General features: G+C 56.7%; 54 protein-coding genes and 1 pseudogene (1 of these 55 only partly in view). 19 read left to right on the top strand and 36 right to left on the bottom strand.

What is annotated here, in order from left to right; all coding sequences use genetic code 11:
* On the bottom strand, window positions 1-917 hold the 5' portion of the coding sequence (locus ACOI7Z_RS00275) for a M20 aminoacylase family protein (protein ID WP_023288703.1). 262 nt of this gene lie to the left of the window's left edge; the window shows 917 of its 1,179 coding nt (coding positions 1-917); its start codon is at window positions 915-917; the stop codon falls past the left edge of the window.
* Between the two features lie 233 nt (window positions 918-1,150).
* On the opposite strand from ACOI7Z_RS00275, the gene ACOI7Z_RS00270 reads away from it, so the two are divergent.
* Window positions 1,151-1,738 (top strand): YSC84-related protein, encoded by a 588-nt coding sequence (locus tag ACOI7Z_RS00270; RefSeq protein ID WP_048296942.1) that lies wholly within the window; start codon window positions 1,151-1,153, stop codon window positions 1,736-1,738.
* A 60-nt stretch (window positions 1,739-1,798) separates the two neighbouring features.
* Here ACOI7Z_RS00270 and ACOI7Z_RS00265 read toward each other — a convergent pair whose 3' ends face one another.
* Complete coding sequence (locus ACOI7Z_RS00265) at window positions 1,799-2,254, bottom strand: RcnB family protein (protein WP_087849797.1); 456 nt, start codon at window positions 2,252-2,254, stop codon at window positions 1,799-1,801.
* A 178-nt stretch (window positions 2,255-2,432) separates the two neighbouring features.
* A complete protein-coding gene (locus ACOI7Z_RS00260; RefSeq protein ID WP_087849798.1) occupies window positions 2,433-2,822 on the bottom strand; it encodes a hypothetical protein in 390 nt (129 codons plus the stop codon).
* Between the two features lie 269 nt (window positions 2,823-3,091).
* Here ACOI7Z_RS00260 and ACOI7Z_RS00255 point away from each other — a divergent pair, with 269 nt between their 5' ends.
* Genes ACOI7Z_RS00255 through ACOI7Z_RS00245 form a run of 3 tightly spaced genes read left to right on the top strand, consistent with a single transcriptional unit; the run spans window position 3,092 to window position 6,093 of the window.
* The gene (locus tag ACOI7Z_RS00255) at window positions 3,092-4,210 is read left to right on the top strand and encodes an ABC transporter substrate-binding protein (RefSeq protein WP_087849800.1); all 1,119 of its coding nucleotides are present in this window, start codon (window positions 3,092-3,094) and stop codon (window positions 4,208-4,210) included.
* A gap of 60 nt (window positions 4,211-4,270) precedes the next feature.
* On the top strand, window positions 4,271-5,299 hold the full coding sequence (locus tag ACOI7Z_RS00250) for a FecCD family ABC transporter permease (RefSeq protein WP_072096506.1): 1,029 nt from the start codon (window positions 4,271-4,273) through the stop codon (window positions 5,297-5,299).
* Complete coding sequence (locus tag ACOI7Z_RS00245) at window positions 5,296-6,093, top strand: ABC transporter ATP-binding protein (RefSeq protein ID WP_023288697.1); 798 nt, start codon at window positions 5,296-5,298, stop codon at window positions 6,091-6,093. Before ACOI7Z_RS00250 ends, ACOI7Z_RS00245 begins: the two co-directional genes overlap by 4 nt.
* Before the next feature lie 41 nt (window positions 6,094-6,134).
* Here ACOI7Z_RS00245 and ACOI7Z_RS00240 read toward each other — a convergent pair whose 3' ends face one another.
* The 3 genes from ACOI7Z_RS00240 to ACOI7Z_RS00230 form a co-directional block, all read right to left on the bottom strand.
* The gene (locus ACOI7Z_RS00240) at window positions 6,135-7,277 is read right to left on the bottom strand and encodes an HlyD family secretion protein (RefSeq protein WP_080901322.1); all 1,143 of its coding nucleotides are present in this window, start codon (window positions 7,275-7,277) and stop codon (window positions 6,135-6,137) included.
* Window positions 7,277-7,621, bottom strand: a complete 345-nt coding sequence (locus tag ACOI7Z_RS00235) for a DUF3302 domain-containing protein (RefSeq protein ID WP_065884049.1) — start codon at window positions 7,619-7,621, stop codon at window positions 7,277-7,279. Before ACOI7Z_RS00235 ends, ACOI7Z_RS00240 begins: the two co-directional genes overlap by 1 nt.
* A 137-nt stretch (window positions 7,622-7,758) precedes the next feature.
* Window positions 7,759-8,400, bottom strand: a complete 642-nt coding sequence (locus ACOI7Z_RS00230) for a Crp/Fnr family transcriptional regulator (protein ID WP_072420810.1) — start codon at window positions 8,398-8,400, stop codon at window positions 7,759-7,761.
* Between the two features lie 237 nt (window positions 8,401-8,637).
* Between ACOI7Z_RS00230 and ACOI7Z_RS00225 the strand changes: the two genes are divergently transcribed.
* The 5 genes from ACOI7Z_RS00225 to ACOI7Z_RS00205 all read left to right on the top strand — a co-directional run bounded on the left by ACOI7Z_RS00225 (window position 8,638) and on the right by ACOI7Z_RS00205 (window position 15,152).
* Window positions 8,638-9,561: an aminoimidazole riboside kinase gene (locus tag ACOI7Z_RS00225; RefSeq protein WP_065884050.1), complete on the top strand. Its 924-nt coding sequence runs from the start codon at window positions 8,638-8,640 to the stop codon at window positions 9,559-9,561.
* Window positions 9,562-9,725: 164 nt separating this feature from the next.
* Entirely contained in the window at window positions 9,726-11,243 is a 1,518-nt protein-coding gene (locus ACOI7Z_RS00220; protein WP_023288692.1) for a carbohydrate porin, read from the top strand.
* A gap of 104 nt (window positions 11,244-11,347) precedes the next feature.
* Window positions 11,348-12,718: a sucrose-specific PTS transporter subunit IIBC gene (locus ACOI7Z_RS00215; RefSeq protein WP_023288691.1), complete on the top strand. Its 1,371-nt coding sequence runs from the start codon at window positions 11,348-11,350 to the stop codon at window positions 12,716-12,718.
* Window positions 12,718-14,118 (top strand): sucrose-6-phosphate hydrolase, encoded by a 1,401-nt coding sequence (locus ACOI7Z_RS00210; protein WP_087849413.1) that lies wholly within the window; start codon window positions 12,718-12,720, stop codon window positions 14,116-14,118. The genes ACOI7Z_RS00215 and ACOI7Z_RS00210 overlap by 1 nt, the downstream gene beginning before the upstream one ends.
* Window positions 14,119-14,141: 23 nt before the next feature.
* The gene (locus ACOI7Z_RS00205) at window positions 14,142-15,152 is read left to right on the top strand and encodes a LacI family DNA-binding transcriptional regulator (protein ID WP_017898803.1); all 1,011 of its coding nucleotides are present in this window, start codon (window positions 14,142-14,144) and stop codon (window positions 15,150-15,152) included.
* A gap of 47 nt (window positions 15,153-15,199) precedes the next feature.
* Here ACOI7Z_RS00205 and ACOI7Z_RS00200 read toward each other — a convergent pair.
* The 5 genes and pseudogenes from ACOI7Z_RS00200 to ACOI7Z_RS00180 all read right to left on the bottom strand — a co-directional run bounded on the left by ACOI7Z_RS00200 (window position 15,200) and on the right by ACOI7Z_RS00180 (window position 20,926).
* A pseudogene (locus ACOI7Z_RS00200) lies at window positions 15,200-15,809 on the bottom strand (hypothetical protein).
* 185 nt (window positions 15,810-15,994) lie between these two features.
* Window positions 15,995-17,017 (bottom strand): ABC transporter permease, encoded by a 1,023-nt coding sequence (locus ACOI7Z_RS00195; protein ID WP_004152946.1) that lies wholly within the window; start codon window positions 17,015-17,017, stop codon window positions 15,995-15,997.
* A 19-nt stretch (window positions 17,018-17,036) separates the two neighbouring features.
* The gene (locus ACOI7Z_RS00190; protein WP_087849415.1) at window positions 17,037-18,521 is read right to left on the bottom strand and encodes a sugar ABC transporter ATP-binding protein; all 1,485 of its coding nucleotides are present in this window, start codon (window positions 18,519-18,521) and stop codon (window positions 17,037-17,039) included.
* Between the two features lie 32 nt (window positions 18,522-18,553).
* Window positions 18,554-19,477 carry a sugar ABC transporter substrate-binding protein gene (locus tag ACOI7Z_RS00185; RefSeq protein ID WP_002892597.1) on the bottom strand — a complete coding sequence of 308 codons (924 nt, stop codon included), beginning with the start codon at window positions 19,475-19,477 and terminating at the stop codon, window positions 18,554-18,556.
* 429 nt (window positions 19,478-19,906) lie between these two features.
* The gene (locus ACOI7Z_RS00180) at window positions 19,907-20,926 is read right to left on the bottom strand and encodes a LacI family DNA-binding transcriptional regulator (protein WP_087849416.1); all 1,020 of its coding nucleotides are present in this window, start codon (window positions 20,924-20,926) and stop codon (window positions 19,907-19,909) included.
* Window positions 20,927-21,028: 102 nt separating this feature from the next.
* Between ACOI7Z_RS00180 and ACOI7Z_RS00175 the strand changes: the two genes are divergently transcribed.
* The gene (locus tag ACOI7Z_RS00175) at window positions 21,029-22,036 is read left to right on the top strand and encodes a Gfo/Idh/MocA family oxidoreductase (RefSeq protein ID WP_087849417.1); all 1,008 of its coding nucleotides are present in this window, start codon (window positions 21,029-21,031) and stop codon (window positions 22,034-22,036) included.
* Between the two features lie 237 nt (window positions 22,037-22,273).
* Here ACOI7Z_RS00175 and ACOI7Z_RS00170 read toward each other — a convergent pair whose 3' ends face one another.
* Genes ACOI7Z_RS00170 through iolE form a run of 3 tightly spaced genes read right to left on the bottom strand, consistent with a single transcriptional unit; the run spans window position 22,274 to window position 25,404 of the window.
* Window positions 22,274-23,305, bottom strand: coding sequence for a Gfo/Idh/MocA family protein (locus ACOI7Z_RS00170; protein WP_087849418.1), 1,032 nt, complete (start codon window positions 23,303-23,305; stop codon window positions 22,274-22,276).
* A gap of 9 nt (window positions 23,306-23,314) precedes the next feature.
* A complete protein-coding gene (locus ACOI7Z_RS00165; RefSeq protein ID WP_023288684.1) occupies window positions 23,315-24,487 on the bottom strand; it encodes a Gfo/Idh/MocA family protein in 1,173 nt (390 codons plus the stop codon).
* Window positions 24,484-25,404 carry a myo-inosose-2 dehydratase gene (iolE, locus tag ACOI7Z_RS00160; protein ID WP_048296931.1) on the bottom strand — a complete coding sequence of 307 codons (921 nt, stop codon included), beginning with the start codon at window positions 25,402-25,404 and terminating at the stop codon, window positions 24,484-24,486. Before iolE ends, ACOI7Z_RS00165 begins: the two co-directional genes overlap by 4 nt.
* Here iolE and ACOI7Z_RS00155 point away from each other — a divergent pair.
* Both ACOI7Z_RS00155 and ACOI7Z_RS00150 read left to right on the top strand, forming a co-directional pair.
* The gene (locus ACOI7Z_RS00155) at window positions 25,403-25,531 is read left to right on the top strand and encodes a hypothetical protein (protein WP_276207902.1); all 129 of its coding nucleotides are present in this window, start codon (window positions 25,403-25,405) and stop codon (window positions 25,529-25,531) included. The two genes, iolE and ACOI7Z_RS00155, sit on opposite strands and share 2 nt — an antisense overlap.
* Before the next feature lie 446 nt (window positions 25,532-25,977).
* Window positions 25,978-26,403, top strand: coding sequence for a hypothetical protein (locus ACOI7Z_RS00150; RefSeq protein WP_032429107.1), 426 nt, complete (start codon window positions 25,978-25,980; stop codon window positions 26,401-26,403).
* Between the two features lie 76 nt (window positions 26,404-26,479).
* Here ACOI7Z_RS00150 and lysS read toward each other — a convergent pair whose 3' ends face one another.
* The 7 genes from lysS to ACOI7Z_RS00115 form a co-directional block, all read right to left on the bottom strand.
* Entirely contained in the window at window positions 26,480-27,997 is a 1,518-nt protein-coding gene (gene lysS / locus ACOI7Z_RS00145) for a lysine--tRNA ligase (RefSeq protein WP_004202393.1), read from the bottom strand.
* Between the two features lie 339 nt (window positions 27,998-28,336).
* Window positions 28,337-29,812 (bottom strand): dipeptide permease DtpD, encoded by a 1,476-nt coding sequence (gene dtpD, locus ACOI7Z_RS00140; protein ID WP_087849419.1) that lies wholly within the window; start codon window positions 29,810-29,812, stop codon window positions 28,337-28,339.
* 59 nt (window positions 29,813-29,871) lie between these two features.
* Window positions 29,872-32,019, bottom strand: coding sequence for a lysine decarboxylase CadA (gene cadA, locus ACOI7Z_RS00135; RefSeq protein ID WP_023288680.1), 2,148 nt, complete (start codon window positions 32,017-32,019; stop codon window positions 29,872-29,874).
* An 82-nt stretch (window positions 32,020-32,101) separates the two neighbouring features.
* Entirely contained in the window at window positions 32,102-33,436 is a 1,335-nt protein-coding gene (gene cadB / locus ACOI7Z_RS00130; protein ID WP_023288679.1) for a cadaverine/lysine antiporter, read from the bottom strand.
* Between the two features lie 365 nt (window positions 33,437-33,801).
* Window positions 33,802-35,370, bottom strand: a complete 1,569-nt coding sequence (gene cadC / locus ACOI7Z_RS00125; RefSeq protein ID WP_086075305.1) for a lysine decarboxylation/transport transcriptional activator CadC — start codon at window positions 35,368-35,370, stop codon at window positions 33,802-33,804.
* Window positions 35,371-35,660: 290 nt separating this feature from the next.
* Window positions 35,661-35,933, bottom strand: coding sequence for a DUF1471 domain-containing protein (locus tag ACOI7Z_RS00120; protein WP_002892402.1), 273 nt, complete (start codon window positions 35,931-35,933; stop codon window positions 35,661-35,663).
* Window positions 35,934-36,033: 100 nt separating this feature from the next.
* Window positions 36,034-36,954, bottom strand: coding sequence for a Kdo(2)-lipid IV(A) acyltransferase (locus ACOI7Z_RS00115; protein WP_065882796.1), 921 nt, complete (start codon window positions 36,952-36,954; stop codon window positions 36,034-36,036).
* Window positions 36,955-37,462: 508 nt separating this feature from the next.
* Between ACOI7Z_RS00115 and ACOI7Z_RS00110 the strand changes: the two genes are divergently transcribed.
* Entirely contained in the window at window positions 37,463-38,329 is an 867-nt protein-coding gene (locus ACOI7Z_RS00110) for a GNAT family N-acetyltransferase (protein ID WP_023288676.1), read from the top strand.
* A gap of 22 nt (window positions 38,330-38,351) precedes the next feature.
* On the opposite strand, the gene ACOI7Z_RS00105 is transcribed toward ACOI7Z_RS00110, so the two are convergent.
* From ACOI7Z_RS00105 to ACOI7Z_RS00090, 4 genes are read right to left on the bottom strand one after another with little or no spacing between them, the layout of a single operon-like run.
* Complete coding sequence (locus ACOI7Z_RS00105; protein WP_086075303.1) at window positions 38,352-39,377, bottom strand: fimbrial protein; 1,026 nt, start codon at window positions 39,375-39,377, stop codon at window positions 38,352-38,354.
* Window position 39,378: 1 nt separating this feature from the next.
* Window positions 39,379-41,811 (bottom strand): fimbria/pilus outer membrane usher protein, encoded by a 2,433-nt coding sequence (locus ACOI7Z_RS00100; protein ID WP_086075302.1) that lies wholly within the window; start codon window positions 41,809-41,811, stop codon window positions 39,379-39,381.
* 10 nt (window positions 41,812-41,821) lie between these two features.
* Window positions 41,822-42,517, bottom strand: a complete 696-nt coding sequence (locus tag ACOI7Z_RS00095; protein WP_086075301.1) for a molecular chaperone — start codon at window positions 42,515-42,517, stop codon at window positions 41,822-41,824.
* Window positions 42,518-42,575: 58 nt separating this feature from the next.
* Window positions 42,576-43,136, bottom strand: coding sequence for a fimbrial protein (locus ACOI7Z_RS00090; RefSeq protein WP_086075300.1), 561 nt, complete (start codon window positions 43,134-43,136; stop codon window positions 42,576-42,578).
* 472 nt (window positions 43,137-43,608) lie between these two features.
* Here ACOI7Z_RS00090 and ACOI7Z_RS00085 point away from each other — a divergent pair, with 472 nt between their 5' ends.
* Together ACOI7Z_RS00085 and ACOI7Z_RS00080 are read left to right on the top strand one after the other, a co-directional pair.
* Window positions 43,609-44,271, top strand: coding sequence for a LuxR C-terminal-related transcriptional regulator (locus ACOI7Z_RS00085; protein ID WP_086075299.1), 663 nt, complete (start codon window positions 43,609-43,611; stop codon window positions 44,269-44,271).
* Window positions 44,249-44,554: a hypothetical protein gene (locus ACOI7Z_RS00080; protein WP_086075298.1), complete on the top strand. Its 306-nt coding sequence runs from the start codon at window positions 44,249-44,251 to the stop codon at window positions 44,552-44,554. Before ACOI7Z_RS00085 ends, ACOI7Z_RS00080 begins: the two co-directional genes overlap by 23 nt.
* 52 nt (window positions 44,555-44,606) lie before the next feature.
* Here ACOI7Z_RS00080 and ACOI7Z_RS00075 read toward each other — a convergent pair whose 3' ends face one another.
* Together ACOI7Z_RS00075 and ACOI7Z_RS00070 are read right to left on the bottom strand one after the other, a co-directional pair.
* The gene (locus ACOI7Z_RS00075; RefSeq protein ID WP_064155183.1) at window positions 44,607-45,911 is read right to left on the bottom strand and encodes a citrate synthase; all 1,305 of its coding nucleotides are present in this window, start codon (window positions 45,909-45,911) and stop codon (window positions 44,607-44,609) included.
* A 45-nt stretch (window positions 45,912-45,956) separates the two neighbouring features.
* Window positions 45,957-46,097: a hypothetical protein gene (locus ACOI7Z_RS00070; RefSeq protein WP_168380178.1), complete on the bottom strand. Its 141-nt coding sequence runs from the start codon at window positions 46,095-46,097 to the stop codon at window positions 45,957-45,959.
* Window positions 46,098-46,421: 324 nt separating this feature from the next.
* Between ACOI7Z_RS00070 and ACOI7Z_RS00065 the strand changes: the two genes are divergently transcribed.
* On the top strand, window positions 46,422-46,592 hold the full coding sequence (locus ACOI7Z_RS00065; protein WP_086075297.1) for an ATP-NAD kinase: 171 nt from the start codon (window positions 46,422-46,424) through the stop codon (window positions 46,590-46,592).
* A 78-nt stretch (window positions 46,593-46,670) separates the two neighbouring features.
* Here ACOI7Z_RS00065 and uraH read toward each other — a convergent pair whose 3' ends face one another.
* Together uraH and ACOI7Z_RS00055 are read right to left on the bottom strand one after the other, a co-directional pair.
* A complete protein-coding gene (gene uraH / locus ACOI7Z_RS00060; protein WP_086075296.1) occupies window positions 46,671-47,072 on the bottom strand; it encodes a hydroxyisourate hydrolase in 402 nt (133 codons plus the stop codon).
* A gap of 394 nt (window positions 47,073-47,466) precedes the next feature.
* The gene (locus ACOI7Z_RS00055) at window positions 47,467-47,760 is read right to left on the bottom strand and encodes a hypothetical protein (RefSeq protein ID WP_032454273.1); all 294 of its coding nucleotides are present in this window, start codon (window positions 47,758-47,760) and stop codon (window positions 47,467-47,469) included.
* 759 nt (window positions 47,761-48,519) lie between these two features.
* Between ACOI7Z_RS00055 and ACOI7Z_RS00050 the strand changes: the two genes are divergently transcribed.
* Genes ACOI7Z_RS00050 through ACOI7Z_RS00040 form a run of 3 tightly spaced genes read left to right on the top strand, consistent with a single transcriptional unit; the run spans window position 48,520 to window position 49,615 of the window.
* On the top strand, window positions 48,520-48,714 hold the full coding sequence (locus tag ACOI7Z_RS00050) for a helix-turn-helix transcriptional regulator (protein ID WP_071994914.1): 195 nt from the start codon (window positions 48,520-48,522) through the stop codon (window positions 48,712-48,714).
* Window positions 48,677-49,135, top strand: a complete 459-nt coding sequence (locus tag ACOI7Z_RS00045) for a hypothetical protein (protein WP_087849668.1) — start codon at window positions 48,677-48,679, stop codon at window positions 49,133-49,135. Before ACOI7Z_RS00050 ends, ACOI7Z_RS00045 begins: the two co-directional genes overlap by 38 nt.
* Before the next feature lie 51 nt (window positions 49,136-49,186).
* Window positions 49,187-49,615 carry a hypothetical protein gene (locus tag ACOI7Z_RS00040; RefSeq protein ID WP_087849669.1) on the top strand — a complete coding sequence of 143 codons (429 nt, stop codon included), beginning with the start codon at window positions 49,187-49,189 and terminating at the stop codon, window positions 49,613-49,615.
* Window positions 49,616-49,668: 53 nt separating this feature from the next.
* Here the strand turns inward: ACOI7Z_RS00040 and ACOI7Z_RS00035 are convergent, their stop codons facing one another.
* From ACOI7Z_RS00035 to ACOI7Z_RS00005, 7 genes are all read right to left on the bottom strand, one after another.
* Window positions 49,669-50,268: a hypothetical protein gene (locus tag ACOI7Z_RS00035; RefSeq protein ID WP_049156495.1), complete on the bottom strand. Its 600-nt coding sequence runs from the start codon at window positions 50,266-50,268 to the stop codon at window positions 49,669-49,671.
* A gap of 2 nt (window positions 50,269-50,270) precedes the next feature.
* A complete protein-coding gene (locus ACOI7Z_RS00030; protein ID WP_048330758.1) occupies window positions 50,271-50,705 on the bottom strand; it encodes a Panacea domain-containing protein in 435 nt (144 codons plus the stop codon).
* 152 nt (window positions 50,706-50,857) lie between these two features.
* A complete protein-coding gene (locus tag ACOI7Z_RS00025) occupies window positions 50,858-51,022 on the bottom strand; it encodes a hypothetical protein (RefSeq protein WP_165451984.1) in 165 nt (54 codons plus the stop codon).
* Window positions 51,023-51,179: 157 nt separating this feature from the next.
* Window positions 51,180-51,776 (bottom strand): hypothetical protein, encoded by a 597-nt coding sequence (locus ACOI7Z_RS00020; protein WP_087849670.1) that lies wholly within the window; start codon window positions 51,774-51,776, stop codon window positions 51,180-51,182.
* A gap of 170 nt (window positions 51,777-51,946) precedes the next feature.
* Window positions 51,947-52,318 carry a hypothetical protein gene (locus ACOI7Z_RS00015; protein ID WP_087849671.1) on the bottom strand — a complete coding sequence of 124 codons (372 nt, stop codon included), beginning with the start codon at window positions 52,316-52,318 and terminating at the stop codon, window positions 51,947-51,949.
* Between the two features lie 382 nt (window positions 52,319-52,700).
* Window positions 52,701-55,412: a tape measure protein gene (locus ACOI7Z_RS00010; protein WP_087849672.1), complete on the bottom strand. Its 2,712-nt coding sequence runs from the start codon at window positions 55,410-55,412 to the stop codon at window positions 52,701-52,703.
* 7 nt (window positions 55,413-55,419) lie between these two features.
* A complete protein-coding gene (locus ACOI7Z_RS00005) occupies window positions 55,420-55,746 on the bottom strand; it encodes a hypothetical protein (RefSeq protein ID WP_049156475.1) in 327 nt (108 codons plus the stop codon).
* Window positions 55,747-55,908 lie beyond the last annotated feature (162 nt).

The raw sequence follows: 55,908 nt of genomic DNA, 5'->3' as shown, positions 1-55,908 counted from the left end.
TCGGGGCTGTTGGTTAATACCGGGTAGGAGTCGTAAACCTCTACTGCGCTGCTGGCGCCATAGCTTTTGGCGGTAAATTCGCTGAGCTCGTGAATACGTTTGATCAGCAGGTCGCGGATTTCCGGCTTCATCGCCCGCACGCTGAGCTCCATCACCACGCTCTCCGGAATAACGTTGGAGGCGATACCGGCCTGGAAGGTGCCGACGCTGACCACCGCCGTTTCGCCCGGCGGCACGTTGCGCGCCACGATGCTCTGCAGAGCCATCACCAGCGCCGCGCCGGCGACGATCGGGTCGACGGTGCGCTCCGGATGGGCGCCGTGGCCGCCGTAGCCGGTAAGGGTGATTTTGACGGTGTCCGCCGAGGCCATAAAGTTACCGGCGTAGAAGCCCAGCTTGCCCACCGGCAGCCCCGGCATGTTGTGCAGACCGAAAATGCGTTCGCAGGGGAACTGCTCGAACAGGCCGTCTTTAATCATTAAATCGGCGCCGCCGATAGCCTCTTCCGCCGGCTGAAAAATCAGATGCACCGTGCCGTTGAACTGACAGGCCGGCGAGGCGATATATTTCGCCGCCGCCAGCAGAATGGTGGTATGACCGTCATGACCGCAGGCGTGCATTTTCCCCGACACCGTGCTGGCCCAGGGTAAACCAGTGGTTTCATGAATCGGCAGAGCGTCCATATCGGCGCGCAGACCGATGGTGCGCGGCGAGTCGCCTTTGCTCAGGCTGCCGACCACCCCGGTCTTGCCGAGGCCGCGCGTCACCTGGTAGCCCCACTCGGTCAGCTTGCCGGCAACCAGTTCGCTGGTATTAAACTCTTCCAGACTTAATTCCGGATTGGCATGTAAATAATGACGCAGAGAAATCATTTCCGCTTCCGTCGCTTTAATTTCTGGAATTACATAATCACTCATGCCGCTCTCCGGGAAATATCGTAAGGACTTAACACGGTATCGTGGTGAAAACTTTATGCAAGCAGGATTTCTAATACCGGCGATGGCGGCATCTTATTTAATAATGCGTTCACAACAGTGTAATAAGCATTAAAAACGGCGAAGTTTAAAAATAAACGTTTATTTTATGGAGAATTAACCATTATTTACCCTACCATCCCCGGCCATATTCAGATTTAAATAAAAAGATTTCTATGAAATTACAGACGCTTTTCCTCGTCGCCATGACCGCGCTGGCGGGCTGCAGCGCGCAGGGCGATACCGCCAGCCAGCAGCGGGCCAGCATTCAGAAAATGCGCAACGAAACCCTCAATAAACTGTACACCCTGCAGCCCGAGGCCCGCAGCGATATTCAGCATGCGAAGGGTTATGCGGTATTCGCCAATAACAGCAGCAAGATCCTGCTGTTCGGATTTGGCAGCGGCTACGGCGTGGTGCGGGATACGGCCTCCGGGAAGGACACCTATATGAAAATGGCCCAGGGCGGCGCCGGTCTGGGAATAGGGATCAAGCAGCAGCGCACGGTGCTGGTCTTCCATGATAAAGCGGCCCTGGATCGCTTTATCCGCCAGGGATATATGGTCGGCGCCGATGCGAACGCCGCGGCGAAATATGATGACAAAGGCATCGCGCCGATCGCCGCCTCCGCGAACGGCGTAGCGAAGGACACCTCCTCGCTGCCGTCGAAAGTGAACGTCTATGAAATCACCGACAAGGGGCTGGCCGCCCAGGCGATGGTCAATGGCTATAAATACTGGCCGGATGACGAACTGAACCCGTAGCCCCGGCGGTGCTCCATCGCCGGGTCAGGTGTTCCCTGCCCGGCGTTGGGAAACGCGCATTTAGTGGCCGAGGGCGCCGCTCACCAGAATCGAGGTGATGATCCCGGTCGCCGCGGCGATCAGCACATAGTTACCGTCGATATAGGACCAGTGATGGCCCTCCGGCGGGGGCGGCAGGCCGCGGTCGCTCCAGTCACGGACGCGATACTCATCGCCACGGAACGGCGCCGGAGCCGGGTGGCCTTTGCGGAAATCGTTACCGCGCCAGGCGAAATGGTCCTGCTCATGACGTGCCTGATCGCGTTTGTTATGACCGTCACGATCCGGGCCAGGCTGGTCATGGTCACCCTGATGATGCGCGTCAGGTCCGCCCTGCGGCGCATGCCCATTATGATCCGGACCGTTCTGCCACACCGTTGGCTGCCCCGGGCGATGGCCATCGTTCGGGCCATCGGCAAAGGCCGGGACGCTCAGCACAGTGGATAACATTACCGCCAGAGAAATCATCTTTTTCATCGTACACCTCCTGATTGAAGTTCTTTGTAACGGGAAAATGTGAAGAAAGAGTGAGTATCCGCTTAACCAGGACGATTCCTGGCACCTGGGGTTTCTGCTGTCGGGGAAGGCATTATGGGGGAGGACGAGCAATAAAAAAGGCCGCTCTCGCGACCTTTATTCAGACTGCTATCAGGACTTACTCAGCCACTTTATTTTTTAACTCTTCAGCGCCGGATTTGGTTTTATCCCAGCCCTTTTCTGCGCCGGATTTGGTGGCGTTCCAGCCTTTTTCGCTGACCTCTTTGGTCTTATCCCAACCTTTCTCAGTCCCTTCTTTGGTCTTGTTCCAGGTCTTCTGCGCGCCTTCGCTCACCTGGCTGCCGACGCTATCCTGTTTGCCTTCGGCCGCATGTTTCGCCTTCAGCTGCTGCTCTTCGCCCTCGTGCTGGGCCTGGTGCAGCTTCTCTTTAGCGGTGTTGGCGTTGGCATTGGCCGCCGCGACGGTATCCTCTGTTGCATGTGTTGTCGCAGCAAAAACCGGAGCCGCAACCAGAATAGCCGATAACGCAATCATTGCTTTTTTCATAATATCCTCTCTCACATGTCATGTTATGAGTCGCATTCAGGATGGCACAGCGAATCGGGGATGACATTAGGAATTAGCCTGAAAAACGTTTTCGACCTCCAATCATGGCAGAAAATGCTGCCGCCGCGCGCCCTGTCGGCGTTCACATAATTTCCAACACGTTTGTTACATTTCGTGAAATTTGCCCTTGATATACTTGCCGTTGAGGTTTACTCGAGAATAATTCTCAGAATCATTATATTTATAAATTGGCAAACGGAACTCATTTTATGGCAAGAAAATCAGTAAGATCGCTGTTGCTTACTGCGCTGATCGCGACTCCCTTCTTCAGCTATGCGACCCAATATCCTCTGACGGTTACCGACCTTGACGGCCGGCAGGTCACCCTGGCTAAAGAGCCGCAGCGTATTATTTTGCAGGATGGCCGCGACATTATGACCCTCGCCCTGCTGGACCGGGACAATCCGTTTAAGCGGCTGGTGGCATGGAATAATCTGGCGAAAAAGCAGGACGTTGCCACCTGGCAGATGCTCAAAACGACGTGGCCGCAGTCGGCCACGATCCTTGACATGGGCTTCAGCGACAAGGGGAATGTCGATCTTGAAAGCGTCATCGCCCGCCAGCCGGATCTGATGATCGCCCAGCTGCGCGCCAGGCCTGCGCTGATGGAGAGCGGGGTCATTGACAAGCTTAGCGCCCTGCACGTTCCGGTGCTGTTTGTCGACTATGAGATCGACCCGGCGAAAGATACCGCCCCCAGCATCGACCTGCTGGGCAAAGTGCTTAACCGCGAGAGCCAGGCCAAAGCCTTTACCGATTACTATCGCCATCAGCTGCAGACGATTCGTCAGAAAACCGCAGCCATCACGCCGAAGGCCAACGTCTTCGTGGAAGCGCTGGCCGGCAACAGCGACGCCTGCTGCTTTACTCATGGCCACAGCGGCTGGGGCGGGCTGGTGGAGGCGGTCGGGGCGAACAATATCGGTTCGCAGCTGCTGCCGGGCGCCTCCGGGTTCGTCTCGCTGGAGAAAATCATCAGCATGAAGCCCGACGCCTGGATCATGACCGGCTCGAAGCGTGGCAACAGCCAGGTGCTGCCCCTGGGCTATGAAGTCAAGCCGGAGTCGGTGAAGGCCCAGGCGCAGACGCTGCTGGCGCGGCCAGGGGTCAGCCAGATCCCGGCGGTACAGGAAAAGCGAGCGTATGGCGTCTATCACCACTTCTATAACCACCCGTGGAATATTGTCGGCATGGAATATCTGGCGAAAGATATCTATCCGCAGGCCTTCCGCGATCTCAACCCGGATGAGACTTATCATTATATCGTGCGCCATTTCACCGACCTGCCGGACCAGCCGTTCGTCTTTTCCTGGCAACAGAGCGAGTAATCCGGCATGCGTTTAACTTCCGACTCCGTTCTGGACGGGCTGCCCGCCGGGACGCCTGGCGTGATGGATCATTATCGCCATATCGTGCGTCGCCGCCTGCTGCTGATGCTGCTGCTGGCGCTGTTGATTGTCGCTTCGCTGCTGCTCGATTTTATGCTCGGCCCCTCCGGACTGCCGCTGCAGAGCCTGTGGCAGACGTTAACCGATCCGGCCAGCGCCGATCCGGGCACTCGCGCCATCGTCTGGGACATCCGGCTGCCCTATGCGGTGATGGCGATTATCGTCGGTCTGGCGCTGGGACTGGCCGGTGCCGAAATGCAGACCATCCTCAATAACCCGCTGGCCAGTCCGTTTACCCTCGGCGTCTCCTCGGCTGCGGCGTTTGGCGCCGCGCTGGCGATTGTACTGGGCATTGGCCTGCCGGGTATTCCCGGCCAGTGGTTTATCTCGGCCAACGCCTTTATCTTCGCCCTGCTGGCGGCCCTGCTGCTGGACGGCATTACCCGCTGGACCCAGGTGGCCACCTCCGGCGTCATTCTGTTCGGCATCGCGCTGGTCTTTACCTTTAACGCCCTGGTCTCGATGCTGCAGTTTATCGCCAATGAAGACACGCTGCAGGGGCTGGTGTTCTGGACCATGGGCAGCATCGACCGCGCCTCCTGGAGCAAAGTCGCCATCCTGCTGGTCGCCCTGGCGCTGGTGATGCCCCTGTCGCTGCGCAGCGCGTGGAAGCTGACCGCCCTGCGGCTGGGCGAGGACCGGGCCATCAGCTTTGGCATTAACGTTCGCCGTCTGCGCCTGGCCACACTGCTGCGGATCAGCATTTTGTCGGCGCTTTCGGTGGCCTTTGTCGGGCCAATCGGCTTTATCGGCCTGGTGGCGCCGCATATTGCGCGGATGCTCTTCGGCGAAGACCATCGCTTTTACCTGCCCGCCAGCGCGCTGATCGGCGCCCTGGTGCTCTCCCTGGCCTCCATCGCCTCGAAGAACCTGATCCCGGGGGCCATTATTCCGGTGGGGATCGTCACTTCCCTGGTAGGGGTCCCGTTCTTTTTAAGCATTATTTTACGTCACCGGGGGCAGGTATGAGCGACCAGACGTTATCCGGGCTATCGCTGTCTCACTTCAGCGCCGGCTACCCCAGACGCAAGGTGATCGAGAACCTGACGGTTCCCCATCTGCCGCGGGGGAAAATCACCGCGCTGCTGGGGCCAAACGGCAGCGGTAAATCGACGTTAATGCGGGCGATGGCGGGTCTGGGCCCCTGCCGCGGCGAGCTGCTGCTGGAGGGGGAAAATCTGCTGACGCAGCCGTTCGCACGTCGCGCGGAACAGGTGGTTTATCTTCCGCAGACGCTGCCCGCCGGCGTGCATCTGCATGTGCTGGAGTCGATTATCGTGGCCCAGCGCGCCGCCGGAGGACGCCACAGTCCGCAGCACCAGGAGGAGGTGATGGCGCTGCTGCGCCAGCTGGGAATTGCCCACCTGGCGATGAGCTACCTCGATCAACTCTCCGGCGGGCAAAAACAGCTGGTGGGTCTCGCCCAGTCGCTGATTCGCCAGCCGCGCCTGCTACTGCTCGACGAACCGCTCAGCGCGCTTGATCTCAACTATCAATTTCACGTGATGGATCTGGTGCGCCGGGAGACCCGACGGCGCAACATCGTGACCCTGGTGGTGGTGCACGATATCAATATTGCCCTGCGTCACGCCGACCACGTGCTGATGCTCAAAGCGGGCCAGCTGCTCGGCGACGGCACCCCGGCCGCGGTCATCACCCCCGAGACCCTGGCGGCCGTCTACGGCGTGCGCGGTCGTATTGAGCCCTGTTCGCAGGGGGTGCGGCAGGTGATTATTGACGGGCTGGTGGACAGCGAGGCCTGACCGCGGCGCGGGGAGGGTACGGCCTCCCCGCGCCCGCCGGCTTAGTGATCGAGATAGATATAGTTTTCCCAGCTCTTCATGCGGATCAGGATCTTCCGGATCAGCGACAGCTCTTTCAGATGATCCGAGTAGACCGCCGCCTCGAGGGTGGCACCCTGCGGCAGGGCGTATTCGGCAAAACGCGGATCGGTCACCTTCAGCACCACCAGCGCCCGGCCATGGGTATTGAGCGCGTCCGTGGTCAGCAGTTTGCCCTGGCCCTGAAACTGACTCTCGCCAATCGCCGGCAGCACGTCGGCCACTTCCCCGCGGAAGACGGTGCCCGGAATGGCCGGAAACATCAGCTCCGCGGGCTCGCCTTTATGCAGACGCTGCAGGGCGTTCTGGCGAAATGCCGCGACATACTCCCGCGAGGCGTCGCCCTCCACCGGCACAAAGGTCATCACCGGCAGCATCCCCAGCGCGGTGGACATGGTGCCTGGCCGTAAGCCGACGGTGCTGACATAGCCGTCTTCCGGGGCGCGGACGACGGTGTTATCCAGCTGAAACTGCGCCTTCTGCAACTGCGCCAGCAGGGAGGCCACGGTGGTATTTTTGCCCTTCACCACCGAGTCCAGCGCGTTACGCGCCTGAACCACGTTCGCCTGAGCCGCGCTGACGCTGGCTTCATCGGCTTTCCACGTCTGCAGACGGGTATCGACCATTTGATCGGAGAAGGCGCCCTGGGCATGCCCCTCCCGAAAGCGGGCATACTCCCGCCGCGACTGGTCGCGCTGGGCCACCGCTCTGTTCAGCTCGGCCTCCGCCTGGCTTAACGCGGCGTTGAGGGAGAGCGCATCCTGACTGGCCGCTTTAATTTGCGCCTGCAGATCGTCCACCTTTGCCTGGAACGGCGTCGGGTCGAGAGTAAACAGCACATCGCCCTTATGCAGCCTCTGGTTAGGCTTCACCGGTACGGTCTGCACCCGACCGCGCACCTGCGACACAATCGGCACGGTGCGAAACACCTGATTACCGACGTCGGTATAGGGGAAGTTGTAGTTCATCCCGAAGATCACCGCGCCAATCAGGGCGATACCGCCGAGCACCGCCGTCGGCACGGTCCACTTATTGAGCGGAATGCGGAATACTTTAAACACCACGATGCATAGCGCGGCGTAGGTCAGCAACATTAACGTTTCCATTATTTTGCCTCCTTCGCTTTAAGTTCCTCGACCTCGCGCTGCACCTGCTCCAGTCGCTGAGTGACCGTCTCCAGACGCTGATGCAGGGCCTGCTGATCGTCGGCGATGCGGCGCATTCCCCATCCGCGGTCTTCGCGCCATAGCGTCGCCCAGATCCACAACAAGGGCCACAGGGCATGCAGGGTGAATAAGCTGACCCAGCCGGCATAATGAATCGCATCCTGATGAGGATGGCGCCGCTCTTTGGCGATTTCATAAGGAATATCGTGAATAACAATCACGCCATAAAAAAGTATTAAGGCCACGGCGATGAGAATGGCCAGCGCCACATAGTCCAGGGTCATAAAATAACTCCAGAGTGAAAGGTTAAATAAATAAAACGGCCAGGTTCAGGCGTAACGGGGCCGGGGGAAAACGCGCGCGTAGCGCTTTCCTCGGGCGGGTTTTAGCGACGTTATGTCGGGGAGCCGACGAACCTGAATCAGAATTTCTCAGGAATATGACGGTCGATGGAAATCAGTTTGCCTTTTTTCACCGTGATATATCCTCCCTCGCGCAGGGCGGCCAGCACCTGATAAACATAGCTGCGCGAAAGATTGGTTCGTTTAATAATAAATGCCGACAGGCTTTCATGCTGACCACCATCGATTCCTCCACGATATAAATAGCGCGACAGCATTGATTTAATGGTCTGAAAGCTGGTCTGGCTGCCGCGTTCATAATGGGCATCAAGGGCAAATATGCCCATATAGGCCAGGATCGTGGTCAGCTCTTGCATATAGCCCGGCGACGAATGAAAGAATATCCGTTCAAAATCGCTGGCGGATATTTTCGCCAGCTGGCATTCGCCCAGACACCGATAATAGAGCGCCACCGACGGACAATAATGTTCAAGCAGCCCTAACGGCATATGCGCGATAACAATCCCGAGCAGGTTCTGCTCATCACCAAAGGCCAGCGTCATTTGCCCCTGCAGCAAAAAATAGAGATAGCCCGGCTGCGGCAGAAATGGCTGGTCTTTACTCAGGCTCAGGGTTTCACTGCAGGCGATGACCGCCGGCAGGTGCGTGGTCAGCGACAGCTTCTGGTACCGATCGTAAATATCGCCAAAACTGGGGTTCATCGCGCTACGCACTCCTTCACCTTTTATCACCGCGGCGGGGTTAACCGCGGCCTGTGGAACTATACCTAAGCGGGTCAGGAAGGAAAAGTCCAGATCTGGAGTGGCGAAATATTCCGCCTGGCTCACATTTTTTACCCTCGCCCCGCCCTTTCATCCACCAATCGTTCCGCTTGCCGCCAGGCTGTGCTTTAATTAGCTAAACCGGTTTAACAAAGTTTAGCTAAGAGGAGCTGTCCTATGAATAGTAAAATCTGGGTACTCGGCGATGCGGTCGTCGATCTCCTGCCCGACGGAGAGGGCCGCCTGCTGCAATGCCCCGGCGGCGCGCCGGCCAACGTCGCGGTCGGCGTGGCGCGGCTCGGCGGCGACAGCGGGTTTATCGGCCGCGTCGGCGACGATCCGTTCGGTCGCTTTATGCGCCACACCCTGGCGCAGGAGCAGGTCGATGTGGATTTTATGCGCCTCGACGCGACGCAGCGCACCTCCACGGTGGTGGTCGATCTCGATCGGCACGGGGAGCGCACCTTTACCTTTATGGTTCGCCCGAGCGCCGACCTGTTTCTTGCGCCTGAGGATCTTCCGCCGTTCGCCGCCGGCCAGTGGCTGCACGTCTGCTCTATCGCCCTCAGCGCGGAACCGAGCCGCAGCACGGCATTCGCGGCGATGGAGGCGATAAAGCGCGCCGGGGGCTATGTCAGCTTCGACCCCAATATCCGCAGCGACCTGTGGCAGGATCCGCAGGAGCTGCGCGACTGTCTCGACCGGGCGCTGGCCCTCGCCGACGCCATAAAACTGTCGGAAGAGGAGCTGGCTTTTATCAGCGGCAGCGACGACATCGTCAGCGGCATCGCCCGGCTGAACGCCCGCTTCCAGCCGACGCTGCTGCTGGTCACCCAGGGCAAAGCGGGAGTCCAGGCCGCGCTGCGCGGGCAGGTTAGCCACTTCCCCGCCCGCCCGGTAGTGGCCGTCGATACCACCGGCGCCGGCGATGCCTTTGTCGCCGGGCTGCTCGCCGGGCTCGCCGCCCACGGTATCCCTGACAACCTCGCCGCCCTGGCGCCGGACCTTGCGCTGGCGCAAACCTGCGGCGCGCTGGCCACCACCGCCAAAGGCGCCATGACCGCCCTGCCCTACAGGGAGGATCTTCAGCGCTCGCTGTGATCCCGTTGGGCCGGCTAACGGCCCACTTTGCTGGCGACATCACAATTCTTAAACCGGTTTAGCAATTTTTATTTTCACTGCGTTACCGACATGTTTACCATATCAACTAAACCGGTTTAGCAAACGTTAGCACACTCACTGATTTACCTTTGGATGTCACCAACATGTATAAAAAACGGAAGTTAGCCATTCTTATTGCTTTGCTAACCGGCGCCGCCGCCGCCCATGGGCAGACAGACCTGAACAGCATTGAAGCGCGTCTCGCCGCCCTGGAAAAACGTCTGCAGGATGCCGAGACCCGCGCCAGTACCGCCGAAAGCCGCGCCGCCTCAGCGGAGCAGAAAGTTCAGCAGCTAACCCAGCAGCAGCAGCAAACCCAGGCCACCACCCAGCAGGTGGCCAAGCGCACCACCCAACTGGAAGAAAAAGCCGAACGGCCCGGCGGCTTTGAGTTCCACGGCTACGCCCGCTCCGGGGTGATCATGAACGACTCCGCCGCCAGCACGAAATCCGGGGCCTATATGACCCCCGCCGGGGAGACCGGCGGCGCCATTGGTCGTCTTGGCAACCAGGCCGACACCTATGTGGAAATGAACCTCGAACATAAGCAGACCCTGGACAACGGGGCGACCACCCGTTTCAAAGTGATGGTGGCCGACGGGCAAACTACCTATAACGACTGGACGGCGAGCAGCAGCGACCTGAACGTGCGCCAGGCGTTCGTCGAGCTGGGCAACCTGCCGACCTTCGAGGGTCCGTTCAAAGGCTCGACCCTGTGGGCCGGGAAACGCTTTGACCGCGACAACTTCGACATCCACTGGGTTGACTCGGATGTGGTATTCCTCGCCGGGACCGGCGGCGGGATCTACGACGTGAAGTGGAACGACAGCCTGCGCAGCAACTTCTCGTTATATGGCCGCAACTTTGGCGATATCGCCGACAGCAGCAACAGCGTGCAGAACTATATCGTCAGCATGAATAACTTTGCCGGCCCGGTGCAGATGATGGTCAGCGGGATGCGGGCGAAAGATAATGACGACCGCCAGGACGCGAACGGCAATCTGGTGAAAGGCGATGCCGCTAACACCGGGGTTCATGCCCTGCTGGGTCTGCACAATGAGAGCTTCTATGGCCTGCGCGACGGGACCAGCAAAACGGCCCTGCTGTATGGCCACGGACTGGGCGCCGAGGTTAAAGGCATCGGTTCCGACGGCGCGCTGCGTCCGGGGGCCAATACCTGGCGTTTCGCCAGCTACGGCACCACGCCGCTGAGCGATCGCTGGTTTATTGCCCCGGCCGTGCTGGCGCAGAGCAGTAAAGACCGCTATGTCGATGGCGACAGCTATCAGTGGGCCACTCTTAACCTGCGTCTGATTCAGGAGGTCACGCAGAACTTCGCCCTCGCCTGGGAGGGCACTTATCAGTACATGGATCTGCAGCCTGAAGGCTACAACGATCGCCATGCGGTCAACGGCAGCTTCTACAAGCTGACCTTCGCCCCGACCTTCAAGGTCGGCAGCATCGGCGACTTCTTCTCACGCCCGGAGATCCGCTTCTACACCTCGTGGATGGACTGGAGCAAAAAGCTGGATAACTACGCCAACGACGACGCGTTAGGCAGCAACGGATTCAAATCGGGCGGCGAATGGTCGTTCGGTATGCAAATGGAGACCTGGTTCTGACGTGAACCCGGAAGACAGGGTAAGTCACACATAAATATAAGGTTCGCGGTGCCTGCCACGGCCGGCGCCGCCCACGCCATATCATCATGCATTCAGAGGGTACTATGGATTTTGAACAGATTTCCCGCTCACTGCTTCCCCTGCTGGGCGGCAAGGAAAATATCGCCAGCGCCGCGCACTGCGCCACCCGCCTGCGGCTGGTGCTGGTCGACGACGCGCTCGCCGACCAGCAGGCGATTGGCAAAATCGACGGCGTGAAAGGCTGCTTTCGCAATGCCGGCCAGATGCAGATCATCTTCGGCACCGGGGTGGTCAATAAAGTCTATGCCGCCTTTATCCAGGCGGCGGGCATCAGCGAATCGAGCAAATCCGAAGCCGCCGACCTGGCGGCGAAAAAACTGAACCCGTTCCAGCGCATCGCCCGCCTGCTGTCCAACATCTTCGTGCCGATTATTCCGGCCATCGTCGCCTCCGGCCTGCTGATGGGCCTGCTGGGGATGGTGAAAACCTACGGCTGGGTCGACCCGGGCAACGCTATCTATATCATGCTGGATATGTGCAGCTCGGCGGCGTTTATCATTCTGCCGATCCTGATCGGCTTTACCGCCGCCCGCGAATTTGGCGGTAACCCTTATCTGGGCGCGACCCTCGGCGGGATCCTCACCCACCCGGCGTTGACCAACGCCTGGGGCGTCGCCGCCGGCTTCCACACCATGAATTTCTTCGGCATCGAAGTGGCGATGATCGGCTATCAGGGCACGGTCTTCCCGGTGCTGCTGGCGGTGTGGTTTATGAGCCTTGTCGAGAAACGGCTGCGCCGCATTATCCCTGACGCGCTGGATCTGATCCTCACGCCGTTCCTGACGGTAATTATCTCCGGCTTTATCGCCCTGCTGCTGATCGGCCCGGCCGGCCGCGCGCTCGGCGACGGCATTTCGTTTATCCTCAGCACGCTTATCAGCCACGCCGGCTGGCTGGCGGGCCTGCTGTTTGGCGGCCTCTATTCGGTGATCGTCATTACCGGTATCCATCACAGCTTCCATGCCATCGAGGCGGGTCTGCTCGGCAATCCGTCGATCGGCGTCAACTTCCTGCTGCCGATCTGGGCCATGGCCAACGTCGCCCAGGGCGGCGCCTGCTTTGCGGTGTGGTTTAAAACCAAAGATGCCAAAATCAAAGCTATCACCTTGCCGTCGGCGTTTTCGGCGATGCTGGGGATCACCGAGGCGGCAATCTTCGGGATTAACCTGCGCTTTGTGAAACCGTTCATCGCCGCGCTGGTGGGCGGTGCCGCCGGCGGCGCCTGGGTGGTGTCGATGCACGTCTACATGACCGCGGTGGGCCTGACGGCGATCCCGGGAATGGCCATCGTGCAGGCCAGCTCGCTGCTGAACTACATTATCGGGATGGCGATCGCCTTCGCCGTGGCCTTCACGCTCTCTCTGACGCTGAAATACAAAACGGACGCTGAATAATGTCATTACCGTCACGCCTGCCTGCGATCCTGCAGGCCGTTATGCAGGGCCAGCCGCAGGCGCTGGCCGACAGCCATTACCCGCAATGGCATCTGGCGCCGGTCAGCGGACTGCTGAACGATCCCAACGGCTTTTGCCAGGTCGCCGGGCGTTACCACCTGTTTTATCAGTGGAATCCGCTCGCCTGCGACCACACCTACAAGTGCTGGGGACACTGGAGCTCAGCCGATCTGCTGCACTGGCGGCATGAACCTATCGCCCTGATGCCGGATGAAGAGTATGACCGCAACGGCTGCTACTCCGGCAGCGCGGTCGAGTTCGAGGGCGCCCTGACCCTGTGCTATACCGGCAACGTGAAATTCCCCGACGGCGGGCGCACCGCCTGGCAATGTCTGGCGACGGAAAATGCCGATGGCACCTTCCGCAAGCTGGGGCCGGTGCTGCCGCTGCCGGAAGGCTATACTGGCCATGTGCGCGACCCTAAAGTGTGGCGACAGGACGGGCGCTGGTACATGGTCCTCGGGGCGCAGGATGTGCAACAGCGCGGCAAAGTGCTGCTGTTTACCGCCAGCGACCTGCAGGATTGGCGCCTGGTGGGCGAGATAGCCGGGCATGACGTTAACGGCCTGGCGAACGGCGGCTACATGTGGGAGTGCCCGGACCTGTTTCCGCTGGCGGACACCCACCTGCTGATCTGCTGCCCGCAGGGGCTGGCCCGCGAAGCGCAGCGCTTTCTCAATACCTATCCGGCGGTGTGGATGGCAGGCCGTTTCGACGCCGAACGCGGCGCCTTCGACCATGGCCCGCTGCACGAGCTGGACAGCGGATTTGAGTTCTACGCGCCGCAGACCATGCTGGCCGAGGATGGCCGTCGCCTGCTGGTCGGCTGGATGGGCGTCCCGGACGGGGAAGAGATGCATCAACCCACCCGCGCGCAGGGGTGGATCCACCAGATGACCTGCGTGCGCGAGCTGGAGTGGCAGGCGGGCACCCTGTATCAGCGCCCGCTGCGCGAGCTGGCCGCCCTGCGCGGCGAAGCCGAGGGCTGGCGCGGACAGACCCTGCCCCTCGCCCCGATGGAGCTGGCCTTTGACATCGCCCCCAACAGCACGCTGGGGCTGGATTTTGCCGGCGCCCTGCAGCTCACCGTTAACCGCGACGGCCTGCGTCTGTCGCGCCGCGGGCTGCAGACGGCGGAGATGCATCACCGCTACTGGCGCGGCGAGGCGCGGCGCCTGCAGATCTTTATCGACCGCTCCAGCGTGGAGATTTTCATCAACGATGGCGAAGGGGTGATGAGCAGCCGCTTCTTCCCGGGCTATCCGGGGCAGTTAATCTTCAGCGGTGCGACGCCGGTGGCATTCTGCCGCTGGCTGCTGCGGCCATGCATGGTAGAATAACCGTTTTGCTTTCAGGCTCCCGGGTGCTGATGAAAACCAAACGCGTAACTATCAAAGATATCGCCGAACTGGCGGGCGTCTCCAAAGCGACCGCCAGTCTGGTGCTTAACGGTCGTGGCAAAGAGCTGCGCGTGGCGCAGGAGACGCGCGAGCGCGTGCTGGCGATCGCCCGCGAGCAGCACTATCAACCCAGCATTCACGCGCGCTCGCTGCGCGATAACCGCAGCCATACCATTGGCCTGGTGGTGCCGGAAATCACCAACTACGGGTTTGCCGTTTTCTCCCATGAGCTTGAGACGCTCTGCCGGGAAGCCGGCGTGCAGCTGCTTATCTCCTGCACCGACGAAAACCCCGGCCAGGAGAGCGTGGTGGTCAATAACATGATTGCCCGCCAGGTCGACGGCCTGATCGTCGCCTCGTGCATGCACAGCGATGCCGACTACCTGAAGCTCAGCGAACAGCTGCCGGTGGTGCTGTTTGACCGCTCCCCCAGCGACAGCGCCCTGCCGCTGGTGATGACCGACTCGGTCACCCCAACGGCCGAGCTGATCTCCCGCATCGCCCCTCAGCATGCGGACGAGTTCTGGTTTCTCGGCGGCCAGCCGCGGCTATCGCCATCGCGCGACCGGCTGGCGGGATTCACCCAGGGCCTGGCTCAGGCGGGGGTCACGCTGCGTCCCGAGTGGGTGATCAACGGCAACTATCACCCCAGCTCCGGCTATGAGATGTTCGCCGCGCTCTGCGCGCGGCTGGGCCGGCCGCCGAAGGCGCTGTTCACCGCGGCCTGCGGCCTGCTCGAAGGGGTCCTGCGCTATATGAGCCAGCACCATCTGCTGGACTCCAATATTCATCTCGCCAGCTTCGACGATCACTATCTGTACGATTCACTTTCCCTGCGCATTGATACCGTGCAACAGGATAATCGCCAGCTGGCCTGGCACTGCTACGATCTGCTCAGCCAGCTGATCGACGGCCAGGCGCCGGAGCCGCTCCAGCGCTATCTGCCCGCCACCCTGCAGTTTCGCCATGCCTGACGGCGCCGTCGGCAATTAGCGTTTTCGCCGGGCGCGCGCCGCCCGCCTCACCGCCAGCAGCGTGCCGGCGAGCACCGCGCCGAGGCCCATCGTGACCGGCCAACGGTAAGCCATCAGCAGCGAAGGCAATCCGCTGTCCGGCGCCAGCATCACGAGATTCCAGCCCGCCAGGCCCGCATTGCCGTTCAGCGCCCGGCTTAACATCCGCTGATGCGGGGCGAAGGGCTGAATGGTCTGGTAATGGCTGCCGAACAGCGGCGGCTGCATCTCCCTGGGAAATTGCGCCTGAACCTGGGCCAGCACGCTGGCCGGCAGCGCATGCGATGCCGCCAGCAGATGCCCGTCGCTATTCACCAGCAGCAGCTGATAATGTCGCTGCCGGGCCAGGGCATAGAGATCCGCGCGCATCACCGCCAGCGGCCAGGTGGCTTCCCGCTGCCGCGCCGGCGTGTTCATCCGCCGTTCGAGGCGTGACGCCACCCACTGCGCATCCTTCTCCAGCTGCCGGGTATACATTTCGCGGCAAACCTCTCTGGCCAGAAAATGCCCGCCCCGGCCGATGATCAGGATCGCCAGGCCAACGAGCAGCGTGACGATCACGCCCCTTCTTCCCGGTCGCCAGACCGGCGAGGATTTGCCTATGGATGGTGTATTCATACGACTCCAGAAACAAGGGGGCAAGGCGTGGCCCCCTGGCGAATGAACAACAAAAGTCGCGAAACTGTACAGGATGCGCAGCGCGGGAAAAATAGACAGCCTGCGCCAGGCGGGGAGTATTTTGTTTATTTCTGGACAGGGCTGGCGGCAACGACGCGCTTCGCCGTTGCCGCCAGTTGATAAGATTAGTGTTTTTTCCGGTTGCGGCGCATGTCGATGGTCACCGCCGCGACGATAATGATCCCTTTAATAATATCCTGCACGTAGGCATCGACGCCGACAAAGGTAAAGCCGCTCTTGATCAGGCCAAGGATCATCGCGCCAATCAGGGTGCCGGTAATGCGCCCCACCCCGCCCATTAAGCTGCTGCCGCCGATCACCGCTGCGGCAATCGCGTCCAGCTCGTAGGACATCCCCATGCTGGACTGGCCGCTGCTGACGCGCGCCGCCAGCACCACCCCCGCCAGCCCGGAGAGCGCCCCGGCGATGGTGTAGACAATCACCAGGTACTTATTCACGTTGATGCCGGACACTTTGGCCGAGGTCATGTTGCCGCCGATGGCATACACATATTTGCCATACCGGGTATGCTTCAGCGCAATGTGAAACACCGCGGCGATCACGAAGAAGATGATCACCGGCATCGCCCCCTGGCCTATCGCCGTAAAGCTGTCGGAGAGGAAGCTTATCGGATTGCCCTGGGTGTAATACTGCGCCAGACCGCGCGCCGAGACCATCATCCCGAGGGTGGCGATAAACGGCGGGATACCGGTTCGCGTCACCAGGAAACCGTTGGTCAGCCCGCACAGCAGGCCGACGCCGATCCCCGCGCAAATCGGGATCACCGCCGGCAGGTTGACCAGCGCCGGGAACATCGGCGACAGGCTGTCGGAGGTTTGCGCCAGGCTCGCCGCCACCACCGCCGCGAGGGCGATAACCGAGCCGGAGGAGAGGTCAATCCCGGTGGTGATGATCACCTGGGTGACGCCGACGGCGATGATGCCGATGATCGCCACCTGCAGCACAATCAGCACCAGGCGGTTGGTATTGAGCAGGAACGACTGGTCGCGAACATACCAGCCGGCGATTTCAAATGTCAGGGCAATCACCAGCATCACCACAAAGATGCCGGTATCTTTCGGCATTTTATGCCGCAAATTAGCGAAGAAGGAGGAACCCTCGCTGGCCGGAGCCGCCGTTAATTTCATATTACTCATTCTCTGTGCCTCAATGGGATGCCAACGACAAAATGGTTTCCTGGTCGGCTTCGTCTTTTTCCAGGATGCCGGTGATACGACCTTCATGCATCACCATGACCCGATCACTCATGCCAAGGATTTCCGGCAGCTCAGAGGAGACCATAATGACCGCCACCCCCCGGTTCGCCAGTTCACTGATAAGATGATAAATTTCCGCCTTCGCCCCGACGTCGATGCCGCGGGTCGGCTCATCGAGAATTAAGATTTTCGGTTGCGCTAACAGCCAGCGCGCAATCAGGACTTTTTGCTGATTCCCCCCGCTGAGGTTATTAATAATTTGATCCATCGTCGGCGTTTTAATATTGAGCCGGCGGATTTGCTCCATGCAGTCTTCGGCCATTTTCACGTGCTGGACAAAACCGCTCTTGCCGATATATTCCGGCATTTTGACGATACTCATATTTTCCAGCACCGACAGCACCAGAAACAGGCCCGACTTTTTGCGGTCTTCGGTTAATAACGCCATCCCCTTTTCAATCGCCACGGAGGGAGAATCAATGGTCACCGGCGCCCCGTCGATCAGCACTTCACCGCTGTCGAAGCGTTCCATACCGAACAGGCTTTCCATCACCTCGCTGCGCCCGGCGCCCACCAGCCCGGCCACGCCGAGGATCTCGCCGCGACGCACGGTAAAGCTGACGTCATGGAACACGCCCTGGCGCGTCAGGTTGCGCACCGTCAGCACCTCTTCGCCGATGGTGTTATTAAATTTCGGGAACAGCTGGGTTAATTCGCGGCCCACCATCTGGGTGATCAGCGACTGGCGGGTAAATTCAGTGGTGTTTTTGCTCCCCACCCAGGTGCCGTCGCGAAAGACGCTGATCTCATCGGTGATCGCGAAGATCTCATCCATTTTATGGCTGATATAGATGATCGCTTTGCCCTGGGCCCGCAGGTCGCGGATGATGGTGAACAGGTGAGCCACCTCGCCTTCGGTAAGCGCCGAAGTAGGCTCATCCATAATCACAATATCCGCGTTCCATGAGACCGCTTTGGCAATCTCCACCATCTGCTGGGCGGCGATGCTCAGGTCGCCCACCAGCAGGTCGGCAGTTAAGCGAATATTCAGCTTATCCAGCAGCGCCTGGGTCTGGCGGGTCAGCTGGCCGTGGTCGACAAAGCCGTACTTCATCGGCTCGCGCCCCAGCCAGATATTTTCCGCCACCGTCATATGCGGCACCAGATTCAGCTCCTGGTGAATCATCGAGATCCCCGAGCGCAGCGCATCCATGGTGTCGGTAAACTCCACCGGCTCACCTTTCACGCGAATCGATCCTTTATCCGGGCGATAGATACCGATCAGGCACTTCATTAGCGTGGATTTACCGGCGCCGTTCTCGCCCATCAGGGCGTGCACCGTTCCCGGGCGCACGCGTAATGAGACATTGTCGAGCGCCTTCACGCCGGGGAAGAACTTACTGATACCTTCGGCTTCAAGGGCAAAAGCGTTCATACATCCACCTCCGTACCACAGGTTGGCCAGGATTATTTCTGATTACGATTGGTAAATTCAGCCATGTTCTCTTTGGTGATCAGCTGATACGGCACGTCGATGATCTTTTCCACTTTCTCGCCGTTCGCCAGCTTAATGGCCGCGTCTACGGCGCCCTCGCCCTGGCCTTTCGCATCCTGGAAGATGGTGGCGATCATCTTGCCGCTCTTCAGCATCTGCAGCGCATCCGGGGTGCCATCCACGCCGGCGATGAGAATATGGTTCGGGTTTTTACCCAGCGCCTGCAGGGCGCCGATCGCCATTTCATCGTTGTTGGAGGCGATGGCCTGGATATCCTCGCCGCTGGTCATCCAATTGCTGACCACGTCCACGGCGTCATTGCGGGTAAATTTCGCAGTCTGCTTCTGCACGATTTTGATGTTCGGGTATTTCGCCACGACCTCTTCCACCCCTTTGGTGCGGTCGCGAGTGGATTCATTCGCCAGGTCGCCGAGCAGGATCGCCACATTGCCCTTGCCGTTCATCGCTTTCGCCAGCGCTTCCATCTGCAGACGGCCGGCGAGAATCGAATCCGACCCCACATAGGCCATCTTGTCGGTCAGCTCCGCCTGCGGGCGACGGTTTACAAACACCAGCGGGATCCCGGCTTTGGTGGCCTGATCCATGATCGGTTTCACCGCGTTGGTATCCACCGGGTTGACGATAATGGCGTCCACGCCCTGGCCGATAAAGTTCTGCACCTGCTGCAGCTGCTGGGAGACATCCCCTTTCGCGTCCTCGATCTGCGATTTCACCCCATCTTTTTTCATCTCTTTTTGCATCGAGGTACGCAGGATCGTCAGGAAGTTATCGTCAAACAGCGCCATCGAGACGCCAATGGAGACATCTTTTGCCATAACCACCGCAGGCAGCATGCAGGCTAACAAAGAGGCAACAATCGTTTTCTTAATATTCATAGTTGATCCTTGATTTTGTAGGTACGCCGGTGAATGAAACAAAATGAAAAATTAATTTCAGTTAGATTGCGACAAATGTCTGTTGTGACGGCGACGGCGCTGCGGGGTTTTCCGCATTTCGTCGTGATCGGAATCACAAATAATGGCTGTATTATCATCACTTTTTTGAAACATCAGTCCATTTATGCCACACCGTTAATTCCAGACCATTTATTTCATTAACAAGACATTTGAAACTTTTATAAGTAAATAACTGAAATGAAAATTTTAAAACCATGCAGTAACAGAATTTTGACAGACATCTAACATTGCTGCATAAATGAGCGAAAAATGAGAGGCAGACAACGCTTTACAGCGATCGCCCCCGGCGGGGTTGGCATTTACCCGGCGGGGAGATCCGCGTTGTCAGGAAGGGAGGCACCGCACGCCTTAGTCGACGTTCTCGGCGCTGTAGAGGATAAAGTCGACTTTCCCGTCGGCATAGGTTTGCGGCTGATAGCCGGACTCCAGATGGCGCAGCATCAGGTCGATCGCCAGCTGGGCGTGCTGGCGGGTGTTCTGATCGAGCGTTAACGCCAGGCTGCCCCTGGCCAGCTGCTGGCGGGTGGTATTGTAGCGCTCATGGGTGATCCAGCAGACGTCGCCTTCGCGGCGGTGGCGAGCCAGCGCCTCGGCAATCTGAGTATTGCCAAGTCCGGTGTTATAGATCCCGACAATATGCCGGCTGCGGCACAGGGCCTGCTCCAGCAGGCGGGTGATCTGCTCCCGCCGCTCCTCGCCCGCCAGCACCTCGTTGAGCTGCAGATGGGGAAAGCGCTGGCTCAGCACCTCGCGGAACCCCTGGATGCGCAGGCGATGCGCGCTGTAATCCTCCCGACCGCTCACCATCAGCACCTCCCCGGGCCGCGGCGTCATTCTCCCCATCATTAACCCCGCCGTGCGGCCAGCCTGTAACTGATTGATCCCGACGTGGCAGAGCCGGTCGGCGCCGGGCAGATCTGTCGCCAGGGTAATGACGGGGACGCCCGCTTCCCGACAGCGGCGCAGCGCGTCATGCACCACAGGATGGTCATTGCCGAAAACGATGATCCCCTGACGCTGCTGGCCGCTGCGCATAATGCGCCGGGCCAGGGTCGCCGGCTGCGACTCCGGGACAAAGGTGCGGTGCAGGGTCAGACGACGATAGCCGAGGCTATCCGCGACGGCGGAGAAATCCTGCGCCAGCTGCGGAAAAAAGAAAGAGTCATTGCTGCTGAGAAAGAGCTCAATCTGCCAGGGAAAGCGGTGCTCCTCCGGCAGGATCCGCTTCAGCCCCGCCTCCCGCGCCGCCTGCAGCACTTTGCGCGTGGTCTGCGGCGATACGCCGCCGCGTTCGTTCAGCACCCGGTCAACGGTGGCCACGCCGACGCCAATCTGTCTGGCCAGCATCGCCAGTGACATGTTTTTCATCGCCCCTCTCTTCAATGATGGAAATACATCAAAACGGCAGTGTCAGTGAGTTTAGCAAACCGATTATGGTGGCAGCGTCCCCTCGCCATTCTGGAGAATAAAATGAAGTGCAAACGTTTTGCCCTGATAGGCAGTGGTTTTATCGGTCAGGTTCATGCCGCCAGCCTCGCCCGTCACGACGGGAGCGAGTTGACGATGGTGGCCGATGCCGCGCCGGAGCGCGCCCAGGCGCTGGCCGCCCGCTATGGCGCCCGGGCGGTGACGGTGAGTGAGGCTCTCCGTAGCGACGCCATCGATGCTGTGCTGATCGCCAGCTCGACCCCGTCGCATGCCGAACTGCTGGAAGCCGCCGCCCGGGCAGGCAAGGCGGTCTATTGCGAAAAACCGATCGACCTTTCCCTGGCCCGCGCCCGCGAGGTGGTGGAGCGGGTGCTTCCTCTTAAGGTGCCGGTCACCGTCGGCTTTAACCGGCGCTTCGACAGCAGCCATCAGCAGTTGCGCCGCCAGCTGGAGCAGGGAGCGATCGGCAGAGTCGAGCTGGTGCAGATGGTCTGTCGCGCCTCCAGCATGCCGCCGCTCGACTATCTGCGCAGCTCCGGCGGTCAAATGCGCGATCAGGCGATCCATTTCTTCGATCTTCTGCGCTTTCTCACCGGCGATGAAGTGCATACCGTAGCGGCGATGGGCGCGGCGCTGGCCCTGCCGGAAATCGCCGAATTTGGCGATGTCGACACTTCCATCCTGATGATGCAGATGCGCGGCGGCGCGCTGGCGCAGCTGGACAACACCCGCCGCACCGGCCACGGGTATGATGAACGGATCACCCTGCTGGGGGCAGAGGGCGCGCTGGAGTCCGGCAGCCAGTCGCCGGCGGGCCCTACCCTGTGGCGCGGCAATCAGCGCATTGAGCCAGGCCTGTGGCCGGACTGGTTCAGCCGGGTGCAAGGATCTTATTACCAGCATCTTGACGCCTTTATCCGCTCTCTGAATGGTGAAACCGTGGCCGACCTGCCCGGCCTGGTGGACGGCCTGCAGGCGCAGGCCATTGCCGAAGCGGCGGTTCAGTCTCTGCAGCGCGGCCAGTTTGTCGCCGTTGACGACTGTCGGTGAGTGGTTGTGTGGCAACCGCTATCAGGCTCTGAACCTGCCTTTATGCCGGGCGGCGGCGACGCCTTGCCCGGCCTACCGGGCCATGATAACCATCCATATCAAACAGTTGCAGTGACCTCCCAGGCCCGCGCAAGCGCCGCGCCGCCGGGCAGCAGATATCCGGCACCGTGCGCGTCCCGGTGCCGGGCAATGGCGTGCACGCGCGCGCTGTCTGCAAACCAAAGCCCGGCCGGCCCCTTAACGTTCTTCGTTAAACACCGCGCCCACCTGGCGCCGCACCTCATCCATCACCTGCAGATTCTGCAGCACCTGACTGAGCGGCCGCAGCGGCGAGTCCCGCAGCCCCTGATCGATGCACCAGGCAAAATGCTCCGCCTGCCAGAACAGCTGGTCGTAGCGATTGCGCGGCTCTTCCCAGCGCAGCGCCTGCCCGCCCTGGCTGGCGGCGAGCGTGAACCCGCCGGGGGCGTAAAACTGACCGTCGATGGTCAGGGTCGCCTGGCGTCCGGCCACCACCGCCCCGCCCGGCGTGTTGCTGAACAACGTCGTGTTTAACAGCCCCTGCATCCCGTTCCGCCAGCTGAATAGCATTGACGTCTGGCCGTTAAGCCCCTCCGCCGTCGCGCGGCCGCGGGCGACAATCTCCTGCGGCATGCCGCCCACCATCAGCGCAAACGAGGTCAAATAGCTGCCGAGATCCATCATCGGCCCGCCGGCAAGGTCGGCGTTAAAGATGCGGTGATCGGTAGTGAAATACTCGCCGTGATCGGCCAGCAGGGTATGCAGGTCGCCGAGTACCCCATCCTCCAGCAGCTGGCGGATCACATCATACTTCGGCGCGTAATCGCACCACATCGCCTCCAGCGCCAGCTTCCCCTGGCGGGCGGCTTCGGCCTGCAGTTCACCTCCTTCGCCGAGGTTGAGCGCGAAGGGCTTCTCTATCAGCACGTGTTTGCCCGCCTTCAGCGCCTGCATGCCGTCGGGAAAGTGATGGTTGTGCGGCGTCGCAATATAGACCGCATCAATATCCGGACGCGCCAGCATCTCCTCCACCCGGCCGTAAGCCTGGGGGATCCCCCATTCCGCGGCTACCCGGTCGGCCTTCGCCTGGCTGCGGGAGGCAACGGCCACCACCTGCTGCCGGCTCTGGGTTTTCAATGCGTGCACAAAGCGCTCGGCGATCCAGCCCGGACCAATGATGCCCCAGCGCAGGGAGGGAATGCTCTGCGCCGCCGGGCGGCGCGGGGTCGGTAATTGTGAGGGAAACATAGCGGCTCCTTAATCCTTAACCACGTTAACCCAGCGACGGCTGACCATCGAGGCTTCAATCGCCGACAGCACGCGCTGATTCTGTAAACCAAACTCAAAGCTGGGATAGCAGTCGTCGTCCCCACAAATCCCCTGCACCAGGTCATGCACTTCCATCACCTTGACGTCAAAATAGCCCAGCCCGCCGCCGCCAAAATCGAAGCCGAAGAAGCCGGCATAGGCCGGGATCTGGCTCCCGGCATACAGCGTTTTAAAGCCGCGGTCGTGTTTGTCATCCCGGAAGCGATACACCTGCAGTTCGTTAAAGCGCTCCCCGTCCATATACAGCGTGCCTTCGGTGCCGGAGACCTCCCAGAACACGCCGAAGATGCGCCCGGCGGCGATGCGCGAGGCCTCAATCACCCCCGCGGCGCCGCTGTCGAAATTGACCAGGCACTGAACCTGATCGTCATTTTCCACTTCCCGCCACTCGGCATCGGCCGCGACCCGGCTGGCATACCCGGCATCGGTCTGTGGCACCGGACGCTGGCGCAGGCAGGTTTGCGCGCTGGCGGTCACTTCACGGATCCCGCCCATCAAAAACTGGGCGACGGACAGGGTATGGGCGCCGAGGTCGCCAAGCGCCCCGCTGCCGCCGAGGGTTTTCGAGCAGCGCCAGGACCAGGGCAGGTTCGGGTCGTTATAAAACCCCTGATCAAAGGTGCCGCGGAAGCGCACCGGTTCGCCAATATCGCCCCGGGCGATAAGCTGCTTTGCCAGCAGCGCCGCCGGGGTTTTAATGTTGTTAAAGGCCACCATGGTCTTCACCCCCGCGCGCCGGGCCGCCTGCGCCATCTCCTGCGCCTGCTGCTCGTTAACCGCCAGCGGTTTCTCGCAATAGACATGTTTACCCGCCGCGATCGCCGCCATCGCCATCGTGTAGTGCAGATGGTTCGGCGAGGTAATATCCACCACGTCCACCAGCGGATCGTTCACCAGTTCGCGCCAGTCACCGTAAGCTTTCTCCGCCCCCAGCTTCACCGCATGACGTTCAGCCAAAGCCTGATCCTGATCCGCCAGCGCATAAAGATAGGGGCGCTTCGGCAGATCGGGATAGAACATGGCCGCGCGACGGTAAGCGTCGGCGTGCGCCTGGCCCATAAAACCGGAGCCGATAAGACCAATATTTAACCGCGCGCTCATGATGCGTGCTCCTCTGATGATGACGGGGACGAAAAGTGGTGCGCCAGCCAGGCGAAGGCGCGGCGGGCGGTGGCAAACGGCGGCGCCATCGCCGGGTCCTGCTCGGCTTCGATAATCAGCCAGCCGCGGTAGTCGCTGTCCCGGGCAAAGTTGAGGATCGGCGCATAGTCGATGCAGCCGTCGCCAGGGATGGTAAACAGTCCGGCGCGCACCGCCTCGTTAAAGCTCAGGTTTTCGCGATACAGGCGCCCCAGCACCTGCGGACGGACGTCTTTCAGATGCAGATGGCGGATACGGTGGCCATATTTCTCCAGCACGCGCGGGATATCGACCCCGGCGACGAAGGCGTGTCCGGAATCAAACGCCAGCCCGACGTTGTCATGGGTCTGGGACAGAAACCGCTCCAGTTCGTCGTCGTGCTCCACCAGCATCATCAGATGATGGTGATAGGCCAGCCGGAGGCCGTAGTCCCGCAGCAGCAGGTCGGCAAAGGTATTTAGCTTATGGCAATACGCCGTCAGGCTGACGCGGCTTAACGGCGGCGAGAGCGAGATCGGCTCATCAAGCGGCGTTTCACCGGGCAGTTGCCCGCACTCGCCATAGACCATTACCCTGGCGCCGAGCTGCTGCAGGAGCTGCGCGTGGCCCCGCACCGCCTCCAGCTCCGCTTCCACGCTGCGGTCGGCCAGCAAGCCGCTGTACCAGCCTGACGCCAGGCGCAGGTCAGCCGCCGCCAGCAGAGGTCCCAATGTCTCCGCCTGGCGGGGAAACTTCCGCCCTAACTCAATTCCCTGAAACCCCGCCTCCCGCGCCTCGCGCAGACACGTGTCGAGAGGGATATCGCCGCCTAAATCCTCCAGCACATCGTTGGTCCAGCACAGGGGGCTAATGCCCCACTGCAGGTGCTCTGTCGCCATGTTTATCTCCTTTTCAGCCAGTCGTCTGGTGTGCCGTCACTATAAGCAGGCGACGACCAGCGATGAAAACGGAGAAATGATGGAAATCCATCATTGCCGCGATCGAAATATCCGCTGGCGCGAGTAGCCCTGAAAAATAAATGGAAATAATGCTTGCCGCAGGCTTATTTTGCAGATAAAAATTACTGGCTTAATAACCCGTTTCAGAGGTTATCCCTTTCATTCGAAATATGATGATAGCAATATGAAAAAATCTCAACACCGCAGCGGCGCGGGCTTTAGCCCTGCGCCCAGGCCTGGCCTGCTGTTATTTGCGTAAGTGACAAATAGTCCCTTTTAAAACATCAATTACTTAACATTCTCTCTGCAATAATATGACATGCAGCGGGAAGGTACGGTGATAAATAAGCTCAGGGCAATGATGTTTTTACAAATAAATAACCCCTCTCCTTTCTGCTCGTTATTTATCAGGAATGGCTGCGGTTATATTTATTCGGACGCCCCTGGAGAATGCACCAATGTATATCAACCTTTATGACAATGCGCGCCGCTATCGCGATGAGAAACAATAAGATGAATAAGACCTGGCTTTTCACCACCCTCACCCTGGCGCTGGTCGCCGCCGCGCCGGCCCACGCCATTAGCGCGAAATACCGGGAACAGCTTGAACGCTCCGGTTGCACGCAGATGACCGACGGAACCACCTGCGATATTCATAAAACCAAAGCCGAGAATGCCGCCGCCGCGCAGCAGGCCAGCAGCGGCTTCGGCCCCTGGGTGGGCACCTGGTATGTTTATACTGACTATGGCAATAAAATTGATGAGATTACCGTCACCGCTAAAACGGTGAAAACCCATGGTCATCTGGTCGAGGAGGCGAAAGCCAGCCAGGGTAAATTGACGTTCCGGGTGAAAAGCTCAGCCTTTACGCTGAACGACGCCTTTAACGGCGTATGGGCAAACGGCAGCCAGCGCGGCACGTTGCAAAAAGTCCTGTAATAACATTGCCCTGCCGACAGGATGGGGATAATGCAGGAAGAACCTCCCGGCGCAGGCCGGGAGGGAGTGCAACGGTTTACTTCTGCGGACGCATCGCCGGGAAGAGGATCACGTCGCGGATGGTGTGGCTGTTGGTAAACAGCATCACCATCCGGTCGATACCGATGCCCAGACCGGCGGTCGGCGGCAGACCGTACTCCAGCGCGGTGACGTAGTCTTCGTCATAGAACATCGCTTCGTCATCGCCCGCCGCTTTGGCGTTAACCTGATCCTGGAAACGCTGCGCCTGGTCTTCGGCGTCGTTCAGCTCGCTGAAACCGTTACCGATTTCGCGGCCGCCGATGAAGAACTCGAAGCGGTCGGTGATTTCCGGGTTGACGTCGTTACGGCGCGCCAGCGGGGAGACTTCCGCCGGGTATTCGGTGATGAAGGTCGGCTGGATGAGGTGCGCTTCCGCCACTTCGTCGAAGATTTCGGTGACGATGCGCCCCAGACCCCAGCTTTTCTCTACCTGAATACCGAGAGATTCCGCCAGCGCTTTCGCCGCGTCGAAGTTATCCAGATCCGCCATGTTGGTTTCCGGACGATGTTTTTTGATCGCCTCGCGCATGGTCAGTTTTTCAAACGGCTTGCCGAAGTCAAACACCTGGTCGCCATACGGCACCTCGGTTTTGCCCAGCACCGTCTGCGCCAGGGTGCGGAACAGCGACTCGGTCAGTTCGATCAGGTCTTTGTAGTCCGCGTACGCCATGTACAGTTCCATCATGGTGAACTCTGGGTTATGGCGTACCGAGATCCCTTCGTTGCGGAAGTTACGGTTGATTTCAAACACGCGTTCGAAGCCGCCGACCACCAGACGTTTCAGATACAGTTCCGGCGCGATGCGCAGGTACATATCGAGATCCAGCGCGTTGTGATGCGTGATAAACGGACGGGCGGAAGCGCCGCCGGGGATCACCTGCATCATCGGGGTTTCCACTTCCATAAAGCCGCGGGCTACCATGAACTGACGCATGGTCGCGAGGATCTGCGAGCGGATGCGGAACGTATGGCGCGACTCTTCGTTAGCGATCAGATCCAGATAGCGCTGGCGATAGCGGACTTCCTGATCCTGCAGGCCGTGGAATTTATCCGGCAGCGGGCGCAGGGCTTTGGTCAGCAGGCGCAGCTCGGTGCAGTGGATGGAGAGTTCGCCGGTTTGCGTTTTGAACAGCTTGCCGCGGGCGGCGATGATGTCGCCAAGGTCCCATTTCTTAAACTGTTCGTTGTAGACGCCTTCCGGCAGGTCATCGCGGGCCACGTACAACTGGATACGGCCGCCGACGTCCTGGAGGGTGACGAAGGAGGCTTTACCCATCACGCGGCGAGTCATCATCCGGCCAGCCACCGCAACTTCAACGTTCAGGGAAGCGAGTTCATCGTTATCCTTCGCATCGAATTCAGCGTGCAATTGGTCAGAGGTATGATCGCGACGGAAATCGTTGGGGAAAGCTACGCCCTGCTCACGCAGCGCAGCCAGTTTTTCGCGACGAGTTTTCAGTTCATTATTAAGGTCAATGGCCTCATCGGCACCTTGTGCTTGTTGTTCAGACATATGGGTTCCTCATAACCTTGCTTTCAAACTAGCTTCGATAAATTGAACCAGGTCACCCTTCCGCGCGGCCTGTCTCCGGCTTCACACCGAAGAACAAGAGTAACGAATCTGGCTTCTCTTCAAGCTGATCTCACTCAGCTATGCCTTCACTAACGGTATTTTTTATCGTTGGCTTCCGCGCCTGCCAGAATATCCTCCTTCTGCTCACTACGCTGTGCAAGGAGCGGCTTTGCGCTCCGCTGTGGATGGAATGCCCCGGTCGCGCTGCGCGTACCGGGGCGATAATTGACGCTGGCCGATAGCCCGGCGGAGGCGGTTACGCCGCAGCCGGGACGCGCGTCAGGCGCCGCCGCCGGGAAGTTCGCCAGCCGCCGCGCGGCGTTTGCCAACGCTACAGGCTGCGGCAAAGGCGATAATCACCATCACCGCCACGCAGCCGAGGGTCCATTCCCCCATCTGCGAGAAGAAATGCTGATAGGCGGCAATCGCCGTATCGCTGATTTGCGATTCGGTGGTCTGCTGGGCGACCACGCCGGCCAGCCAGTTGGCCACCGCGCCGGTGGCCAGCATATAAATACCGGTCAATACCCCGGTGACGCCGGGCATGTTCAGGCGGGTGATTTGCGCCATCGCGACCGGGTCGATAAACAGTTCGGCAAAGCCCATCATCGCCAGTCCAGCGACCATCATGCCCATCGAGGCCTGACCCTCAGCGGCGCCGTGGCGAGCGTTGAGCGCCAGCAGAATAAAGCCGCCGCCCATCAGCAGCAGGCCAAAAGCGAATTTCAACCAGACGCGCAGCACCGAACGCGCGCTGCCTTCCGGGCGCATCAGCCACGCCAGCGCCACGCCGGCCGCCATCACCGCCACCGCGTTAACCGACTGGAACAGCGCCGTCGGCACGTCCCAGTTCAGCAGGCGGCGGTTAACAAAGTGATCGATAAACAGGCTAATCGAGCTTCCGCCCTGCTGCGCCAGCACCCAGAACAGCGTCCCGGCAAGCATCAGCAGGACGATCTGCCACAGCGCGCGACGATGCTCCGGGGCTTTGATCATGATCCGCGCCACCATCTGGGCGGCGAACAGGCAGACGACCGCCAGCAGATAGCCGGACCAGTTGTTTTGCAGCAGCAGCGTGAAGAACACCGGCGCCAGGCAGAGCATCACCAGCAGCCAGCCCCAGGTCGGCAGCACGAATTTCACCGCCCGCAGCGCCGGTTTATCGACGCCGCGGGTATGCCGGAAGTGGCGGCTGCCGCTTAAGAAAATCATCAGGCCGATGAACATCCCGATCCCCGCCAGGGCGAAGCCGATATGCCAGCCGTACCACTGAGCCGCCAGCCCGCAGGCGATGGGCGCGGCGATGGAGCCGACGTTGCCGGCGGCGTACAGCAGCGAGAAGCCGCCGTCGCGACGCGGATCGTCGTGGGCGTAAAGTTCGCCAAGCAGGCAGCTGATATTGGATTTGAACAGGCCGTAGCCGCAGATAATGATCGCCAGCGCGACGTACAGGCTCCATGCGGAGGTCGACTCAACGCCCAGCACCACGTGGCCGAGGGTCATCAACAGCGCCCCGGCAATCACCGCCGTGCGGTTGCCGAGCAGGCGGTCGGCAAGCCAGCCGCCAAGAATAGGGGTAACGTAAACCAGAGAGGCGTAAGCGCTGAACAGGCTGATGGCGTGGCTGTCGTCGAAGCCAAGCTGGTGGGTGAGGTAGAGGATGAGTAAGGCGCGCATGCCGTAAAAGCTGAAGTACTCCCAGATCTGGATCGCAACGATGTAGTAAATCGCGCGCGGCTGTGAGGGTGTTTTCATGTGTTCTCCTTGCAGCGTGAAAAAGGGAAGTGGCAAGCCACTTCCCTGGTGTGCGTCTATTACTTGTTATTCTCTTCTTTCAGCACTTTAACGGTGTAACGACCATCCGCCTGACGATAGGCGCCGTGGATATCGGTTTCGAAGCCCGGATAGTGGGCGCCGATTTCGCACAGCATCTGCAGGAACTCCAGCACCGGACGGCTCTCTTCGGTGATCATTTCACCCGGCATCACCAGCGGCACTCCCGGAGGATACGGCAGGATCATGTTGGCGTTGACGCGGCCGACCATCTCTTCGAGGTACACTTCTTCCGTCTGACCGTGCAGCTCTTTCTGGAACGCGGCATACGGGGTCATCACCATGGATGGCAGCACTTCAAACGCGCGGAACATCAGGTCCGGCAGGTTGTGATGCTCAACCAGTTTGTGAATATTCTGCGCCAGGTCCTGAATACGCATGTTTTCATAGAATTCAGGATCTTCACGGTACAGCGACGGCAGCATGTTTTTCACCCGCAGGTTCAGGTCGAACGCGCGTTTGAAGTCGGTCAGCGCACGCAGCAGGCTCAGCGCTTTGGTTTTGTCGATACCGATGCTGAACAGGAACAGCAGGTTGTACGGACCGGTTTTCTCCACCACGATGCCGTGTTCGTCGAGATACTTAGCCACGATGCTGGCCGGAATACCGAACTCATCCATGGTGCCGTCTTTCTTCATCCCCGGGGTCAGCAGAGTGACTTTGATCGGGTCGAGATACATGTGCTCATTGTCGATGTTTTTGAAACCGTGCCATGCGCTGTCGGAGCGCAGCGGCCAGCATTCAGGACCGTCGATATGTTCCGGCTGCCATACGTCGAAGAACCAGCCGTCAGACTCGCCTTTCAGACGTTTGATCTCTTTACGGAACTTGATGGAACGTTCGATAGAGCCGTCGATCAGGCGCTTACCGGCGTTGCCTTTCATCATCGCCGCCGCGGTTTCGGTGGACGCCACGATCCCGTAGTGCGGGGAGGTGGTGGTGTGCATCATGTAGGCTTCGTTAAAGGTCTCTTCGTTAACGTCGCCTTTCACGTGGATCATCGATGCCTGAGAGAACGCCGCCAGCAGTTTGTGCGTGGACTGGGTTTCGTAAATCACTTTCCCTTCGACGCGGCCGCCGCTCATCCCGCATTTGCCTTCATAGATCGGCGAGAAGTTGGTGTAAGGCACCCATGCGGAGTCAAAGTGGATGGATTTCACATCCAGGGTTTTCTTGATGAAGTCAGTGTTGTACAGCAGACCATCGTAAGTCGAGTTGGTGATAACGGCGTGTACCGGCCAGGTCGCGTTCGGCGTCTCTTTCACACGCTTGGCGATAGTCGCGTGCTGGAATTCGCTCTGCGGGATACCGCCGAGGATGCCGTAGGCGTTACGGGTCGGACGGAAGTAGATCGGCGTAATGTCGCTCATCATCATCAGATGGGTCAGCGATTTGTGGCAGTTACGGTCAATCAGCACGGTGCTGCCGGCCGGCGCGGAGTACATACCGACGATTTTGTTGGCGGTCGAGGTGCCGTTGGTCACCATGTAGCTGCGTTCGGCGTTAAATACGCGAGCGATATACTCTTCCGCTTCTTTGTGCGGGCCGCTGTGGTCCAGCAGGGAACCCAGTTCAGAAACCGAAATCGAGATATCGGATTTCATGGTGTTGGAGCCAAAGAAATCGTAGAAGATGCTGCCTACCGGGCTTTTCTGGAAGGCGGTACCGCCCATGTGGCCCGGGGTACAGAAGGTGTATTTGCCTTCACGCACATATTTGAACAGCGCTTTGGTCAGCGGCGGCAGAATGGTGTCGATGTATTCGTCAGTGTTCTGTTTGATTTTGTTCGCGATATCTTCCGCAGCGCCCAGCGCATATTCGAAGAAGCGAACCTGCATGCGCAGATCGTTCAGGCTAACGTCCAGCGTGGAGTAGGTGTTAGCGAACGCATACAGCGGCATGTACTCGTTCATTTTGCTGATTTCTTCGCACAGCTCGAGATTGTATTTATCCCAGTCGAAGATCACGCCGCACAGACGAGAGTTGTTTTCGATCAGTTTTAATAAGTCGTCACGGTCGTTCGGGTAGACAATGCGGAAGTCCAGGCGTTCGAGAGCACGATGCAGTTCACGGATGGGTTCTTCTTTGAAGTAAACCCCCATGTGATTCATGATTGCAATAACGTTCATAGTCAAATCTCCAGATGTAGAAAGCCCCTCCCGTCGCGCTATGACAGGTGATGGAAGGAGCCTCAGGAAAAAGGGTTACTGATTAGTGCGCGTTAGCGGGGCTGTTGCTATCCGATGCGTTGCTCTGGCGCTGGTGCATTTTGCGGCCGTAGAACATCAGGATAATCAGGCTAACGATAAAGGTGCCGGCCAGTTCGAAGGAGCTTGCGCCCATCAGCGCGATGAAGCAGAACACGCAACCCAGTACCGAACAAATCAGGCTGACGAAGTTACGGATGTTGATGCCTTCGAAACGAATCAGGTCAACACAGGAGTAGAAGTAAGGCAGCATGGTCAGCAGTACCGCGATACCGGTCAGTTCGCCGAACAGGTCAGAGGCTTTACCACCGGCGGAGTTCATCAGGGTAATCAGCACCATCAGCGCGGTCATTTTCACCGCGGCCAGCAGCAGGCCTTTTTTCGGGATACCGTTGCTATCGACTTCGCCATACACTTTCGGGAAGTTGCCATCGTTGGCGGCACGCACACCCGCCTGGCCAACCAGCATCATCCACGAGCCCAGAGAAGTCAGGCAGGCGAAGGCGGTGAAAGCGGATACCATCGGCGCAGCCCAGCCGCCGAGGATGGTGGAGGCGCTAATCGCGAACGGCGCACCGGACGCTGCCATCTGAGAAGCAGGATACATACCCGCGATAACCTGAGTCGCGGCGATGTAGACGATACCGGCCATCGCGGTACCCAGCATGGTGGCCAGCGGCACGGTACGTTTCGGGTTTTTCACCATCCCGGTACTCACGGCGGCGGATTCTACGCCAACGAAGGCCCACAGGCAGAGCAGGATACTTTTGATGACCGCGTGGCTATCGGTGGTGCTGGAGGTGTTCCAGTTCGCCTGATAGGTAGCGACATCAAACCAGTGCCAGCCGACGACCGCGGTCATGACTACCGGAATAAGCACCAGCACCAGACCAATGGTGGTCAGACGGCTGACCCAGGTCCCGCCGAGCATATTAACGAAAGTAAAGATCCACACGATGGCAATACAGGCAATCCCTGCTGGCACCGGGTTATTTAAAATAGGGAAGAACGTAGACAGATAAGAAACTGCGGTAATCCCGATAGCCAGGTTACCAATCCAGTTTGCGTGATAATAAAGTACACCGGTCTGGAAACCGAATGCCGGAGATATTTCCCCTGCGTAAGCAATGGGACCACCCTGCTGCGGGTTTTTAGTGGCCAGCCGGGCATAAACATAAGCCAGAGACATCGCACCAATAATTGAAATTACCCAGCCCCAAATGGCAATACCACCGATGCTGGCCAGGTTCGCAGGTAATAATGCAATACCGCTCCCCATCATATTACCGGCGACGACACCGGTACAGGCAAATAGCCCGATCTTCTTGGCAGAACTCATGGTTGTTTTTCTCCTAAGTTTATTTGGGAGGTACAGATCATGATACAGAACCATTAATTGACCCGACCAACTGCCAACAAGATTACTGATTTGTACGAGATAAGTCCTAAAGATAAAGTGAAATAACAACAAACATCAGACAAATGATATTTTGACCTTTTTCGCTTAACATATAAACATGACAACAGGGTGTCAGAAAAAGATAAACATTGTTGTTTTACATGAACTTAGATGAGATATGACGTGTTACTGAACTGTTATTCAAAGCCTCCTGAATGCTAAATATAAATAACAACAGGAGGCTTCATGAGAAACATAAATTTAACCTCACCATGCCAAAAACCTTTCACATGATGAGGGTTTACTTATTCTGAAGAGAGGAAATTATCGAGATACGGAACAACCCGGTTGACCGACGTCTGGAAAACTCCGTTTTCAATCCAGTACAATGTATCTCCACCGGGTCGTAAATTAAACGCCGTAATGTAAGAATCCGCTGCCAGTCGGTTCTCACCTTTCATCTCATAGACTTTGCCTAACAGCACATAATTCAGCCACGACATCTCTAAATCGATCGCATGGTTAATCGCTGTGTTCGCTTCGTCAACTTTTCCCTTTCCCAGCAAATCCACTGCGTTTATTTGATAATAAATCGCCATATCTTTTATACCCGGCATCTCCCCTACCCGCTCAACTTCGCTGTAAAGGGCTGCCAGCTGTTTATCATCCAGCGGCTGTTGCGAATGGCGTAATACATCTACCAGCGTTTTTTCGGCATACGCGTAAATAAAATCAGGCGCCCGCTTAATCACATCATCCAGCAGGCTGCTGGCCTTGCTTAATGAATCAACATCGCCCTTCATTAACAGCTGATGCGACTGGTAGAAATAGGTTAACGCCACGCTTTGCGAGGGCTGATATTGCCTGAGCATCGCCTGCATTCGCGCCGGCCACGGCTGCGCCAGCGCGTCCGACAGGCTGTTCATCAGATCGTTCTGGATGGTGAGCTGGTTGTCATTGGTCACAAAATAGCGCTTATCGAGCATCGTCGAGCTGTCGGCGTTATCCACCAGCTGGACCGACATAAAGCATTGCTGCGCCCGGTAGTGGCGCTGATTGACGAATTCAATGGTCAGCGTTTTACCGGAACTGCTCGGCTCATTGATGTTGTAGTCTGTTTTGTCATGCACCATAAAGGTCGAGAAGGTGTTGAGCGAGGTGGTGATCAGGCTGGCCAGGCCGACCGCGTAGGAGTGCTGCGAAGACCAGTTGGTGCAGGAGTTACCATTGACCAGGTGGATATCGATATCGCGCGGGTTGAGTAGCAGGCGCGCCTTGTTGACCGGCGGCCGCGATTCCATGCTCGACAGCGCCACCAGCGCCACGCAGGTGCCCAGCGCCAGCAGAAACAGCCCCCACACCAGGGCGGTGGTGAGCCGTTTACGCACTGACGGCGCGCTGGCACCTGTCGGCGCGGGAGCTGGCGCGGCGGGATCGGCGGTGGAGACGGGCGCGTCCGGCGGCGCACCGGCAGCCGGCGGCGCGGGAGCGGCGACCGATGGCGAAGGCGTCAGCGCCTCCATCTGCGGGGTGAGTTCCTCCCCCTCTTCGGTGCACCAGATCACCGGCACCGTGAGCTTATACCCCCGTTTGGGTACCGTCGCGATGTACTCAAGGCTAACGTCGTCGCCGTCTTTGAGCGACTTGCGCAGTTCGGAAATACTCTGCGTGACAACGTGGCTGGTCACAACGTTCCGGGTCCAGACGTTTTCGATAAGCTCGTCCCGGCTAAGCACTTCCCCCGGATGGCGAGCAAAAAAGACCAGGAGGTCGATTAAACGCGGTTCAAGGGTAAGCTGGCGCCCCTTCCTGCTGATTTGGTTTACAGAGGGGGTTACCAGCCATTCACCGACGCGAACAACAGGTTGTAGCATACAAGAAAGCCCCAGACAAAAAGGGAAAGGCGCGATGATAACACATTTGTCCTACCTATTTTTGCCAGGGGTCACTCCCTCAGGCATTAGGCGGGAATTCGCCTTTTAGCGACAATAAAAAGCAATATTTCATTAACATCGTGATCATCAAAACTATATATAGCGATAAAAATGCGTTTTCGCTGTCGCTTAGCCGGTGGAACGCGGGCGGCGGAAAAAAAATAAGCCCGGAGGCGTAACGCGCTCCAGGCTCAGTCAGTGGCGTGCCGTTACGGCAGCGGCACAATCGATTATTTATACACTTCCGCTGTGGCTTCAAAGTTAGGGCCATGCTCACGCGCAGCAGTAATCACGTAGTACTTTCCGCCTTTCTCATCGGCCAGCTTAGAGAGCTGATCGTGCAGATCGGAGGGCGAAGAGAACTCACCGCCGGACGGCCCCACCGAGATCGGTCCGACCTTGGTCAGTTTGAAGTGTTTCACTTCTTCTTTGGTGATCAACTGCGCGGCGGAGGCGCCAAATGCAACGGCTGAAAGGGCTAACGCGACTATCACTTTTTTCATCCTAAAATCTCCTTGGAATAGGCCTTCAGTCAGGCCCTTTCAGTATAGACGGCGATTTACTAAGCGTGCTACCGATGCGCTGATTTTTCGGCCGCAGCGTTTAGTAACGCGGCGGCACCCCTTCCGGGCGGGTCTTAAAACGCCGGTGCAGCCACATATATTGCTCGGGCGCCATCAGGATGCACTGTTCGATAATCTGGTTCATCCACGCCGCCGTCGCCTCGGCGCTTGCCAGCGGCGGCGTGCGCTCCGGCGTCAGGGAGATCAATTCATATCCCCTACCGTTGGGCTTGCGTCGGGGAACAAACGGCACAATCGTCGCCCCGGACATTTTCGCCAGCATCCAGGTGCCGGTGGTGGTCGCCGCCTGCTCGACGGCAAACAGCGGCGCAAAAACGCTGCTGGCCGGGCCGTAATCATGATCCGGCGCGTACCAGAGGATCTCCCCCTCTTTTAGCGCCCTGACCATCCCTTTCAGATTTTTTCGATCCAGCATGGTCTTGTTCGAGCGCAAGCGTCCCCAGGTCTGCAGCCAGTCAATCAGCGGGTTATCATTGGGCCGGTAGACGCCGATGCCCGGGGTAAACATGCCATACATCCGCGCCCCCATCTCGAGGGTGAGAAAATGAATGCCGATCAGTAAGATGCCCTGCTTTTGTTCGAGGAGGTCGACCACCTCGTTCACGCCGCTGGTCTCGGTCCAGCGCGCCACCCGGTGCGTCGGCCAGAACCAGGCCATGCCGGTCTCCATCAGCCCCATGCCCAACGATTCAAAGTTTTTCACCAGCAGCGCCTCACGCTCGGCGACGCTCATCGCGGGAAAACAGAGTTCCAGATTACGTCTGGCAATCCGCGCGCGACTTTTCATCACCCGCATTGCCAGCCGCCCGAGCGCCGTGCCCAGTCGGTAGATCACCGGATACGGTAATTGCACCAGCAGCCATAACAAGCCAATTCCCAGCCATAATAGCCAGTAACGCGGGTGCAATAGCGCGCGGGAAAATTTGGGTAAATTTGACATAGTAATCCTGTTAATTCACTCAATAATAGCTGAGCAAAAACCGCGAAATAAAGTAGCGGATCCTGCAGGTTATATTTTTCCAATTCGTGCGGTAATACTCAGTCACAAAGCGCGTTATTATAAGCCGATTCCATGATAATTTCAGCCCTTGCGCTGGGGTTACTCTAGTATTAGACACTTAGCGTAAAATTTCCTGATTTGTGCATAAATAAATAAACCTAACCTCTACGACGCGGCCGATTGCCGATAAAATCGCCAGTGCCTTATCCTCAGCCTCTCGCTCAATGCTTTTTTACTCACGCTTTATTATGGCGATAGCCAACGCAAACAGGCCGTTTCGCCCGGTCTAACATGGCCAGCATGCGGTTATTTGTGACTCGGGCAAAGGTTAAGCATCGCCAATGCGGATCCTTTTCCCAGATATGCTACGTTTACAGCGCTCATTCGACGCAAGTGCCTTTGCCGACGTCGTCGCTTTCAGAAGCCATAGTGAGAAGGAACTATGACAATGAATTATCAATTAGTGAAGCAAGTCAGAGAAAATAACACATTAAGAAAAAGCTTCATTGACCTTGCCGTTAAGACTTTCGACCTGTCTTTTGAAGAGTGGTATCAACAAGGTTACTGGACTGACGCCTATATCCCCTACGCCTTTGTCGAACGTAATAAAATTATCGCTAACGCCTCGGCCAACATCATCGATCTGCGCTGGCAGGGCGAACCCCGGCGTTATATTCAGATTGGCACCGTGATGACCGAACCGGACCATCGTAATAAGGGATTAGCCGGTCAGCTTATCCATCACATCCTGCAGGACTGGCAGCAGGAGGCAGACGCCTTCTTTTTATTTGCCAATCCCACCACGGTGGATTTTTACCCCAAATTTGGTTTCACCCGCAGCGAAGAGCATCAATATATTATGCCGGTCTCTCCGCGCGCCGGTGATTTTCGCAAGCTGGATATGGACCGCGCGGACGATGTCGCCCTGCTCCGCCATTACTATGAAAAATCCAACCCGTTCTCACCGCTGCGGGTGGAGCACAACTTTGGCCTGCTGATGTTTTACTGCTCCGCCTTTATGAAGCATTTCGTTTACTATTCGGCAAAAAATGAGGCGGTGGTTATCGCCATGCAAAACGGCCCGGTGCTGATCTGCTTTGACCTGTTCTGCGACACGGGCAAAAGCCTGTCGACGCTGGTCAACGAACTGGCCGATGACCATGTTTACCAGGCCATCCTCGGTTTTACCCCCAATGAAGACCGGCTCGGCGAGTACGAGAAGATTGAGGGGGAAGATATCCTCTTTGTCTATGACCACAAGGAAAACCTGTTTAAAGACAGGAAGTTGATGTTTCCTTTACTGGCGCATGCCTGACGGCGCCGCGCCGTCAGGCCGATCAGTTATAGGTCACCACGAAGGTCGCGCTGGCGTTCGCCTCGCCCGCTGTCACCAATGGTTGGGTCTGGATATAACGGGCCTGATAGGCAAAACGGTAATTCGTCTGGCTACCCTTGCTTCCGGCCCAGATCTGGCTCACCTGGTTTAGCGGCACCAGCGCGCCGCCGGCGGTGAGGATCTGCACGCCAAGCCCGGATGCGCCTTCAGGTTGGTCATCGATTTTAATCACCTCGTTGGCTGCCATGGCGCTGTCCGCCGTCGCGTTAAACTGCATAAACACGCTGCCGACATTTTCACACTCCGTCAGGTTGATGTTAAAGGGGATGGGGGCGGTAGTGCTGTTGAGTCCGGTAAACGCCGTTTTATTATGCCGCCCGAGGAAGACGTTAATATTTTTACTGTCGTCTGTAATCTTGCAGGTGGGCGATTTGATATGGATACAGAGCCCGCTGACGCTAAAACGCATCGCCTGCACGCCGCCCAGAAAAATATCGCCGAGGTAATCGTTAAGACAATACTCGCCTGGTGGCGGCAGGCCGCCGTTGTCGGCAATACGCCAGAAATAGATGGTCGGTTTTTTATTTTCCGCCTGAAATGCGCGCTGGCCGGAAAATACCGGCGCGGAAGGCCAGGCCGTGAACAGGGGATCGAAATTAATGCCATCCTGTTCCCCCATCTGAAAGCTGTAGCCGATGCCCGGCAGGCGGTCGATGCTATAGATATCCCCCGGCTTGCCGTTTCCCGCCGGGCCGACCCGGGACCCGCCAATGCTCTGAAACCCGCCGGGCTCGCTGCCGCTGCAGGCAATCTCCCAGCGCTCATTATTGGTGATTATCATTCCGCCGTAACTGTACAGCAGGGAGCCGACGGGGCGATTGCTGACGTCAAGGTTGATACTGGCCTGGCTGACGTTGACCGAATACTCGATAGTTTTACCACTCACCATCTGGCACGCCGCCGACGGCGAGGCGCAATAGCCCCAGGCCAGTAAGAGGGCTCCCCCTGATGCGATGATTTTTTTCATATTATTTCTCCTTTAATCCCGGACGGCAGACCTGGTGCGACGTACCGCTGCTATCCTGCGCCGCCTCGCCGTGGATGGCATAGTCCAACCGGCAGCGCTGCCCGCTGCGTTCCCCCCAGACTACCGAGACGCTACCGCGGACCTGCGGCACCCGGGCATACAGCAGCCCGCCCTGACCGACAGCGCCAATCGCCCGGTCGCTGTCGTCTAATACTTCCGCGCCCAGTGGCGGCGCCGCGCCATCGGCCAGCGTGACGTGGGCAAACCACGGGTAGCCGGTGCGCGTGACAAATTTTACCTTCACCGCAGCGCCAGAATCGGGCACCACCGTCGTGCTGCTGGAAACGATCTCCACATGGTCGTTCATGCCCTGCGGATCGAGATCGAGCCAGTTATCGGTAAAGGGATCGAGGTAAGGGATAATCGTGAAACCCTGGCGATTAATCGGCTGTCCGAGGCGGTTCGCCACCCTGGCCCCCGCCGCGCCGGGCGCTTCCACAATCGCAAAGGTCTCACCCAGCTCGGGGGTGGCGGTCATTCCGCCCTGATGCGCTACCAGGGCACCCGATGCCCCCAGCGAATACTGCTGCTGATGTCGACCCGCGCTGGCGCTGGCATTCAGGTACGCATAATCCGTCCGCAGATTGCCGTTGGCCCCCACGCTGGCTTCATTCGGGTTCTGCCGCGGCATGTCGTAGCTGGCTGTCAAGCCGTAGCTGAAGGCGTTTTTAGCGCCAGCGCTGCCGGTATAGCTGGACTGCAGCTGGCTGCCGTAGTTCTTATCGTGGTTAAAGCGGGTGGTCAGGCTGCCCGCCGGGCCGAACGTCAGCGAGAAAGAGGCCCCCACCACCTGATTATTGCGGTGATGAATATCCTGACTCTGCTGGGCGTACAGATAGTAATTGAGCCGACCATAACGATTGGCGTACCCCAGCTGATAGGAGCGCCAGCGGTGGTGGCGGACGTCCTCACTCCATATTCCGTTAAACGACAGACTGCCGCTACCTGCCTGCTGGGACAATGTCGCGCTGTAGCGCGTCATCTCCCGCCAGTCATTGGGATGACTGTCATGCTCCCAGGCGGCATCGCGAATGGATCGATAGTTGCCGTCGTTGCTGTGGCTCATCGACACCAGCATTCGCGTGTCAGAGGAGAAGGATTTTGATGCGGACACCCGCCAGCGATAGCCCTCCTGCCAGCCACGTTCCCTGCCCCTGGCCGCAGAACGAGAAAGATCGACCGCCAGCGCCCCCCAGTAAGTATTGAAGGCGCTGCCGACCAGCGTCGAGTAATAATCTGTCGTCGCGTTGGCCCCGGTGTAGCCGCTGACATAATCATTGAAGCCGTACTGCACCGTTGCTTCGCCAAATCCCGGCCGCCCGGCGATCCCGTTCTCATCCAGATAGCCCAGCGACAGGTCATAATAGACGGCGCCGGCCCGCACCAGACCAGGTAGCACAGCGTAAGGCACGGTAAAGGTGTCCTGACTGCCGTCCGCCTCATGGATCGTCACCTGTAAATCGCCGCCGGCGTTGGTGGGATAGAGATCGTCGAAGGTGAACTTACCCGGCGGAACCGTTGCCTCGTACAACAGGGCACCGTTCTGGGTGACCGTCACGCGAGCATTAGTGCGCGCCACCCCGCTTATCGACGGCGCAAAGCCGCGACGGGAGCCCGGCAGCATGCGGACATCGGTGGCCAGTCTGCCGCCGATAAAACTGACGCTGTCAAAGAAGGTCCCGTCGGTCCACCCCTGACCCAGCCGTAAGGTGGAAGCCCAGTTCACCAGACTTCTCTCTGCCCAGGTGGCGATGCTATCCCAATGCTTATCCACGGCCTGAGCCTGGTAGCTGGACTGGTGATGTAACCGCCAGCCAAAGGCGCGCAGGCTGGCATCCAGGCCGAGGTAATGATGGCTGCTGCTATCCCCGTCGACGATGCTCTGATAGCTGTTGGCCTGATAGCGCAGCACCGCGGCGGGCACGCCGCTGTCTACCTTCTTCAGATTCACCGCCCCGCGATAAGGGGATTGCAGCAGCGCCTGGGGCATATTCACCCGCAGGACATTTTCTCCGCTGTCATACTCCCAGGCAATCGCCTTATCAATTTGCGCAAAGCGCAGGCAGGTGGCCGCCGCCGGCCATTGGGCGTCCTTCAGCTGCAGGGCGTCGAACAGCGAGGGCGAGATGCAGGGCTCGAGCTGGCCATCGTATTCCTGGATAACAAACGTCTCTTCCGCCATGTCCCGACCATTCACCGAGAGGAGGCTGCGATACTGTCCGGGGTGCAGTGGATTACCGTATTGATATTTCTGGAGATCAACCGGCGCGGCGCCGTGCAAATGGGCACGGTTAAAACTAAACGCTTCTGCCGCCCATGCCTCTTGCCAGGGGAGGAGGAGCATTAACCCAAACTTGATCTCCCTGAGTTTCATAATAATGTCCTTACTGAGGATAATTATGATTCACTACCGCGCCGTAATCATTGATGGTGGTGAAGCTGAATCTCGCTGGCAGCATGTGCAGCGCGGCCCCTTTAGGCGTGATAACCAGCGAGGAAAAAGGGGCGACCATGCCAGCGGACTGTTTTTGTCCGTTAAGGGTGATGCTGTCGATGGTGATATAGCGCGATGAGGTATTACTCACCCGCAGACCACCGCCTGCGGGAGCCAGCGCCCAGCTCAGCGCTTTGTCCGGCGCTATTTTGTCCGCCGCCACGCCTGCCGGACGGTAAAACAGCTTGATGCGCGACCGTATCGCGAGCTGCAGATAATTGATTGCCGTGCCGTTTTTCGGCTCAGGCGGGATGTCCAGCAGATTGAACCAGAATAGCGATTCCCGATCCTGGGGCAGACGGCTGCCGTTGAACACCAGGCGCCAGCTTTGGCCTTTTCCCGGCTCAATGCGCACAATCGGCGGCAGCACAATAAACGGCGCCGAATCTTTTTCCGGTCGATTTTGCACGCGGCCATCGTCGACCCAGACCTGGGTCAGCGACGGCGTCTCCCCCACATTGGTGGCCCTGACCGCGATCTCTTTTTTGTCGCCGGGAAAAACGATCCGTGTGCCGTCAATAACCATGCTGGCGTCCGCCGAGGGTAAAATGCTGGAAAGCAGCCATGCCAGAACCATACGCCGCATATTCACCTCCTCCTTGCCGGGTGGATAAACGGCCCCTGACCGGGGCCGTGGACTGGGTTTACGGATAGACCACCGTAAAGTTGACGTAGGTCGCGACTTTTCCAGCCGTAGCGGCGTCGGTCGCATAGTAGCGGGCGTAGAAAGGCAGCGAAGCGGAACCATCCTGCTCAGCGACCGCCACCGGGATCACCGAAGGGCGGGCAACGGTGCCGTCCACAGCAATCGTCGGGCTCTCCGCGAGGTTAATCGCCGTAAACCGGGTGTTCAGCAGCTCCACATCGACATTTTCTGCTTCCGTGCCGTCAGACAGAGTGTTTTTTAGTCGCCCCTCCGTGGAAACGAATTGATCCTTCTCGAAGTACACCGAGACATCCGATCCCGGGGTACAGCTCATCAGATCGATGGTGAAGGGAACGACGCCCGCCGTCTCGCCCGCGCTGCTGAGCGCCGAACGCTGGACCGTCGGCAGAGTCACCGTCTTGTCTTTATTCACTACCGTACAGGTATTTTCGATGACTTCACCATTAAAGGTGACTTTGCCATCAGCAGCCTGCGCCGCTACCGGAGAAAGCATCATCATCGCGACGAAAGATGCCATTCCTTTGCTATATTTTTTCATAATCACTCCTTATCACCACGCTTATGGCAGGATCGTTCAGGAAATACCCCTGGCGTACTTTCTACGTACAATTTATTAATACTCAGTCCATTGGATTAGCCGGTTATCTTTTAACCCCTTCCCTGCACTGACATCCTACTCATTTCGTCATTTATTATTCAAACTCACCACCAGGACAGTTTCTTATTTTTATAGAATAGTCTTAAACCCATGCGAATAAATAAAAACAAAAAACACAAATAAAAAAACAAATACCTGAAAAATAAGAGTAATTTTTGTTTTTTATTTCATGAAAAACATCTAAAAAATGCGATCTACCTATCTCACCCTCATTATCGTCGTTATCCTCCTGCACCCTCCCCCCTGGATTCACACCGCAGGGAGTATGTTATTTTTGATCTTTAATACCTACAGTAAATTGTCGAATCAAGCAGGACAGCATGCACAGCTGTATTTATGCCAGGAGGTCTTTATGTTGATCTGCATTACGGATTCAGAATATTTTAATATTGCGCTTAAGGCGTATATTAATGAGCCCCACAGCAAGCCTCTGGATATTAAAGAATTGATTTGTTACCCATTTAGCGGGCAGAGTGAGATGTTTTATACGTTTTTTTCGACCGATGCCGGTGCCCGGTTAAGCACCATCCTGATCGATTACAGCCGCGCCAGCATCGAAGTGCTGCAGGTCGCACTGAGCCTTAAAGCATTTAATCCCCTGCTCCGTATCTTTCTTTTTACCAGGCCTGGCTACACGCTGAGCGAACTGGAAAGCAGCCTGGCCATCGTGGTCGGCGCGGAGTTTATTACCTGCTTTGCCGGGCTCAGCGCGGCGCTGGCCCGCTGGCCGCTACGGTCCCCCCCGCCGGCCAACAAACTTTATATCGCGATCCCGGATAGCTATAACCTGACCCGTAAGGAGACCTTTTTAATCAGCCTGCTGATGGGGGGGATGCCGTTGTGCCACGTGGCCAGCACCATGCAGCTCACGATCAAACGGGTCTACTATTATCGTTCACGCGTGCTCAGCAAGCTGGCGGTAAAAAATAACGTGGAATTGGTCACTAAAGTTCAGGGAATGGTATTGCGCCACTATCGACAGGAGACTGGTCATGAAATCGTATCTCTACGCTAAAGATCGCCTCATGCTGATGATCCTGAGCTGGCTTAACGCCGACGAGACGCTCCCGTCTCGCCACGATTTTCATCAGGCCGAGGCCCTGCTCTGCACGCTACATATTCCCTATGTGCTGAAGCCCGACCTGGAACAGCTAAGGGCTACGCTGCAGCCGTTACTCGCCACCGCCGGGCCGCAGGTCGGTGAGGTTAACGCATTTATAAGCGCCTTGCTAACGCTGTATACCCGACTCACCGAATATACCGCCGTTGAGCACTACCTGCTCTCCCGGCACCTCTGAGTGACATGCCGCCAGGGCAGGAAGACGCCGCGCGCCTCCTGCCCGTAAGGCATTACCTTGGGTTAGCAGGCGGCTCGCCGCGCCGTGAGACGTAATCCCGATAGTCCTCGCCAACATAAATCTGCCGTGGCCGGTAGATGGTCAGCGGCGCCTGGTGCATCTCGTTCCAGTGCGCCACCCAGCCGACCGTCCGTCCGACCGCGGTGACCACCGCAAACATCGACGAAGGCAGATTCATCGCCTTGAGGATCACCGCGGTATAAAAATCCACGCTCGGCGACAGGCCATTTTCCACAAAGTAGGGGTCGGTCAGCGCCACGTCCTCAAGGGCCATCGCCACCTGCAGCAGACGGTCGGACATTCCTACCTCCGCCAGTACCCGATGGCTGGTTTCACGCAGGATATCGGCGCGCGGGTCGCGGTGACGGTAGCGTGAGTTGCCAAAACCGAGGCGGCGAAATGCCTGCGGGTCGCGTTTTGCCTGACGCAGAAACGCCGGAACCTGATCGACGCTTTCAATCTCTTCCAGCATCCGCATGCTCGACTCATTGGCGCCGCCGTGCATCGGTCCCCACAGCGACGCTAGCCCGGCGGCGACGCAGGCGAATAAGTTCGCCCCGGAGGAGCCCGCCGCGCGCACCGTGGTGGTGGAGGCGCACTGCCCGTGATCGGCATGCAGGACCAGGATCTGGTTCATCGCCTGTTCGATGACCGGATTGAGGACGTATTTCTCGGCCGGGATAGCAAACAGCATCTGTAGGAAATTGCCGGCATAGGAGAGATCGTTGCGCGGATACGCGGCGGGTTGTTCAATGGTGTACTTGTAGCTCATGGCGGCGATAGTGGGCATTTTCGACAGCAGCCGCGTGGCGGCCAGCGCCCGGTGCTCCGGATTTTCCACATCCAGGACATCATGATAGAACGCCGCCAGCGCCCCCACCAGGGCGCACATCAGCGCCATCGGGTGCGAATCGCGACGAAAGCCGCTGCACATGCGGGCTATCTGCTCGTGCACCAGGGTATGGCGGGTGATGGTTTCGCGAAACGTTTGATAGCTGGCCTCATCCGGCGCGTCGCCCCGCAGCATAATGTACGCCACCTCGAGAAAATCACACTGGCGGGCCAGCTGGTCCACCGGATAGCCGCGGTGCAGCAGCACGCTGTTTTCCGTATCGATCCACGAGATCGCCGACTGGCATCCGGCGGTGTTAGCGAAGCCGGGGTCGTAGCTGCAGAATCCGGACTGATTCAGCTCGCGTATGTCGACCCCCACATGGCCCCGGCTTCCCGGCACCTGCGGCAGGGTGATGGGCGTCGGTTGCCCGGCAATAGAAAGCGTTAACGGTGTGGTGCTCATCCTGTCAGTTCCCCCAGCAGCTTATCAGCGACCTGAAGTCATTCTTCAGGCGGAAAGACCAACATAACCAATGTGATGCGGCTTATTCATTGATGTCAACACTATAACGCTGACAAAGAGGATATTTTGCTGGCCTTCCCGGGGAAACAGGCCGTCTTTCCCCACCCCACCGCTGGATAGCGGCACAAATCGCCAAGGATAAAGGCGATCAGCGCTGTCAAAATTTACGCTGAGTAAAGAAAGGATGAAGAGGAGCTACCATGAATTTTGTGCTGTCGATGACCCTCATCTGCATCGCTATCGCCTGGCTGATGATGAGCCTGCTGCCGGTATAGACGCAGTGCTAACCGCCACGCCAGTGGCCTGGATAACGCCTCATTCAATGGATTTCCGCCGTGGTCTTCGCCTCTGAAGTTTCAGCAGAGTCATACAAGAAGTACTGGTCGCATATCAGGCTGTTGCGGTTTCCCGGCGAGGGGTAGGCTAAAGGCCCACTGTTAAGGAGGTGATATGTCTGGACTGATCAACCCACATGCGGCCCCGGAAGAAGCAGCCTATGCGCTGATAATTGAGCTCGTTCGCGCCCAGCGCGTGCCGCAATATGAAGGCGATATTTCCGGCCTGCTGGCGATGTACGACGAAGCCGTTAACCATTTTAAAGAGAAAGAGTCCAAGCGTTAGGCGTGGGCGTCGTTGTGCAGGGAAAGGGTGACGCCTGCGGGAGACGCGCAGGCGTTGGCTGGATAACGGCTTGAGTTATCAGCTGCCGCGGTAGGTAGAGTATCCGTACTGACTGAGCAGCAGCGGGATATGCAGTTTTTGATTTTGCTTTGTGACATTGAAAATAACCGGAACCACCGGGAAGAACGTATTCATGTTTTGGCTTTTAAAATAGTCACCGGTTTTAAATGTCACTTTATACACCCCCGGCTCCATATTTTCCGCCTGCGGATAGAGCGATTTAATCCGCCCATCGGCATCCGTTTTGCCGGTGGCGATATGCTGCCAGCTGTCCCCTTGCTGCTTATCCAGCTCAATCTGCACCCCCGGCGAAGGGAGCCCGGTTTGCTGATTAAGAATGTGTACGCTGAGCGTGCCCTCTGGCGCCGCCAGCGCGCTGAAGCTGAGCAGGGAAATTACGGAGGCGATAACTAATTTCATAATCGTGACCTTTTGGGCAAGTGAAAGTGCCCTAACTATAGTCAGCGCGGCGGGGAAAAAAATTAAACTTTTTGTTATCAGATTGCGGTGATGGGGACTGTCCCCATACACAACACGCCGAACCGGTTTTGTCGTGAGAAGAGGAAGTGTCTTATGTGTGAGTAACCCCGTGCTCTGCGTAACAGGATACGGGACACTTAATCTGTCAGGGAGGGGAAATAGATTAGCTCGGGTCAAATATCACAAGGTTAAAGAATATACGCCGTGGCCTCTGCCCCCTCTAACAGAAACAGTGCTCACTGAAAATGGCCTGCCGTATTCGAAATAATCATTTAATATTATTTAAACGACTATTCCAGTGGAAGTAATCACCTGGCGCAGATATTAATTGTTATCATTGATTCTCTTGTCGCCACGCCTTCACCATCTCCTTTGTTACCTCTTTCTTGTAGCAAATGGGTGAATACCCACCCGCTTTGCTCCAGGCACTGCGGCCACCGCACGAGCTGCCGTTCCGCGCGGTATTGAAGGGACAGGCACAGGTGCCGGGGTAGGATGCGACAGAGTCATCAATAATTCTTTGCCTGACCTGATCATCGCTTAAGGAATTCGATTTGGCGATAGAAATATCTGATGCAAAGACAAACACAACAGCGAATACGGAGATGGTGACGAATTTGATGTTCATTTGGATCTTTCCAGGTCGAAGATGAACATCGAGGGTATGCTTTCAAAAAGCATTGAATATTGATCTTTAGCAACTGTCATTCGCGCCAGCTTAAAATGCGATACCTAGCCCCGGTAACATAAATTAAAGTTATGAAGAGTGTTAGCCTGTTTATTATTTGCCTGCAAACATTTATTGCAGGAGGAAATATTTTTCAGAAAATGAAATTAATCAATAAGGTGACCAGATTACGGAAAATCGCTATCCAGGATAGTAACGTGTGAGACGCTAGCTCCATGACAATGACGCCATTTTTGCCGCCAGTGACACAAAGACGACACAGAGAGGAAAATAGTCTGGATGAAGATTGGTATAACGCTTTGATTCAAAATGGCACCCCTACAGGATTAGATATAAACACATAACAAACTGATTTTATTTAACTATTCAGGTTACAAAAATCACACATACCCCCAAATGTACCCCCATATATTTTTCTGCGGGTGAGAATTGACTATTTATCGTGCAATTTGGGGCTCACGGCACCTTCTCACATGTCGGTAATATCCACCGGTACAAAATCACGCCCAAATTTATGTGCGGAAAAATTTCTCTATATACATGCAAAATGTGTTGGTTCGGTTGGTTCAGTTGCCTCAAAACGTAAAGTCCATTGTTTTATTTGGATATTTAGCAAAAAAGTGAACCAACACCACCAGATTTTGAACCAACATTTACCGCATTGAGCCAACATTGCATCCAAACCATAGAGAGAATCCAATGAAAATGTATCTTATGGACCTGAAACAGGTATGTGAAGCTACCGGGTTTCGAAAGACTGCTATCTACGACTGGATGAAAAAAGGTACTTTCCCTCACCCAGTTAAGATAGGTCGTAGCGTTCGCTGGCCATCAGGCGAAATTGAGGAATGGATAAATGGGCATATTTCTCATCGAGATAGTGGTGCCGACTAAGCTGGTTTTACCAGCGAGACAGTCCTTCATGCCCCCCTGGGGCGACTCTAAAGGTGCGATTTCCGCATTTTTAACCAACAACAGGGTGACTAACGATTACCCTGTTCGCCTGAAAGATTCCCTCTTACATCCGGGATATTACCGCATGTACGGGCCCGGAAATTTAATACGCTCGATCGCCTCTATAACATGCAGCTCCAACCACAACACACGTCTGCCAATCAGTGCAATCCAAATCCGTATCAAACAGTATAAATTTAACAAGCATTTTTTGGGATGCCCTAAGCAAGCATTTCAACGTCAGACTATCGCCAGCGCAATCCTTCAGCCGGCGGTAGCTCTTAAATTTCCAAAGCATTCCAAAATTTATGACCACCAGCGCCCCACGTCCAAGGAGATGATGGATGAAGAAAACAATTAGTTATACAGTAGTATACTGTATAGACTGAAAACACTGATTTCTCGCCCTCTCATGAGCAAACCCAATATGGCAGCATTCCGCGTTCCGGCTGAATTGCATGGCGTATTTAATCAGGCTGTAGCGGCGGCGGACTGTGACAAAACAGCGTGGCTGCTCGTTGCCCTGCGCATCAAACTGAACCAGCCAGATAGCAACTCACAGATGCGCATGCTTGAGCTGGTGGAGCGAATGGAAGTAGCGGCGGCTGCTCTGGCGGGTGGCAAGCAGGGGATCACGCCGACCCTGTACAATGAAGCGGCTCTTATCGGGATTGTTACTGATACTATCCGAGAATGGTTCGACAATGGCCGCGTTATCGCTGAGAGACTCAATGAGGCTGGTTATCAGTCTAAGGCGGGTAAGGCATGGGATAAAGACATTTACAGCGCCTGGAAGCGTCAGGGACGCAACGCTGATAAACTGGGGGTCGAGTTACACTGAATAACTCAGTGCTATCGGTGAAATGCTGATTTAGTATCTGGTTATCTATGCAATTACGGTTCTGAAGTTGGATATATTTTATGCTTTCTTTCATACCAAATTAGATAAAAATGCCCGTGAAGTTCGATACCCCAAGCTCTTCTAGTATTCCCTAATCTGAACCTAAAAATGGTGTCGAATTGTTCGTAACCCAAATCCATCCATCTTGCTACGGCCTCATCACATAAATCTGTTATGTCATGATCATGATGCATAAGGTGCCTTTCACCAGATGCCATCTTTTGTATTTCTTGCCAATCTAACCCTTGAAGGGCATTCATACCTAAAATTATGGGGTCATCCCACTCGCCTTCGTTCCACTGCCTCAATTCTCCCCATTCCCATTGACCATTCACATCGGCATGCCGCGCACACCAAGTCATTAAACGACCGAACCGCGAGCCGGATTCATTTGCTACCGGTTGTTTTGGCACGTCAAGTGTCCCAAAGGAAGAACCAATAATTGGAATTTTTTCTAAATCGGGAAGAAATGCTACTTTAGGTTGATTTTTAACAGCTAAATTTTGGAATGACGCAGCTAAGCGTACAGACTTCTCTCTCCTTTTTTCAGCCTTAGCTGACTTGCGCTCCAAGCGAATATCTTTTCTCGACATAATTACAGGGATGAGTAGTATTCAGCCATAGATGCCTTTGTTATAACCTCAGAGCAGGAGGCCATAGGCTGCATATCACCTCTGGCTTCTAACCAAGGAGCCTCTTTATGAGTGAGGTTGCTAAGCCACTGCGCAGTTTTACCACCATAAAAATCAAGCACTATATCTATGGTCTCTTTGTGGTCTTCACTCAGCTTAGAGGTGTCACCGTCTCTGAAATCTACCGAGCTAACTTTGAACATTCCTCGATGCATATTATAAAGGTGTTTGTTGACCGGGCCGTTAGCCCACGCCTCAAACTCTTCAGGGAAGATTTCTTCTTCGTCCCACACCAAAGCCCATGCTTGGCTGTAATACACCAACTTTTGAAGCTTCATCGCAGTGATTTCACCAGTTTTTTCAAGTATATACTTAGCGGCATCAATTACGCTTGCCATAGATAGCCCCCGTTCCTTTAAGTCTATTAATGTCTACTATCGTTAATAATCGCATAGAATACAGCATAAAATCTGTAAAAAAATTCTCCTTGTTACTCTTTGCTGGCTTTTGCTAGCTCGCAGTATTTACCTACGCGGCGTGGTGGGCTTCTTCACTGGTAGGCTGGCACGTTCATCCTGCGCCGGTGGCGCTCTTTGGCCTGTAGCGCCTGCGCCAGCCCGTTGCGAATAGTGTAGCGAGTATGGCTATCAAGCCCCTCGCCACTCTGCCTGGCTATCTCCAGCAACGTTAATTCAAGCTTGTGACGGTCGAACATGGAAGAGCTCCTGTTCATGGCTTGTAACCGGCTGATTTTAGATAATTCTGTCAGAGAACCAGAGTTAAACTTGCTGTAATCGTGCCATGCTCATGGGGTAAGCGTTAGGGCAATCTTAGCGTGCTCATGGGGTAGCCTTTTTCGATGTTCGTTCAAATTAACGCATTGACGTCTCAGCTTTGCGCATCACCCGGGCGAACCCTTTAGCGTCCCTCGGTTCTTTCAACCGCCAGTAAGCTGATTCAGTCTTTAGCAGGCGAGAGCGCTTTTTCTCGAAGGTATCCCATCTCATGCCGGCAGGCTTCGGAAACTTGAGCGGGCTATTTAGCAGGCTGCCCGCGGGTGGGTAATCATCCCCCCATAGATCATGCCTCTGCTTCCACACACTGCGCCGTAAGCGAGCGGTCTCATCTTCACTCTGGCTGGCATAGTGAAGGCTCCAGCATTTACGACACCCTACGTCCTTCCGGCCAATAAATAATTTCGCAACCCGGCCACCACAATGCGGGCAAATGTACCATCTCCGGTAACCAAAACCTGCCCGGGTGATCGTGATGCCAATAACCCGCATTACCCCGTTGATTGTCGCGCTGTACCCGCCAGAGACCAGAGAGAAGTACACCCTTCCACTATTGGTATCACAAAAAACCTGTGTTTTCGGGCTCGAATCCACCAGCTTTCTTTGCATATCTGCCAGAAACTGGAGGTTAATCCGTGGTAGCGCAGAGGTGTAAACCCGCGTCGGCTCTCTCATTGGCTCAGATCTCCGCTAAAAAAATCCGCAAATGAATACGAAATTATATGAGTTCTGCACAATTGGTTACGGCGAATGCGACCTAATAATCGTTGCTATAACATTAACAATTGTTAACCACTCATGGGGTAAGCGGTTTTTCCGCATGTATCGGTTCCGTTTTTACGCTATCAGCGTTTTGATAACTCCCGCTGGAAAGCAGCTGCCATCTGCGGCTTCGCATCAGCAACACCATGCTGCAAAAACTCTTTCCTTGCTCTTGGCAGGGTGAACTTCTGCGGGATGTTCGGATCTGCCACATAGATTGCGTAATTTGCTGAATATCCGATGCGGCCAGTGATACACGTCCCGTTAGTGATAACCTCTTTAAACTGCGAGTTAATCAGGGTGCTGGTATCAACTGGCGTATAGATTGCGGCTACGAGTCCAGCCTCATGCAAAGCTGCTGTCATTGCGCGAGGTAAGCGCCGCCCGGTAATGTCCCTCACCAGCGCATTCATGTTGCTCCGTATTTTGTTCATTCCCCGGCCTTTGATGCCCATTTATCACCTCTTATCCTTACCTGGTACGTACTGAAAAAACTTCTTTTTGCTGCGTACCGTGCTGCGTACTGCGAACCTAAAAACTTTGACGGCTCAAGTCTCATTGTTGTTCTTAGCCCGCTACTGGCGCGGGTTTCAGGATGCCCGCGTTTAAAATCCGTCCAGTTCAGTCCAATATTTTAAAGCCGTTTTCGGTGCGAGCCTCAATGCGAACCATCACCCTGCAAGCTTCCTGAAAAGATGTTCCGCCACCGATATCATCAGCCCACGCACGGTATAGTTTTCGCTTTTCGTCGTTAGGCACGGGATCGCCTTTCGATGTCAACTTTTGTCACCCTCTCATGGGATAGGGCGCACATTGAGTAACGCCCATGAACCATGGTTAGAATGAGCCATTAGCCCGGCGCCTAAGCCCATAGAGGCTTTCCATTCCTGATGACATTGGCCCCCCGCGATCCATATCCTCAAGGAACCCAGAGACTGTAACAACATCGCCCTGCTGGACTGCCTCAACACCAGTGATGTTGTGCTGGCTGCCGGTTGTCTGATCTATCAGCTGTATATTTACCTGTATCGGCCGCTTAGAGCTATCTCCCGATTGGCTGGATGATGCAGATGAAGTTGGTAGGTATTCTTTACCTGTAGACGCCTTCTGGATCGTCGGAGAACTACCGGTAACATCCTTATTGCTGAACACTCTGCCTCGGTCGCCAGGAATCATAATTAACCCGTTTTTGGTCTGCAGGAGTTCAGGCATATTCCCTTCGCCAACCTGGTACGCCCCACCAGCACCTACCGTTCCGCCATTTTTTCGTTTGCCGGCCAGCGCAGCACCAATGGCGAACGCAGCTACCATGCCGGCAATACCGGCAATTGCAGCCCCACCGAATGTGGCGATAGAAGCTGCGGCTGCGGCAGGAGCCCACGCGGCCGCAGTTTGCGCACCGGCCTGTTGCGATGAGTTAGATGTCATCTTATCGGCTATCATCGCCATCGCAGCATTTTTCAGGTATTGAATACCAACTTCAACCAGAGCCTGAATGACGCTATTAAGAATGGCGTTCCCCAGATTCTTGAAAGCCTCAGTGGCGCTTTGCGTACCGTTGATTAATCCCGTCATCGAACTTGCGGCCTGGCTGGCAAAACCATCAACTGCCGCCGCCATAAGTTCGTTAGTTGTGCTTTGGTTGCGGAATATCTCCCATTGAGCCTCAATTCGCTGTTTTTCATAGGTATTGTTTGCAGCGTTCCTGAGAGCTAAAGCTTCCTGTTCAGTGATTGTCTTTTGCTGTTCAAACTGCTGAATAAGCGCAAGTTCCTGAGCATGCTGGTTAGCGAGGCGCTGTACTGGATCTACCTCGCCGGCTGCCTGTTGCTGTGGCGTAACGACCTGCTGCGCACGAATTTTGGCTAGGTTGACCTGATGCTGCTGTTCCATCAACTCCGATTGTTGGTTATAGGTCTTCTGATCAATCATCTGGCCATCGAGTTGGCGTTTAAGTTGCTCTCTGCCGTCAGAATAGGCTTTATTTTCCTTCCTGAGCGGGTCATTGCTGATCGCATCATTAAGGTCTTTCTGTCGCTGCTGAGCGTCAAATAACTGCCCGGCCAACTCACGCACTCTTTCCTTCTGTGCATCGGTAGCCTTAGCTCCGAGAGCGGCCACAGCATTAAACTGCGCGGACTCTCTAGTATTCTCGTCATAGCGCATTGTCAAAACGGCAATCTGCCGCTGCAGGTTGTCGATTGAATCGTCGCCGCGAGCAAAGGCATTCTTCGGGGGCTTGTCCTGCTTTTTCCTGGCGTCGGCAATTTGCTTATCCAGCACAGCAGCAGCATCAACGTATTTCTTATCGTCAATGAGCCCTTTAGCCTTGTCTTTGCTTAGTTGTTCACGCTGCTGGTTGAGCTTATCAACGACTGTTTGACCAGATTTAATGATCGAATTGGCATTGTTTTCTGCAGTTTTCTTTTCGAGGTTGGTGATATATGCGGGAGTTTCCCCTTTAGACGGCGTGTAAACATTTTGCGAGTCTTTACTTGCCTGCTGAGCCATGAGGATCAAGGCGCGCTCTGCCTTAAGCCTTTCAACCGTTTGCTCAGTTTGTTTTACTCCCCAGCCCAAGCCTGCCTTTCTCGCCTTAGCTAAGTCAGACTCAGCAACAGCAAGTTGCTCAGTATTTTGCTCAAGCTTTTGAGTTAGCATCACAGCGTCTGGTGCGTTTCCGGTTGCGACGCTGATACTGAGCGCGGCGCCGTCCAAAAACTTCGCCAGATAGCGTGAAGCCCCAATAGCATCATCTATTTTTGACACCGCCACACCAAACTGAGTAACCAAGGCATTGGTAGCCTGCGTGACGGTACGAGGCATTTTTTCAAACTGCTGGTTAATTTCGTCCGACCGTTTTTCGATCGCCGCAAGCACTTCACCAATATCTAACTTGCCGGCCAGCATCAACTGGCGGAGCTCGTTAAATGGAACCCCCATACCATCAGCAATCTGCCGCGCCAGTTCCGGCATCTGTTCCAGAACTGAGTTAAACTCTTCCGCCTGAATTCTGCCGGACGCTACAGACTGCATAAATTGTCTTAGCGCATTAGCCATTTCTTGGGCTGATGAGCCGCCGATAGTGCCAATTTTCTGCAGCGTCATCACAAGTCGGTTAACATCACTGTTAGTAGCACCTACGGTTTTCAGTGTGGCGGAGAACTGCTGCCAGAGGTTGACGGTATCACCTAGGCTTGCCCCAGTTGCGGAGGCAATATTTACCAGTTGCTCAAAGCTTCTGGCTCCGGCTTCGGTGCTGGAAGATAGCCGTGTTACTCGTGCCTGAAGCAAGGTAAATTCTTCAGATAGTTGCTGGAGCTTCATCAACGCCTGAATTGATATGTACCCCTTAACGGCCACAGCAAGGCGTGAGACCCCCCCTCCCAACTTATCGAGGCTTTTATCAAGTTTTTCTGCGGAATTGCCAGCCCTTTTGACTGATGTCTCAATCTGTTTTAGGGCCGCGTCAGCGGCGCGCTGCCCAGAAAGCAATTTTGCTACATCCGCCTCAATCTCTATCGTGTAATCGCCAAAGCCTGTTGTCATGCTCACCTCAATGGATGGTTATTACCTTATTTTTTCTCAGGGATATGGTGTTCATGACTGTAATGACATGGCGACCATGCTCAGTAAGCCGATACTCCGGGCCATCAAAAGAAATAAACTCCATCAACATTCGATAGGCCTTACGCTCGAAGGTCGAGTCATACTTATCTTTGGACGCACTCACAGCGTTATCAACAAGTCCGGCTGAAAGTAGAGGAGCTTCGACACACCCGCTAACGCCATCCACGGTAAGAACGTTGCTACCCGTTTCCCGCCGCAGATCGCGGATATAGGTTTCGGCAATCACCTCAGCCAGTCTCTGTAGTTGCTCCATCATCCACCCCGCTTAACGGATTCAAGACCCTTAGCAACCAATGCGCGGGCAATAGCGTTTACCGTTGGTGCTACACCAATCGGAGAACGCTTGCGCTCCTCTTCCTGAATTTCACGAATGGACTGAAGGTGCTCCCGGCAAAGTGCTACCGTGATTTGTGAT

This window comes from Klebsiella sp. C283, from assembly GCF_048822555.1.
Classification (GTDB): Bacteria; Pseudomonadota; Gammaproteobacteria; order Enterobacterales; family Enterobacteriaceae; genus Klebsiella; species Klebsiella quasipneumoniae.
The sequence above is the reverse complement of the archived record's forward strand: the minus strand, read 5'-3'. Positions and strand labels throughout refer to the sequence as shown.

Coding starts and splice junctions, on each gene's coding strand:
- ACOI7Z_RS00010 (WP_087849672.1), bottom strand. CDS start 55,412: ATGACAACAGGCTTTGGCGATTACACGATAGAGATTGAGGCGGATGTA.
- ACOI7Z_RS00260 (WP_087849798.1), bottom strand. CDS start 2,822: ATGAAAAAAGCAATGATTGCGTTATCGGCTATTCTGGTTGCGGCTCCG.
- ACOI7Z_RS00220 (WP_023288692.1), top strand. CDS start 9,726: ATGTATAAAAAACGGAAGTTAGCCATTCTTATTGCTTTGCTAACCGGC.
- ACOI7Z_RS00155 (WP_276207902.1), top strand. CDS start 25,403: ATGTTTATCTCCTTTTCAGCCAGTCGTCTGGTGTGCCGTCACTATAAG.
- ACOI7Z_RS00105 (WP_086075303.1), bottom strand. CDS start 39,377: ATGAAAAAAATCATCGCATCAGGGGGAGCCCTCTTACTGGCCTGGGGC.
- ACOI7Z_RS00035 (WP_049156495.1), bottom strand. CDS start 50,268: ATGTCGAGAAAAGATATTCGCTTGGAGCGCAAGTCAGCTAAGGCTGAA.
- ACOI7Z_RS00025 (WP_165451984.1), bottom strand. CDS start 51,022: ATGTTCGACCGTCACAAGCTTGAATTAACGTTGCTGGAGATAGCCAGG.
- ACOI7Z_RS00075 (WP_064155183.1), bottom strand. CDS start 45,911: ATGAGCACCACACCGTTAACGCTTTCTATTGCCGGGCAACCGACGCCC.
- ACOI7Z_RS00110 (WP_023288676.1), top strand. CDS start 37,463: ATGAATTATCAATTAGTGAAGCAAGTCAGAGAAAATAACACATTAAGA.
- ACOI7Z_RS00045 (WP_087849668.1), top strand. CDS start 48,677: ATGGGCATATTTCTCATCGAGATAGTGGTGCCGACTAAGCTGGTTTTA.
- ACOI7Z_RS00080 (WP_086075298.1), top strand. CDS start 44,249: ATGAAATCGTATCTCTACGCTAAAGATCGCCTCATGCTGATGATCCTG.
- ACOI7Z_RS00005 (WP_049156475.1), bottom strand. CDS start 55,746: ATGGAGCAACTACAGAGACTGGCTGAGGTGATTGCCGAAACCTATATC.
- ACOI7Z_RS00245 (WP_023288697.1), top strand. CDS start 5,296: ATGAGCGACCAGACGTTATCCGGGCTATCGCTGTCTCACTTCAGCGCC.
- ACOI7Z_RS00270 (WP_048296942.1), top strand. CDS start 1,151: ATGAAATTACAGACGCTTTTCCTCGTCGCCATGACCGCGCTGGCGGGC.
- ACOI7Z_RS00195 (WP_004152946.1), bottom strand. CDS start 17,017: ATGAAATTAACGGCGGCTCCGGCCAGCGAGGGTTCCTCCTTCTTCGCT.
- ACOI7Z_RS00175 (WP_087849417.1), top strand. CDS start 21,029: ATGAAGTGCAAACGTTTTGCCCTGATAGGCAGTGGTTTTATCGGTCAG.
- lysS (WP_004202393.1), bottom strand. CDS start 27,997: ATGTCTGAACAACAAGCACAAGGTGCCGATGAGGCCATTGACCTTAAT.
- ACOI7Z_RS00050 (WP_071994914.1), top strand. CDS start 48,520: ATGAAAATGTATCTTATGGACCTGAAACAGGTATGTGAAGCTACCGGG.
- ACOI7Z_RS00215 (WP_023288691.1), top strand. CDS start 11,348: ATGGATTTTGAACAGATTTCCCGCTCACTGCTTCCCCTGCTGGGCGGC.
- ACOI7Z_RS00165 (WP_023288684.1), bottom strand. CDS start 24,487: ATGAGCGCGCGGTTAAATATTGGTCTTATCGGCTCCGGTTTTATGGGC.
- ACOI7Z_RS00170 (WP_087849418.1), bottom strand. CDS start 23,305: ATGTTTCCCTCACAATTACCGACCCCGCGCCGCCCGGCGGCGCAGAGC.
- ACOI7Z_RS00225 (WP_065884050.1), top strand. CDS start 8,638: ATGAATAGTAAAATCTGGGTACTCGGCGATGCGGTCGTCGATCTCCTG.
- dtpD (WP_087849419.1), bottom strand. CDS start 29,812: ATGAAAACACCCTCACAGCCGCGCGCGATTTACTACATCGTTGCGATC.
- ACOI7Z_RS00190 (WP_087849415.1), bottom strand. CDS start 18,521: ATGAACGCTTTTGCCCTTGAAGCCGAAGGTATCAGTAAGTTCTTCCCC.
- ACOI7Z_RS00065 (WP_086075297.1), top strand. CDS start 46,422: ATGTCTGGACTGATCAACCCACATGCGGCCCCGGAAGAAGCAGCCTAT.
- ACOI7Z_RS00265 (WP_087849797.1), bottom strand. CDS start 2,254: ATGAAAAAGATGATTTCTCTGGCGGTAATGTTATCCACTGTGCTGAGC.
- ACOI7Z_RS00120 (WP_002892402.1), bottom strand. CDS start 35,933: ATGAAAAAAGTGATAGTCGCGTTAGCCCTTTCAGCCGTTGCATTTGGC.
- ACOI7Z_RS00030 (WP_048330758.1), bottom strand. CDS start 50,705: ATGGCAAGCGTAATTGATGCCGCTAAGTATATACTTGAAAAAACTGGT.
- ACOI7Z_RS00085 (WP_086075299.1), top strand. CDS start 43,609: ATGTTGATCTGCATTACGGATTCAGAATATTTTAATATTGCGCTTAAG.
- ACOI7Z_RS00210 (WP_087849413.1), top strand. CDS start 12,718: ATGTCATTACCGTCACGCCTGCCTGCGATCCTGCAGGCCGTTATGCAG.
- ACOI7Z_RS00255 (WP_087849800.1), top strand. CDS start 3,092: ATGGCAAGAAAATCAGTAAGATCGCTGTTGCTTACTGCGCTGATCGCG.
- iolE (WP_048296931.1), bottom strand. CDS start 25,404: ATGGCGACAGAGCACCTGCAGTGGGGCATTAGCCCCCTGTGCTGGACC.
- ACOI7Z_RS00020 (WP_087849670.1), bottom strand. CDS start 51,776: ATGAGAGAGCCGACGCGGGTTTACACCTCTGCGCTACCACGGATTAAC.
- cadA (WP_023288680.1), bottom strand. CDS start 32,019: ATGAACGTTATTGCAATCATGAATCACATGGGGGTTTACTTCAAAGAA.
- ACOI7Z_RS00235 (WP_065884049.1), bottom strand. CDS start 7,621: ATGACCCTGGACTATGTGGCGCTGGCCATTCTCATCGCCGTGGCCTTA.
- ACOI7Z_RS00090 (WP_086075300.1), bottom strand. CDS start 43,136: ATGAAAAAATATAGCAAAGGAATGGCATCTTTCGTCGCGATGATGATG.
- ACOI7Z_RS00115 (WP_065882796.1), bottom strand. CDS start 36,954: ATGTCAAATTTACCCAAATTTTCCCGCGCGCTATTGCACCCGCGTTAC.
- ACOI7Z_RS00100 (WP_086075302.1), bottom strand. CDS start 41,811: ATGAAACTCAGGGAGATCAAGTTTGGGTTAATGCTCCTCCTCCCCTGG.
- ACOI7Z_RS00150 (WP_032429107.1), top strand. CDS start 25,978: ATGAATAAGACCTGGCTTTTCACCACCCTCACCCTGGCGCTGGTCGCC.
- cadC (WP_086075305.1), bottom strand. CDS start 35,370: ATGCTACAACCTGTTGTTCGCGTCGGTGAATGGCTGGTAACCCCCTCT.
- ACOI7Z_RS00180 (WP_087849416.1), bottom strand. CDS start 20,926: ATGAAAAACATGTCACTGGCGATGCTGGCCAGACAGATTGGCGTCGGC.
- ACOI7Z_RS00015 (WP_087849671.1), bottom strand. CDS start 52,318: ATGGGCATCAAAGGCCGGGGAATGAACAAAATACGGAGCAACATGAAT.
- ACOI7Z_RS00055 (WP_032454273.1), bottom strand. CDS start 47,760: ATGAACATCAAATTCGTCACCATCTCCGTATTCGCTGTTGTGTTTGTC.
- ACOI7Z_RS00185 (WP_002892597.1), bottom strand. CDS start 19,477: ATGAATATTAAGAAAACGATTGTTGCCTCTTTGTTAGCCTGCATGCTG.
- ACOI7Z_RS00040 (WP_087849669.1), top strand. CDS start 49,187: ATGAGCAAACCCAATATGGCAGCATTCCGCGTTCCGGCTGAATTGCAT.
- ACOI7Z_RS00095 (WP_086075301.1), bottom strand. CDS start 42,517: ATGCGGCGTATGGTTCTGGCATGGCTGCTTTCCAGCATTTTACCCTCG.
- ACOI7Z_RS00240 (WP_080901322.1), bottom strand. CDS start 7,277: ATGGAAACGTTAATGTTGCTGACCTACGCCGCGCTATGCATCGTGGTG.
- ACOI7Z_RS00230 (WP_072420810.1), bottom strand. CDS start 8,400: ATGAACCCCAGTTTTGGCGATATTTACGATCGGTACCAGAAGCTGTCG.
- cadB (WP_023288679.1), bottom strand. CDS start 33,436: ATGAGTTCTGCCAAGAAGATCGGGCTATTTGCCTGTACCGGTGTCGTC.
- uraH (WP_086075296.1), bottom strand. CDS start 47,072: ATGAAATTAGTTATCGCCTCCGTAATTTCCCTGCTCAGCTTCAGCGCG.